Origin of the sequence: Pseudomonas sp., from assembly GCF_051660785.1 — a bacterium.
Taxonomy (GTDB): domain Bacteria; phylum Pseudomonadota; class Gammaproteobacteria; order Pseudomonadales; family Pseudomonadaceae; genus Aquipseudomonas.
Map to the genome: position 1 here is coordinate 1 of NZ_JBOFQE010000081.1, position 56,451 is coordinate 56,451.

Annotated in this window: 54 protein-coding genes and 2 pseudogenes (1 of these 56 only partly in view); 22 read left to right on the plus strand and 34 right to left on the minus strand. The window is 60.3% G+C overall.

Annotated elements, in window-relative coordinates; genetic code table 11:
- Positions 1-353: 353 nt before the first annotated feature.
- Complete coding sequence (locus ACRC4F_RS21575; RefSeq protein ID WP_438661161.1) at positions 354-599, minus strand: DUF2790 domain-containing protein; 246 nt, start codon at positions 597-599, stop codon at positions 354-356.
- Between the two features lie 295 nt (positions 600-894).
- On the opposite strand from ACRC4F_RS21575, the gene ACRC4F_RS21580 reads away from it, so the two are divergent.
- The 5 genes from ACRC4F_RS21580 (at position 895) to ACRC4F_RS21600 (ending at position 4,984) form a co-directional block, all read left to right on the plus strand.
- Positions 895-1,635, plus strand: coding sequence for a response regulator (locus ACRC4F_RS21580; protein WP_438661162.1), 741 nt, complete (start codon positions 895-897; stop codon positions 1,633-1,635).
- Positions 1,632-2,945 carry an ATP-binding protein gene (locus tag ACRC4F_RS21585; RefSeq protein ID WP_438661163.1) on the plus strand — a complete coding sequence of 438 codons (1,314 nt, stop codon included), beginning with the start codon at positions 1,632-1,634 and terminating at the stop codon, positions 2,943-2,945. Before ACRC4F_RS21580 ends, ACRC4F_RS21585 begins: the two co-directional genes overlap by 4 nt.
- A 291-nt stretch (positions 2,946-3,236) precedes the next feature.
- A complete protein-coding gene (locus ACRC4F_RS21590; protein ID WP_438661164.1) occupies positions 3,237-3,662 on the plus strand; it encodes a hypothetical protein in 426 nt (141 codons plus the stop codon).
- Positions 3,663-3,917: 255 nt separating this feature from the next.
- Entirely contained in the window at positions 3,918-4,652 is a 735-nt protein-coding gene (locus ACRC4F_RS21595; protein ID WP_438661165.1) for a substrate-binding periplasmic protein, read from the plus strand.
- Between the two features lie 107 nt (positions 4,653-4,759).
- Positions 4,760-4,984 carry a hypothetical protein gene (locus tag ACRC4F_RS21600; RefSeq protein ID WP_438661166.1) on the plus strand — a complete coding sequence of 75 codons (225 nt, stop codon included), beginning with the start codon at positions 4,760-4,762 and terminating at the stop codon, positions 4,982-4,984.
- A 228-nt stretch (positions 4,985-5,212) separates the two neighbouring features.
- Here the strand turns inward: ACRC4F_RS21600 and ACRC4F_RS21605 are convergent, their stop codons facing one another.
- The 8 genes and pseudogenes from ACRC4F_RS21605 to ACRC4F_RS21640 form a co-directional block, all read right to left on the minus strand.
- The gene (locus ACRC4F_RS21605) at positions 5,213-6,646 is read right to left on the minus strand and encodes an FAD/NAD(P)-binding protein (protein WP_438661167.1); all 1,434 of its coding nucleotides are present in this window, start codon (positions 6,644-6,646) and stop codon (positions 5,213-5,215) included.
- Positions 6,647-6,669: 23 nt separating this feature from the next.
- Positions 6,670-6,765, minus strand: a pseudogene (locus tag ACRC4F_RS21610) (ABC transporter ATP-binding protein); the annotation flags it as partial.
- Positions 6,762-7,505, minus strand: a pseudogene (locus ACRC4F_RS21615) (AMP-binding protein); the annotation flags it as partial. The pseudogenes ACRC4F_RS21615 and ACRC4F_RS21610, both read right to left, overlap by 4 nt.
- Positions 7,506-7,807: 302 nt before the next feature.
- Positions 7,808-9,211, minus strand: coding sequence for an LLM class flavin-dependent oxidoreductase (locus ACRC4F_RS21620; protein ID WP_438661168.1), 1,404 nt, complete (start codon positions 9,209-9,211; stop codon positions 7,808-7,810).
- Complete coding sequence (locus tag ACRC4F_RS21625; RefSeq protein WP_438661169.1) at positions 9,211-9,648, minus strand: acyl-CoA dehydrogenase; 438 nt, start codon at positions 9,646-9,648, stop codon at positions 9,211-9,213. Before ACRC4F_RS21625 ends, ACRC4F_RS21620 begins: the two co-directional genes overlap by 1 nt.
- Positions 9,649-9,658: 10 nt before the next feature.
- A complete protein-coding gene (locus ACRC4F_RS21630; protein WP_438661170.1) occupies positions 9,659-10,861 on the minus strand; it encodes an SfnB family sulfur acquisition oxidoreductase in 1,203 nt (400 codons plus the stop codon).
- A 256-nt stretch (positions 10,862-11,117) separates the two neighbouring features.
- The gene (locus tag ACRC4F_RS21635; RefSeq protein WP_438661171.1) at positions 11,118-11,474 is read right to left on the minus strand and encodes a hypothetical protein; all 357 of its coding nucleotides are present in this window, start codon (positions 11,472-11,474) and stop codon (positions 11,118-11,120) included.
- A 160-nt stretch (positions 11,475-11,634) separates the two neighbouring features.
- Entirely contained in the window at positions 11,635-12,198 is a 564-nt protein-coding gene (locus ACRC4F_RS21640) for a helix-turn-helix domain-containing protein (protein ID WP_438661172.1), read from the minus strand.
- Here ACRC4F_RS21640 and ACRC4F_RS21645 point away from each other — a divergent pair.
- The 7 genes from ACRC4F_RS21645 to ACRC4F_RS21675 all read left to right on the plus strand — a co-directional run bounded on the left by ACRC4F_RS21645 (position 12,193) and on the right by ACRC4F_RS21675 (position 19,527).
- Positions 12,193-13,218 (plus strand): DMT family transporter, encoded by a 1,026-nt coding sequence (locus ACRC4F_RS21645; RefSeq protein WP_438661173.1) that lies wholly within the window; start codon positions 12,193-12,195, stop codon positions 13,216-13,218. The genes ACRC4F_RS21640 and ACRC4F_RS21645 overlap by 6 nt on opposite strands.
- A gap of 245 nt (positions 13,219-13,463) precedes the next feature.
- The gene (locus ACRC4F_RS21650; RefSeq protein ID WP_438661174.1) at positions 13,464-16,382 is read left to right on the plus strand and encodes a monovalent cation/H+ antiporter subunit A; all 2,919 of its coding nucleotides are present in this window, start codon (positions 13,464-13,466) and stop codon (positions 16,380-16,382) included.
- Positions 16,382-16,726 carry a Na+/H+ antiporter subunit C gene (locus ACRC4F_RS21655; protein ID WP_007986256.1) on the plus strand — a complete coding sequence of 115 codons (345 nt, stop codon included), beginning with the start codon at positions 16,382-16,384 and terminating at the stop codon, positions 16,724-16,726. Before ACRC4F_RS21650 ends, ACRC4F_RS21655 begins: the two co-directional genes overlap by 1 nt.
- Positions 16,723-18,408 (plus strand): monovalent cation/H+ antiporter subunit D, encoded by a 1,686-nt coding sequence (locus ACRC4F_RS21660; protein ID WP_438661175.1) that lies wholly within the window; start codon positions 16,723-16,725, stop codon positions 18,406-18,408. Before ACRC4F_RS21655 ends, ACRC4F_RS21660 begins: the two co-directional genes overlap by 4 nt.
- Positions 18,405-18,893, plus strand: a complete 489-nt coding sequence (locus ACRC4F_RS21665) for a Na+/H+ antiporter subunit E (protein WP_438661176.1) — start codon at positions 18,405-18,407, stop codon at positions 18,891-18,893. The genes ACRC4F_RS21660 and ACRC4F_RS21665 overlap by 4 nt, the downstream gene beginning before the upstream one ends.
- Positions 18,890-19,168, plus strand: a complete 279-nt coding sequence (locus ACRC4F_RS21670) for a K+/H+ antiporter subunit F (protein WP_007935991.1) — start codon at positions 18,890-18,892, stop codon at positions 19,166-19,168. The genes ACRC4F_RS21665 and ACRC4F_RS21670 overlap by 4 nt, the downstream gene beginning before the upstream one ends.
- Positions 19,165-19,527, plus strand: a complete 363-nt coding sequence (locus tag ACRC4F_RS21675) for a Na+/H+ antiporter subunit G (protein ID WP_438661177.1) — start codon at positions 19,165-19,167, stop codon at positions 19,525-19,527. Before ACRC4F_RS21670 ends, ACRC4F_RS21675 begins: the two co-directional genes overlap by 4 nt.
- A 125-nt stretch (positions 19,528-19,652) precedes the next feature.
- Here ACRC4F_RS21675 and ACRC4F_RS21680 read toward each other — a convergent pair whose 3' ends face one another.
- The gene (locus ACRC4F_RS21680; protein ID WP_438661178.1) at positions 19,653-20,090 is read right to left on the minus strand and encodes a DUF3995 domain-containing protein; all 438 of its coding nucleotides are present in this window, start codon (positions 20,088-20,090) and stop codon (positions 19,653-19,655) included.
- 95 nt (positions 20,091-20,185) lie between these two features.
- On the opposite strand from ACRC4F_RS21680, the gene ACRC4F_RS21685 reads away from it, so the two are divergent.
- The gene (locus tag ACRC4F_RS21685) at positions 20,186-20,572 is read left to right on the plus strand and encodes a DUF2946 domain-containing protein (protein WP_438661179.1); all 387 of its coding nucleotides are present in this window, start codon (positions 20,186-20,188) and stop codon (positions 20,570-20,572) included.
- Between the two features lie 88 nt (positions 20,573-20,660).
- Positions 20,661-22,793, plus strand: a complete 2,133-nt coding sequence (locus ACRC4F_RS21690; protein WP_438661180.1) for a TonB-dependent receptor — start codon at positions 20,661-20,663, stop codon at positions 22,791-22,793.
- A gap of 109 nt (positions 22,794-22,902) precedes the next feature.
- Here ACRC4F_RS21690 and ACRC4F_RS21695 read toward each other — a convergent pair whose 3' ends face one another.
- The 3 genes from ACRC4F_RS21695 to ACRC4F_RS21705 all read right to left on the minus strand — a co-directional run bounded on the left by ACRC4F_RS21695 (position 22,903) and on the right by ACRC4F_RS21705 (position 24,710).
- Positions 22,903-23,919 carry an ABC transporter substrate-binding protein gene (locus ACRC4F_RS21695; protein ID WP_438661181.1) on the minus strand — a complete coding sequence of 339 codons (1,017 nt, stop codon included), beginning with the start codon at positions 23,917-23,919 and terminating at the stop codon, positions 22,903-22,905.
- Positions 23,920-24,036: 117 nt separating this feature from the next.
- Positions 24,037-24,240, minus strand: coding sequence for a hypothetical protein (locus ACRC4F_RS21700; protein ID WP_438661182.1), 204 nt, complete (start codon positions 24,238-24,240; stop codon positions 24,037-24,039).
- Entirely contained in the window at positions 24,240-24,710 is a 471-nt protein-coding gene (locus tag ACRC4F_RS21705) for a hypothetical protein (protein WP_109629923.1), read from the minus strand. The genes ACRC4F_RS21700 and ACRC4F_RS21705 overlap by 1 nt, the downstream gene beginning before the upstream one ends.
- 410 nt (positions 24,711-25,120) lie before the next feature.
- Between ACRC4F_RS21705 and ACRC4F_RS21710 the strand changes: the two genes are divergently transcribed.
- The 3 genes from ACRC4F_RS21710 (at position 25,121) to ACRC4F_RS21720 (ending at position 26,117) form a co-directional block, all read left to right on the plus strand.
- Positions 25,121-25,369, plus strand: a complete 249-nt coding sequence (locus ACRC4F_RS21710; protein WP_438661183.1) for a hypothetical protein — start codon at positions 25,121-25,123, stop codon at positions 25,367-25,369.
- A 156-nt stretch (positions 25,370-25,525) separates the two neighbouring features.
- Positions 25,526-25,756, plus strand: coding sequence for a hypothetical protein (locus tag ACRC4F_RS21715; RefSeq protein ID WP_438661184.1), 231 nt, complete (start codon positions 25,526-25,528; stop codon positions 25,754-25,756).
- 121 nt (positions 25,757-25,877) lie between these two features.
- Entirely contained in the window at positions 25,878-26,117 is a 240-nt protein-coding gene (locus tag ACRC4F_RS21720; protein ID WP_084323168.1) for a DUF2789 domain-containing protein, read from the plus strand.
- 137 nt (positions 26,118-26,254) lie between these two features.
- Here the strand turns inward: ACRC4F_RS21720 and ACRC4F_RS21725 are convergent, their stop codons facing one another.
- The 12 genes from ACRC4F_RS21725 to ACRC4F_RS21780 form a co-directional block, all read right to left on the minus strand.
- The gene (locus tag ACRC4F_RS21725; protein WP_438661185.1) at positions 26,255-27,859 is read right to left on the minus strand and encodes a methyl-accepting chemotaxis protein; all 1,605 of its coding nucleotides are present in this window, start codon (positions 27,857-27,859) and stop codon (positions 26,255-26,257) included.
- A gap of 214 nt (positions 27,860-28,073) precedes the next feature.
- A complete protein-coding gene (locus tag ACRC4F_RS21730; protein WP_007907888.1) occupies positions 28,074-28,478 on the minus strand; it encodes a TraR/DksA family transcriptional regulator in 405 nt (134 codons plus the stop codon).
- A 327-nt stretch (positions 28,479-28,805) separates the two neighbouring features.
- Positions 28,806-29,828: an ABC transporter permease gene (locus ACRC4F_RS21735; RefSeq protein WP_438661186.1), complete on the minus strand. Its 1,023-nt coding sequence runs from the start codon at positions 29,826-29,828 to the stop codon at positions 28,806-28,808.
- Positions 29,829-30,002: 174 nt separating this feature from the next.
- Positions 30,003-31,568 carry a sugar ABC transporter ATP-binding protein gene (locus ACRC4F_RS21740; RefSeq protein ID WP_438661187.1) on the minus strand — a complete coding sequence of 522 codons (1,566 nt, stop codon included), beginning with the start codon at positions 31,566-31,568 and terminating at the stop codon, positions 30,003-30,005.
- A gap of 70 nt (positions 31,569-31,638) precedes the next feature.
- Complete coding sequence (locus tag ACRC4F_RS21745; RefSeq protein WP_438661188.1) at positions 31,639-32,565, minus strand: sugar ABC transporter substrate-binding protein; 927 nt, start codon at positions 32,563-32,565, stop codon at positions 31,639-31,641.
- Positions 32,566-32,722: 157 nt separating this feature from the next.
- Entirely contained in the window at positions 32,723-33,775 is a 1,053-nt protein-coding gene (locus ACRC4F_RS21750; protein WP_438661189.1) for a Gfo/Idh/MocA family protein, read from the minus strand.
- Positions 33,776-33,931: 156 nt separating this feature from the next.
- Entirely contained in the window at positions 33,932-34,942 is a 1,011-nt protein-coding gene (locus ACRC4F_RS21755) for a Gfo/Idh/MocA family protein (RefSeq protein ID WP_438661190.1), read from the minus strand.
- A gap of 32 nt (positions 34,943-34,974) precedes the next feature.
- Entirely contained in the window at positions 34,975-36,906 is a 1,932-nt protein-coding gene (iolD, locus tag ACRC4F_RS21760) for a 3D-(3,5/4)-trihydroxycyclohexane-1,2-dione acylhydrolase (decyclizing) (RefSeq protein ID WP_438661191.1), read from the minus strand.
- A 145-nt stretch (positions 36,907-37,051) separates the two neighbouring features.
- On the minus strand, positions 37,052-37,873 hold the full coding sequence (locus tag ACRC4F_RS21765; protein WP_438661192.1) for a TIM barrel protein: 822 nt from the start codon (positions 37,871-37,873) through the stop codon (positions 37,052-37,054).
- 43 nt (positions 37,874-37,916) lie between these two features.
- Positions 37,917-38,726, minus strand: a complete 810-nt coding sequence (iolB, locus tag ACRC4F_RS21770) for a 5-deoxy-glucuronate isomerase (RefSeq protein WP_438661193.1) — start codon at positions 38,724-38,726, stop codon at positions 37,917-37,919.
- Entirely contained in the window at positions 38,723-39,616 is an 894-nt protein-coding gene (gene iolE, locus ACRC4F_RS21775) for a myo-inosose-2 dehydratase (RefSeq protein WP_438661194.1), read from the minus strand. Before iolE ends, iolB begins: the two co-directional genes overlap by 4 nt.
- Positions 39,617-39,776: 160 nt before the next feature.
- The gene (locus tag ACRC4F_RS21780) at positions 39,777-41,714 is read right to left on the minus strand and encodes a bifunctional 5-dehydro-2-deoxygluconokinase/5-dehydro-2-deoxyphosphogluconate aldolase (RefSeq protein WP_438661195.1); all 1,938 of its coding nucleotides are present in this window, start codon (positions 41,712-41,714) and stop codon (positions 39,777-39,779) included.
- Between the two features lie 311 nt (positions 41,715-42,025).
- On the opposite strand from ACRC4F_RS21780, the gene ACRC4F_RS21785 reads away from it, so the two are divergent.
- The 4 genes from ACRC4F_RS21785 (at position 42,026) to ACRC4F_RS21800 (ending at position 45,191) form a co-directional block, all read left to right on the plus strand.
- Positions 42,026-42,946, plus strand: coding sequence for a MurR/RpiR family transcriptional regulator (locus ACRC4F_RS21785; RefSeq protein ID WP_438661196.1), 921 nt, complete (start codon positions 42,026-42,028; stop codon positions 42,944-42,946).
- 76 nt (positions 42,947-43,022) lie between these two features.
- Positions 43,023-43,634, plus strand: a complete 612-nt coding sequence (locus tag ACRC4F_RS21790) for a glutathione S-transferase (RefSeq protein WP_438661197.1) — start codon at positions 43,023-43,025, stop codon at positions 43,632-43,634.
- A gap of 25 nt (positions 43,635-43,659) precedes the next feature.
- Positions 43,660-44,763 carry a DNA alkylation repair protein gene (locus ACRC4F_RS21795; protein ID WP_438661198.1) on the plus strand — a complete coding sequence of 368 codons (1,104 nt, stop codon included), beginning with the start codon at positions 43,660-43,662 and terminating at the stop codon, positions 44,761-44,763.
- Between the two features lie 146 nt (positions 44,764-44,909).
- Complete coding sequence (locus tag ACRC4F_RS21800) at positions 44,910-45,191, plus strand: hypothetical protein (protein WP_438661199.1); 282 nt, start codon at positions 44,910-44,912, stop codon at positions 45,189-45,191.
- Positions 45,192-45,366: 175 nt separating this feature from the next.
- On the opposite strand, the gene ACRC4F_RS21805 is transcribed toward ACRC4F_RS21800, so the two are convergent.
- The 6 genes from ACRC4F_RS21805 to ACRC4F_RS21830 form a co-directional block, all read right to left on the minus strand.
- Positions 45,367-45,951: a hypothetical protein gene (locus tag ACRC4F_RS21805; protein ID WP_438661200.1), complete on the minus strand. Its 585-nt coding sequence runs from the start codon at positions 45,949-45,951 to the stop codon at positions 45,367-45,369.
- A gap of 86 nt (positions 45,952-46,037) precedes the next feature.
- On the minus strand, positions 46,038-46,211 hold the full coding sequence (locus ACRC4F_RS21810; protein WP_438661201.1) for a hypothetical protein: 174 nt from the start codon (positions 46,209-46,211) through the stop codon (positions 46,038-46,040).
- Positions 46,212-46,222: 11 nt separating this feature from the next.
- A complete protein-coding gene (locus ACRC4F_RS21815; protein ID WP_438661202.1) occupies positions 46,223-46,465 on the minus strand; it encodes a hypothetical protein in 243 nt (80 codons plus the stop codon).
- A 62-nt stretch (positions 46,466-46,527) separates the two neighbouring features.
- Positions 46,528-47,583 carry a lipocalin-like domain-containing protein gene (locus tag ACRC4F_RS21820; RefSeq protein WP_438661203.1) on the minus strand — a complete coding sequence of 352 codons (1,056 nt, stop codon included), beginning with the start codon at positions 47,581-47,583 and terminating at the stop codon, positions 46,528-46,530.
- Complete coding sequence (locus ACRC4F_RS21825) at positions 47,573-50,044, minus strand: ABC transporter permease (protein WP_438661204.1); 2,472 nt, start codon at positions 50,042-50,044, stop codon at positions 47,573-47,575. The genes ACRC4F_RS21820 and ACRC4F_RS21825 overlap by 11 nt, the downstream gene beginning before the upstream one ends.
- A 1-nt stretch (position 50,045) precedes the next feature.
- Positions 50,046-50,714 (minus strand): ABC transporter ATP-binding protein, encoded by a 669-nt coding sequence (locus tag ACRC4F_RS21830; protein WP_438661205.1) that lies wholly within the window; start codon positions 50,712-50,714, stop codon positions 50,046-50,048.
- A 138-nt stretch (positions 50,715-50,852) separates the two neighbouring features.
- On the opposite strand from ACRC4F_RS21830, the gene ACRC4F_RS21835 reads away from it, so the two are divergent.
- Positions 50,853-52,826: an alkyl/aryl-sulfatase gene (locus ACRC4F_RS21835; RefSeq protein ID WP_438661206.1), complete on the plus strand. Its 1,974-nt coding sequence runs from the start codon at positions 50,853-50,855 to the stop codon at positions 52,824-52,826.
- 122 nt (positions 52,827-52,948) lie between these two features.
- Here ACRC4F_RS21835 and ACRC4F_RS21840 read toward each other — a convergent pair whose 3' ends face one another.
- From ACRC4F_RS21840 to ACRC4F_RS21850, 3 genes are all read right to left on the minus strand, one after another.
- Positions 52,949-54,334 carry a DUF1254 domain-containing protein gene (locus ACRC4F_RS21840; protein WP_438661207.1) on the minus strand — a complete coding sequence of 462 codons (1,386 nt, stop codon included), beginning with the start codon at positions 54,332-54,334 and terminating at the stop codon, positions 52,949-52,951.
- On the minus strand, positions 54,331-55,680 hold the full coding sequence (locus ACRC4F_RS21845) for a DUF1254 domain-containing protein (protein ID WP_438661208.1): 1,350 nt from the start codon (positions 55,678-55,680) through the stop codon (positions 54,331-54,333). Before ACRC4F_RS21845 ends, ACRC4F_RS21840 begins: the two co-directional genes overlap by 4 nt.
- 163 nt (positions 55,681-55,843) lie before the next feature.
- On the minus strand, positions 55,844-56,451 hold the final stretch of the coding sequence (locus ACRC4F_RS21850) for a DUF1329 domain-containing protein (protein WP_438661209.1). It continues 730 nt past the right edge of the window; 608 of the gene's 1,338 nt are visible here — the last part of the coding sequence; its start codon lies off the right edge, out of view; the stop codon is at positions 55,844-55,846.

Sequence of the window (56,451 nt, forward strand, 5' to 3'; positions counted from 1 at the left end):
GAGGGCGATGCCCCCGGATGAATGCCGGAGCGAAGGTACGCCGAGCCTAAGCGAGGGGCCGGACGCTTGGGGCGAGCCTTTTTTTGCTTACTTTTTTTTGGCGTTTGAAAAAAAAGTGAGTCGCCGTAAGGGCGAAACCGCCAGCCGCCGTTACCGCAGAAATGGATATGTACACCTGAAAGAGACAGGTCGGCTACCAGGCCGCCATCGCAGGCAAGCCAGCTCCCACAAGGATTGTGTGCACATCAGGGAAAGACAGGTCAGCTTTCAAGCCGCCATCGCGAGCAGGCTCGCTCCCACAGTTGGACGGGGTACACCGGGGGGGAACCTGGTCGGCCCGAAGGCCGCCAAGGTCAACCGCCCTGATTCCCACACGCCGCAAACTTGCTGTAATCAAGCACCTTCTGCGTACCGCTCGAATCCAGATACGTCATCCGCGCATTCACAATCCCGCAATTCGCCCCGCCGTCTTCTACAGTAGAAATCACCTTCTTGATATCCAGGTGGCTACTGTGAGCCTGAACATCCGCATGGGCCGCAAACGCCGCAACGTTCAGGACAGCAAAGAAGCCAGCGGCAACCAGTTTGTTCCAGTTCATGATCATGTCCTCAGCGTCGTAATGGGCAGTGAAACGAGGCAAGTAGTCCCGTCTCGATGGAACCCATTTAACCGGCTAGAGGTATCCGCCATGTGTCGTAAAACCGCGACTAATAAGGCGTAACGTGTCACACAAGGCACTCGATACAGTTCGATACACCCGCACCTGAAAAAAGTCGTCTTGTATCCCCATGTATCAAAGTCACAACGAGATACAGTGAGATACAAAGGCCGACAGGCAGGCGCGGTGCGGCTCCCTAGAATGCGCGACGTGCGAATAACAAGAGGGTTGAGTAATGGAACACGTGAACCACATTTTGATCGTCGACGACGATCGCGAGATCCGCGAACTGGTCGGTAACTATTTGAAGAAGAACGGCCTGCGCACCACGGTAGTCGCCGATGGCCGACAGATGCGCAGCTTTCTCGAAGCCAACACCGTGGACCTGATCGTGCTCGACATCATGATGCCCGGCGATGACGGCCTGCTGCTGTGCCGCGAGTTGCGCTCAGGCAAACACAAGGCCACGCCGATCCTGATGCTCACCGCCCGCAACGACGAAACCGACCGCATCCTCGGCCTGGAAATGGGCGCGGACGACTACCTGACCAAACCCTTCGCCGCCCGCGAACTACTGGCGCGGATCAACGCCGTGTTGCGCCGCACCCGGATGCTGCCGCCCAACCTGATCATCACCGAAAGCGGCCGGTTGCTGGGGTTCGGTCGCTGGCGCCTGGACACCACCGCTCGCCATCTGCTGGACGAGGACGGCACGATGGTTGCGCTCAGTGGCGCCGAATACCGCTTGCTCCGGGTTTTCCTCGATCACCCACAGCGCGTACTCAGTCGCGACCAGTTGCTCAACCTCACCCAGGGCCGCGATGCCGACCTGTTCGACCGTTCCATCGACTTGCTGGTGAGCCGTCTGCGTCAACGGCTGATGGATGACTCGCGGGAGTCGACCTACATCAAAACCGTGCGCAGCGAAGGCTACGTATTCTCCTACCCCGTGGAATTGCTCGGCGCAGAATCATGAAACTCTCACTGCATTGGCCGCGTACGCTGGCGTCCCGGCTGTCGCTGATTTTCCTGGCAGGCCTGATCGTCGCCCACGGCCTGTCCTTCGGCGTGCAATTCTACGAACGTTATCGCAGCGCCGAAGCCATGCTGCTGGGCAACCTGGAAAATGACGTGTCGATAGCGGTCTCGATCCTTGACCGCTTGCCCGCCGCCGAACGCGCCGACTGGGTGCCGCGCTTCGAGCGCCGCACTTATCGCTACTCGCTGGGCGAAGGCTTGCCGGGCACACCGATCAATATTAAAGAGGCCCACGACGCGGTGCAGTCCATCCAGGACGCTGTCGGCGAGCAATATGCCCTGGCATTCACACGCATCGAAGGCGCACAGCAGCATTTCCAGGCGCACCTGAAACTCGCCGATGGCAGCCCGCTGACCATCGACGTCCGCCCATCGGTGATGCCGTTGTCTTCGTGGTTGCCGATGGTGCTGCTGGTACAACTGACGCTTTTATTGATCTGCACCTGGCTCGCGGTCAGGGTCGCCATCCGCCCCCTCACCCGCCTCGCCCAGGCAGTAGACACGCTGGACCCGAATACCCACGCGGTGCATCTGGACGAAAAAGGCCCGACCGAAGTCGCCCATGCCGCCCGGGCGTTCAATGCCATGCAGGCACGCATCGCCGCCTACCTGAAAGAGCGCATGCAACTACTGGCGGCGATTTCCCATGACCTGCAAACCCCGATCACCCGCATGAAGCTGCGGGCGGAATTCATGGACGATTCCAGCGAGAAAGAAAAACTCTCGAACGACCTCAGCGAAATCGAGCATCTGGTGCGCGAAGGCGTTGCCTATGCCCGCAGTGTCCATGGCGCCACCGAAGCCAGTTGCCGGATCAATCTGGATTCGTTCCTCCACAGCCTGGTCTACGACTATCAAGACGTAGGCAAAGCCGTGGAGTTGAACGGCAAAAACGCCGGGGTCATCGACACTCGTCCCCATGCGCTGCGCCGGGTGCTGGTCAACCTGACGGACAACGCACTGAAGTTTGCCGGTGCCGCCGAATTGCAGGTGCTATCGAAGGCCGATGGCAGTCATTCGATCAAGGTGCTGGACCGCGGGCCGGGGATCGCCGAAGAGGAACTGGCGCAAGTCCTGATGCCGTTCTATCGCGTCGAAAATTCGCGTAACCGCAACACCGGCGGCACCGGTCTGGGCCTCGCCATCGCGCAGCAACTGGCCCTGGCCATCGGCGGCTCCCTGACCCTGAGCAACCGCGAAGGCGGCGGCTTGTGCGCCGAACTCACCCTCAGCCCCCATCCCTTGTAGCAGCTGCCCTGTGGCGAGCTTGCTCGCGTTTGAGTGCGCAGCGCTCACAAAATTTTTGGGGCCGCTGCGCAGTCCAACGCGAGCAAGCTCGCTCGCCACAATGCAGCGGCTACAGGAACTAGAAGGTCGCGAGGTTTTGTATCCGTCTGTATATGAACCCCGAGCGGATACGTAGAAGCCGATTTCAACGCGTTCAAGCACACATCACCGATACACCCCGGCGTTTAACTGTGTTCACCGGATAGCAGCAGCTACCGACCCACACAAACTAAAGCGCACGGAGAATCAACCATGTTCAACTTCTCGAAAGTCTCGTCCCTGGCACTCGGTCTGGCACTGGTTGGCGGCCTCGGCCTGTCGAACCTGGCATCGGCGAGTACCTCCAGCACTGTGTCTCACACTCCGATCCAGCAACTGCTGGTGGAAGGTGGCTCGGACCGGCTGCAACACAATCGCGTCGCTGAATATGGCTCTGAAAACCTGCAAAAGAATCGTGTGGCTGAAGGGGGCTCCGATCGACTGATCGAGAACCGCGTCGCCGAGGGTGGTGCCGATCGCCTGCAAGAATTGCGTGAGCGTGTAGCTGAAGGTGGCGCTGATCGCCTGCAGGAAGTGCGCGAACGTGTCGCGCTGATCAGTCCGAAAAATGCCGTGCAAGGGGGTGTGGTCGTTGCAGAAAACCGCCCTGAGTTCGGTTCCAAATATCAGCGCTACTGAGTTAAATCTACGAACCGGCGGAGATCAACTGTGGGAGCGAGCCTGCTCGCGATGGCGGTGTGTCATTCAACGTTGATGTTGACTGGCAGGGCCTCATCGCGAGCAGGCTCGCTCCCACAGTTGTTTAATGATTAGCCTGTCACCTTTTGTACATGCCCATAAATCCTGAAATCTGTCGAAATAGTCCGACAAATTCCCGAGACAGCTGAATAAGCCCGTACTAAGATTTGCACCTCATTCAATCAAGGACGATTCATGAAGCGCATTGCCGGTTGCCTGCTGTCTTTCCTGGCATTCACTGCGGTGGCGGCCGATCTGAACCTGCTCACCGACAACCATCCCCCTTTGCATTTCCAGCAAGGCAACCAATGGGTGGGGTTTGGTGTGGATGTAGTGAAGGCACTGGCCGAAAGCGCCGGCGACCAGGTGCATTTTCAACAAGTCCCGTTGCTGCGCGCCTTGCGTGTCGCCACCAACGAGCCTGCCACCGCGGTGTTTACCGTGTTGCGCACCGCCGAACGCGATGGCCAGTACCAGTGGGTCGGTCCGTTGATGGAAGTGGAAACGGCGCTCTATGCCGCCAATGACACCCAGCAACCGGTGCGCAGCTTGCTGGACGCCGCGAGTCTGGGCCGCATCGTTGTCCCGCGAAAATGGCTGGTCTACAGCTATTTGCAAAAGCAGGGTCTGAACAATCTGTACGGCGTGGAAACGCCCGAACAAATGATGCGTCTGGCACGCCTGGGGCGTACCGAATTCGTGGTGGCGGACACCCTCTCCATCACTGCGCTGGCGCGGGAAGAAGGCCTGGCGCCGAGTCAATTGCATTACCAGATGCCGCTGATGAAGCAAGCCACCTACATTGCCTTTTCTCCGCTCACCGATGCTCGTCAGGTGGCGCGCTGGCAGCAGGCGCTGGATGAAATGAACCACGACGGACGCCTCGAACAACTCAAGCAGCGTTGGCTCAGCGACAACACACCCCGCTGAAGTGGATCAACGCGCTCGATATCAACTATGCGCAAGGGTGTTTTCTCATCACGCAGCTCCAGCACTACAGTGGCCACATCTTCTCCCCACTCTACTGGAGCAACATCATGAAAAGCATCATCGGTCTTGGTTTCGCCCTGTCGGTCCTTGGCGCTACTTCCGCCATCGCCGCCCCACACGCCACCTCGCAAGTTGTCGCGGCGGCTAAAGTCAGCCAACCGGCAACGTTGAACGTGAACACGGTCGGCGTTGATCAAAAAGACAGCCAGGCAAGCAAACTCTACGTCGCTGAAAACCGCCCTGAGTTTGGCTCGAAGTATCAGCGTTATTGATCCACGGCTTTGCGCTGCTTGAAACAGGAAACCCCGGTTAGATCCAATCTACCCGGGGTTTCTTCATTTTCGCGACCACTGTTATCCGTAGCAGCTGTCGAGTGAAACGAGGCTGCGTTCGGCTGCGAAGCAGTCGTAAAACCAGTGAACGCGTTGTAGCTGAAACACCTCATTGCCTGATTCACGACTGCTGCGCAGCCGAACGCAGCCTCGCAGGCTCGACAGCTGCTACAACGACCGTGTTAGGCGTTCGGCGAGGGCTTTGGCCTGGCTGGCCACGTCGGTGACGGCCGTGCTTTCCCACCACATCCCCCGCAACGGCGGGCCCATGGCGAACAGGCGTTGGGCGACCTGCCCATCGGCGTCCAGCACCGCACCATCAACGGCAGCCGCAATCCCCAACGCCAACGGCCCCGGTTGAATCAGCCCGCGCGCCAGCAGTTGCTGGGGCAACGGTCGGGCGACCCGGCGCCAGTCGTATTCGATACCACTGGAATTGATCAACGCCGCGCCACTGACAACGGTGGTTTCAACCTCACCACGACGACGGATGCGGATGCTCACCCGCCCCTCGACCGTCGATTCCAGCCCCTTGAACGACGCCGCCTGAATCCGCAACCGCCCTTCCTGGTGCAGCCTTGCCACCAGTTCGGCACTCAACGGTGGCGAGCGGTGGTGATGACTTTCCCACCAGGGCCGCACATGCCGCACAAACTGCCGCCGCTGCACGTCCGTCGCCTGATTCCACAACCGGCCGATATGCGCACGCACTGTATCGAGCGGCGCTTGCCAGTCGATGCCTTGAGCGACGGCGTCCCGGCAATGTCGACGCAGTTCGCGCACCAACTGTCGAGGCGTGCGAATGCACGGGTCCTCGGCAAGAAAATCCACCCAGGCTGGAGGTTGCCGGCGCACGTGGGGCAGCAAGCCGTGACGGGAAAACACTTCGATCGGCCCGCGATGCCCGGCCTGCTCCAACGACACCACGGCATCGACCATGGTCAGGCCCGAACCGATGATCAACACCGTCGACTGAGGATCCAACCGGCGCATGGCCGCGACATCCCACGGATCCAGCGCCGCAGCGTTCAAGCCGCTGGACTCGGTCTGCGGCGTGCGCGCAGCGGGAAACATCCCCGTGGCCAGCACCGCATAGGCACCTTGCAAACGTTGCCCGTCACTCAAGGTCAGCAGCACCCCATCATCGCGGGTTTGCAGATCAACCACTTCGGCCCGCACATGCTCGACCGTCGAACCGTTCACCGCGCCCACCGCTTGCGCCTCCGCCAGACGCTGCTGCACGTACACACCGAAAAGCCCTCGGGGCGGGAACAACCCGCTGACCGGCACATGCTGTTCATCCGACTCTGGCCAGCCACCCGCCGCGATGTGTTCGGTCAGCCATTGGGTCAGGTCGTCGGCGTTGTCCGGGTCGACGCTCATGCGTGCGGCGTTGCCATTGAGCGTATGGCCCAGCTCGACCGCGCTGTACGCCTCGCCCCGGCCAAGTTCGGCGCGCGGTTCGATCACCAGCAACGAACGCTTTCCAGGCAAACGCAGCAACTGCGCCGCCAGCATCGCGCCGCTGAGGCCGCCGCCGACGATCAGGATGTCCGCGTGGCGGATGGCGTCGGTCGCCTGTCCGCGTTGGGTTTGAGTCATGGCGTTCTCACTGGTCAATGGTTCATCTCGAAAATCTCCTGGACGATAATAGGCGCCAAACCCCTGGAGCGGTCATCAAGCGGTACCAAAGTAGAACGTGTCACCGTCGCCCGACCCAGTCACAGAGGCGTCGACGCCAAGTGCCTTGAGGGGCCAGGCGGCTGTCGATTTCAGTGGCCAGCCGCTGCAGGCGTTCGGCAGACAGCAACAGCCTCGACGGCGCCACTTCACGGCGATCGCGGCTGGCGCTGCCCGGGCTTTCCGGGAAGGCCAGGGATTGGCCGCTGCTGAGCCATTGTTCAAGCAGGACGGTCAGGCCGTCCTGCCATTGCGTGCCCTCTTCGCTCCACAATTGAGCGCCTTGCGCCCAGCGATTCAGGCGTTGCGGGGGTTCTGTCGGGCCGAGCAGTGCGGCGAAATCCAGCAGTGTGTGGCCGTGGTTGAGCCAGAGTTGCTGCGTCTGCCGTCCCTGAACGAAAGCGTGGGTCGGGCGGCTGCGCCACAGGGCTTTGTGCAGTGATTCGGCGTCGAGGTTGTCGGGTAACGTCAATAGCTCGCCACCGATGTATTGAGCGGCGAGTGCCAGCAGCAACAGATCCGGTTCGAAAGCACCGCTGAGCGCCAGCCGCGAGTCTTCGGTGAAGCGCTGCTGACGCAAGCCGTCGGCCAGCCGCTCGACATCACGCAAGACATCGATCCAGCGCCAGACACACCACTGACCGTGGCGCTTGTGCCGCAACGCCGGCTGCAACGGACTGACCTGCGCCCAATGGCGCAGCTGCTCCAAAGCCTTGGGCAGATCGACCCGCCACTGGTCGGTGTCCGCGATTGGCGGGCGTTTGAGTTCATGCACGCTCATGGGTTTGACCTCCTGTTCATGGGCAAAAGCGTGCGGTGGTCCGCCGGGCTGAAATCTAAAAACACCACCGCCCCCCTGTGGGAGCGAGCCTGCTCGCGATGGCGGTGGATCAGGCCACACCAATGTTGAATGTGCCGGCCTCATCGCGAGCAGGCTCGCTCCCACACTTAAACTGCGCAGGGCCCGGCATTTGTGTACGCCACCGTTCACCTGTGGGAGCGAGCCTGCTCGCGATAGCGGTGGATCAGGCAACATCAATGCTGGATGTACCGGCCCCTTCGCGGGCAAGCCCGCGAAGGGGCCTACGCCGACACCACTTTCTTCTCCTGCTGCCGCAACCCCGCCAGATCCCGATACCCCGCACCCGGATGGATGTCGGGCAATCGCGGCCCCTCCTCAAACAACTTCTCGCGCAACGTCCCCGGCGTGTATTCGGTCTTGTACACCCCGCGTTTCTGCAACTCAGGCACCAGCAACTCCACGGCGTCGATAAAGGTTTCGTGGGTCAGCGCGTAGGCCAGATTGAACCCATCCACATCGGTCTCCTCGACCCACTCCTGCAGCAAATCGGCAACCGTCTCCGGACTGCCGACAAACAGCGGACCAAACCCGCCGATGCCGACCCAGTCCGCCAGCTCGTTTGGCGTCCAGACCTTGTTCGGATCTGCTGTCGAAAACGCTTCCACTGCCGACTGAATCGCATTGGTGTGCACATGCTTGAGCGGTTCATCCGGTTTGAACTGGCTGAAATCGATCCCGGTCCAGCCGGAAATCAACGCCATCGCCCCTTCGTAACTGACCCAGGTTTTGTATTCCTCGAACTTGGCTTTAGCCTTGGCGTCAGTCTCGCCAAGGATCACTGTTTGCAAGTTGAAGATCAGAATCTTCGACGGATCGCGCCCGGCCTCGGCAGCGCGACGACGAATGTCCGCCACGGTTTTCTTCAACAGCACTTTCGACGGCGCCGCGACAAACACGCACTCGGCATGCTCCGCCGCAAACTGCTTGCCGCGACTCGATGCACCCGCCTGATAAAGCACCGGGGTCCGTTGTGGCGAAGGCTCGCAGAGATGAATCCCCGGCACCTGGAAATGTTTGCCGACATGCTGAATCTCATGGATCTTGCTCGGATCGCTGAAGATCCGCCGCTCACGATCGCGCAAGATCGCGCCCTCCTCCCAGCTGCCTTCCCAGAGCTTGTAGCAAACCTCCAGGTATTCTTCGGCGAAGTCATAACGGGCGTCGTGTTCGGTCTGGGCTTTCTGGCCGAGGTTCTTCGCGCCGCTTTCAAGATACGAGGTAACGATGTTCCAGCCCGCGCGGCCCTTGGTCAGGTGATCGAGCGTCGACAATCGCCGGGCGAATGGATACGGATGCTCGAAGGACAACGACGCAGTCAGGCCAAACCCCAGATGCTCGGTGACCAGCGCCATCGGCGGGATCAGTTGCAAGGGATCATTGACCGGCACCTGCGCCGCCTGACGGATCGCCGCCTCACCGTTGCCGTTGTAAACGTCATAGATGCCCAGCACATCGGCGATGAACAAACCGTCGAACTTGCCGCGTTCGAGGATTTTTGCCAGGTCGGTCCAGTATTCGAGGTCCTTGTACTGCCACGAGCGATCACGTGGATGCGCCCACAACCCCGGCGACTGATGGCCGACGCAGTTCATGTCAAAGGCGTTGAGACGGATTTCACGGGCCATCAAACGGCACTCCGAAAGCGTGGGGGATGGATGCCGTTGAGGCGAAAATTACCGATAAGGTGAAGTTTCCAGCGCAGCGGATCGTGCAGTGATCCGTGCAGTACGGTGCGTTGGCCAGTGAGTTCGAATTCGGCGTTGCTGACGGTGTTCAGCGCGTCGGCGCTGGCGAGGTGCGACTCGGCGATGGCAACGCTGATTTCCGTATCGTCTTCGTGACTGTTCAGAAACTCTTCGGCGCGTTCGAGCAGCGCAGCGGCGACTTCGATGCGGATGTGCAAATCGCCGAAACGGCTGATGACGTAAGGGTCATCCGTGGGCTGTTTTTGCTGGCGGACAAAACGCAGGGTCGCATCGAGCAGGCTGCGCGCGTTGTGCAAGTCGTGCTGACTCTTGGCCAAAGGCTGGTCGGCAACAATCGGTTGGGTCAAAGCGTTCATGGTGGGCTCCTCAGTTCCAGGCGTGGCGCGCGGGCTTCACGCCGTTGAGCAGGTAGTTGCCGATCAGGTGATATTTCCAGCGCGCCGGATCGTGCAGCGTGTGAGTCCGGGCGTTGCGCCAGTGGCGGTCGAGGTTGTATTTGCCGAGCACTGAGCGGGTGCCGGCGAGTTCGAAGAGCTTGCTGCTGGCGAGCAAGGCGATTTCGGCGGATAAGACTTTGGCCTGGGCGACCACCACTGAGGCGTGGGCCACCGTGTCTTCATTGGCATTGAGCAACGCCGCGTCGATGGCTTGTCCGGCCTTCTTGAGGATCGCTTCGGTGCCATGGACCCGCCATTCGAGTTCGCCAATCGCGGCGATGCTGAACGGGTCCTGCCAGCCGTGATCCTGCCCGCTGTCGATCCAGGGCCGTGCTTCGCGGGCGTAGCGTTTGGTTTCTTCCAGGGCGCCGACGGCGATGCCGGTGTCCACGGCAGCCTGGATGATTTGCGAGATCGGACCGTCGGCGGTGGGTTCGTCGAACGCCTTGTGGGCCGGGATCACGGCGCTGAGCGGAACCTTCACCGCGTTCAAGGTGACGCCGCCGCTGGCCGTGGTGCGCTGGCCGAATCCGTCCCAGCTATCGATCACCGTCAGGCCGGGGTTATCGCGCTCGATGAAGGCGATGAAGGCCTTGTTCTCTTCATCCACCGCGACCGCCGGCACGATGTGCGCGAACAACGCGCCGGTGCAGTAAAACTTCTCGCCGTCGATTTGCGCGGTGTCTTTATCGAAACGGATACGGGTTTCAAAGGCGCCGGCGTTTTTGCTTTTTGATTCGGAGAAGGCGTTGCCGAAGCGGTAACCCTGCAAGACTTTGCCGAAGTAATAGCGTTTCTGCTCCTCGGTGGCGGTTTGCAGCAGGATGTCGAGCACGCCGAGGTGGTTTTGCGGGATCTGGCCGAGGGATGAGTCGGCGGCGGAAATGATCTTGATCACTTCGGCGACGGTCACGTAGGAAACACCGGCGCCGCCGTATGCCTTGGGAACCGTGATGCCCCAGAGGCCGCTGGCGGAGAACTCGTCCAGTTCATCAATCGGCAGGCGTCGGTCACGGTCGCGGACGCTGGCCTCGACGGCGAAGCGTGCGGCGAGCTTGTGCGCGACGGCGTTGGCTTCGGCGTCCGAACGGATCACATGGGAGGTACTAGGGGGTTGTGCTGGGGTTGTCATGGGCGACTCCGGGATCCAGGTGATGACCTCGGACCTATTGCAGAAGTCGTGCCCGAAAAGGAAGTCTGTTATTAGAAGGAGTTCCGCGCTGTTTATCACAGCGCATGTTTGTTAAAAAGGGACAAACTGTCTGTTCACTGTTGATGAGCAGACAGTGAGATTTCAATCAACGCTCGTGAAAAGATTCGATCCAGAGGATTCAATTCAAGCCAGAGCCGGATCGGCTTTTAAAGTGTTGCACCCGTTAAGTCTTGAGTCAGTCTACCAATTGGTAATACATAATAGATGAAGGCAACTGATCACCATTTTTCTTTTTCAGGAAGTACATGGTTGCCATTGGACCCAATTCAGCAAAAGCACGGGAGTGCAGTGTGAAATTAAGAGGCTTGCCGATAGTCGAATCGTCGTAGGTCATGCGCCCAATCTGCGTTCCAGTTCTGCTGTCGACATAAGCTTCTAAATAGTCGCCGATCTCGGCTTCATTCAAGGCCGGCACGAAAAGTGTCCCTCCATCCATCACGTCACTTCTACTAATGACCTCACCCTTTGCTTCAAGAATAATTGCCGGCAACAACTCAACGTTGACGTCAACCTGATTCATCTCATAAGCCATATCTGAACTCTCCTTAGTTAGAGCGTCAAGATCACCGCCACACGCGGCGACTATCGTTTCAGCACTGACAGTGCTGCTTCGATTTAGCCTTCGTTCAACACGGCTGTCTACTGTCAGAAATAACAGGTAGCTCATTATTCCCGATAAGCGGTACCTGCGATCAAATCACCACGTTACGCACAAACCGCGCGGCCACGTCCCCATCGTTGCGATAGGCGTGGGGCTGATCACTGGCAAACATGTAGAACTCGCCGGCCGCAATCTCATGTGGCGTATCGCCCAGCATCAACGTCAAGCAGCCTGCAAACACATAGATCTGCTCACTCCAACCCTCCGCATCCGGTTGCGACGGATAAACCTCCCCGGGTTGCAAACACCACTCCCATTGCTCCACTTCACGGGTGGCGGTGGCTTTGGACAGTAAAACCGCTTTACTGCCGGGAATCGTTCCGGCCCAGGCGACTTCGTTGATGCGGCTCGGGTCGCGGGCATCCGGGGCCTGGATCAGGTCGCTGAATGCCACGTCCAGTGCTTCGGCTACACGGTCGAGGGTGGTCAGGCTGACGTTTTTCTCGCCGGCCTCGATGGCCACAAGCATGCGGCGGCTGACCCCGGACATTTCGGCCAGCGCGGTCTGGCTCATGTCGGCGGCATGGCGCAGGCGTCGGACGTTCAGGCTGACGTGCTGGAGGACCGAAGCCCGCGGGGTAGAATCTTTGTGCACTATATTGCTCACTCGGTGAGGTTGGGCAGTATACTGCGCAACATTCGGCGCATTGTGCGTCGCCCTCAGGTAGCGCGCAAGGTCATGACGTCTGTGAACGCCTCTCCCACTTCTTCCCGTTTCTCGCGGTTCAGCAAGGCCGAGTGCGTGCTGGTGCTGATCACCATGGTCTGGGGCGGGACATTCTTGCTGGTGCAGCACGCAATGACCGTCAGCGGGCCGATGTTTTTTGTCGGCCTGCGCTTTGCCGCGGCGGCGCTTATTGTGGCGCTGTTCTCCTGGCGGCACCTGCGGGAACTGACCCTGTTCGAACTCAAGGCCGGGGCGTTTATCGGTGTGGCGATCATGCTCGGTTATGGCTTGCAGACTGTGGGATTGCAGAGTATTCCCAGCAGTCAGTCGGCGTTTATTACTGCGTTGTACGTACCCTTTGTGCCGTTGCTGCAATGGTTGGTGCTGGGACGGCGTCCGGGGTTGATGCCGAGCATCGGGATCATGCTGGCGTTTACCGGGTTGATGTTGCTGTCCGGACCGGCCGGCGCTTCCTTCAATTTCAGTCCGGGTGAAATCGCCACGTTGATCAGTGCCGTGGCGATTGCGGCGGAGATCATTCTGATCAGCACCTATGCCGGTCAAGTCGATGTGCGCCGGGTGACGGTGGTGCAACTGGCGACCACGTCGGTGCTGTCGTTCCTGATGGTGGTGCCGACTCAGGAAGTGATTCCGGATTTCTCATGGTTGTTGCTGTGCAGTGCGTTGGGGCTGGGTGCAGCGAGCGCGGCGATTCAGGTGGCGATGAACTGGGCGCAGAAAAGTGTCTCGCCGACCCGGGCAACGTTGATTTATGCGGGCGAGCCGGTGTGGGCCGGGATCGTCGGAAGGATCGCCGGGGAGCGGTTGCCGGCGATTGCGCTGGTCGGCGCGGGGTTGATTGTGGCGGCGGTGATTGTGAGTGAGTTGAAGACCAAGGGTAAGGCTGCTGCGGCGGAAGAAGAGCTGGAACGGGAAACTCAAGGTTAAGCCTCGGCTTCTGCTTTGTTTGATCGATAGCTATCGCGAGCAGGCTCGCTCCCACATTTGGAATGCGTTCCCCTGTGGGAGCGAGCCTGCTCGCGATGGCGTCCAAAAGGTCAACCACTGTCCTTCGAAACAATGTAAATCAGGCTTTTCCCATCTATCTTGTAGGATTCTGCGACAGCTTGGCGTTTGGTGATCCGGGAGCTGGCACGTATGATGCTTCACAAACTTCCGCAGATTAGAAGCCTATGTCCCTGATAGTTCTACTGCTTCTGCCTTTTATCGGCAGCTGTCTGGCGGCTTTGCTGCCACACAACGCGCGTAACACCGAATCTTTGTTGGCTGGCCTGGTTGCCTTGATAGGCACCGTGCAGGTTGCCCTCTTGTACCCGCAAATCGCCGACGGCGGCGTCATTCGTGAAGAGTTTTTCTGGCTGCCCAGCCTGGGCCTGAACTTCATCCTGCGCATGGACGGTTTCGCCTGGCTGTTCTCGATGCTGGTGCTGGGCATCGGCACGCTGGTTTCCTTATACGCCCGCTATTACATGTCGCCGGACGATCCGGTGCCGCGGTTCTTTGCGTTTTTCCTGGCGTTCATGGGCGCGATGCTCGGGTTGGTGATCTCCGGCAACCTGATTCAGATCGTGTTTTTCTGGGAGCTGACCAGCCTCTTTTCATTCCTGCTGATCGGCTACTGGCACCACCGCGCCGATGCGCGACGCGGCGCCTATATGGCGCTGATGGTCACCGGCGCAGGCGGATTGTGCTTGCTGGCGGGGGTCATGCTGCTCGGCCATGTGGTCGGCAGCTATGACCTGGACAAGGTCCTGGCCGCCGGCGACCTGATTCGCGCGCACCACCTCTACCCTATCCTGCTGCCCCTGATCCTGATCGGTGCCCTGAGCAAAAGTGCGCAATTCCCCTTCCACTTCTGGCTGCCCCACGCGATGGCAGCGCCGACACCGGTTTCGGCCTATCTGCACTCGGCGACGATGGTCAAGGCCGGGGTGTTCTTGCTCGCGCGGCTATGGCCGTCGCTGTCTGGCAGTGAAGAGTGGTTCTACATCGTCAGCGGCGCCGGGGCCTGCACCCTGTTGCTCGGGGCGTACTGCGCGATGTTCCAGAACGATCTCAAGGGTTTGCTGGCGTACTCGACCATCAGCCACCTGGGCCTGATCACCCTGCTCTTGGGCCTGAACAGTCCACTGGCCGCCGTGGCCGCGGTGTTTCACATCCTCAACCACGCCACATTCAAGGCCTCGCTGTTCATGGCCGCCGGGATCATCGACCACGAAAGCGGCACCCGCGACATTCGCAAGCTCAGCGGCCTGATCAAGCTGATCCCGTTCACCGCCACCCTGGCGATGGTTGCCAGCGCTTCGATGGCGGGTGTGCCGCTGCTCAACGGCTTCCTGTCGAAAGAGATGTTCTTCGCCGAAACCGTGTTCATTAACGCCACGGCCTGGGTCGAGATGACTTTGCCCATCGTGGCAACCATCGCCGGCACCTTCAGCGTCGCCTATTCGCTGCGCTTCACCGTCGACGTGTTCTTCGGCCCGACCGCCACCGACCTGCCGCACACCCCGCACGAACCGCCACGCTGGATGCGCGCGCCGGTGGAGTTGCTGGTGTTCGCCTGTCTGATCGTGGGGATTTTCCCGGCGCAAGTAGTCGGTCCGTTGCTGGCCGCGGCGGCCTTGCCGGTGGTAGGCGGAACGCTGCCTGAATACAGCCTGGCGATCTGGCACGGCTGGAACGCGCCGATGATCATGAGCCTGATCGCCATGTCCTGCGGCATCGTGCTGTATCTGCTGCTGCGCAATCAGCTCAAACTCGGGCGTTTCAAATACCCGCCCATCATTGGCCGGTTCAACGGCAAGCGCCAGTTCGAGCGCAGCCTGGTGATCATGATGCGCCTGGCCCGTCGGCTGGAGCGGCGGATCAGCACCAAACGCCTGCAAACCCAATTGTTCCTCGTGGTCCTCGCAGCGGTGTTTGCCGGGTTGATCCCGATGCTGCACAGCAGCCTGAGCTGGGGCGACCGGCCGAAGATTCCGGGGTCGATCGTGTTCGTGACCCTTTGGCTGCTGGCGATTGCCTGTGCCCTCGGCGCGGCGTGGCAGGCCAAGTATCACCGGCTCGCGGCCCTGACCATGGTCAGTGTCTGCGGCCTGATGACCTGCGTGACCTTTGTGTGGTTCTCGGCGCCGGACCTGGCGCTGACGCAACTGGTGGTCGAAGTGGTAACCACGGTGCTGATTCTCCTCGGCCTGCGCTGGTTGCCGCGCCGGATCGAAGAGGTGTCACCACTGCCGAGCACCCTGCGCAAGGCACGCATCCGTCGTATCCGCGACTTGCTGCTGTCGACCGTCGTCGGTGGCGGCATGGCGTTGCTGTCCTACGCGATGCTGACGCGCCAGACGCCCAACGACATCTCCTCGTTCTACCTCAGTCGCGCCCTGCCCGAAGGCGGCGGCAGCAACGTGGTCAACGTGATGCTGGTGGACTTCCGTGGCTTCGACACCCTCGGTGAAATCACCGTATTGGCGGCCGTGGCTCTGACCGTATTCGCCCTGCTGCGACGCTTCCGCCCACCGAAAGAGAGCCTGCAGTTACCGGCCCAGCAACGCTTGCTGGCGCCCGACGTCGTCACCGACCTGGTCAACCCGCGTCAGGCCAGCGATACCGCGCTCGGCTTCATGATGGTCCCGGCGGTGCTGGTACGTCTGCTGCTGCCGATTGCCTTTGTGGTGTCCTTCTACCTGTTCATGCGCGGGCACAACCAACCGGGTGGCGGTTTTGTCGCCGGGCTGGTGATGTCGGTCGCGTTCATCCTGCAATACATGGTTGCCGGCACCCAGTGGGTCGAGGCGCAAATGAGCCTGCGACCGCTGCGCTGGATGGGCACCGGCCTGCTGTTCGCCACGGTCACCGGGCTCGGCGCGATGGCCGCCGGGTATCCGTTCCTGACCACCCACACCTGGCATTTCGCACTGCCGGTGCTGGGCGACATTCACATCGCCAGCGCGCTGTTCTTCGACATTGGCGTGTATGCCGTGGTGGTCGGTTCGACGCTGTTGATCCTCACCGCCCTCGCTCACCAATCGGTACGGGGACACAAAACCGCTGCCCTGCCCCGATCCGTCGCCACCAAAGGAGCCGTCTGATGGAAGAAGTCATCGCAATCGCCATCGGCGTACTGGCCGCGTCCGGCGTCTGGCTGATCCTGCGACCACGGACGTTTCAGGTGGTGATGGGCCTGTGCCTGCTGTCCTACGGCGTCAATCTGTTCATCTTCAGCATGGGCAGCCTGTTCATCGGCAAGGAGCCGATTATCAAGGACGGCGTGCCGCAGGACTTGCTGCATTACACCGACCCGTTGCCGCAAGCGCTGGTGCTGACCGCCATCGTGATCAGCTTCGCCATGACCGCGCTGTTTCTGGTGGTGCTGCTGGCCTCCCGCGGCTTGACCGGGACCGACCATGTCGATGGCCGGGAGCCTAAAGAATGAATGCGATGACGCACCTGATCGCCGCACCGATTCTGCTGCCGCTGCTTACCGCCGCCCTCATGTTGATGCTGGGCGAGAAACATCGCCCGTTGAAAGCCAGGATCAACCTGTTCTCAAGCCTCTTGGGCCTGGGGATTTCCGTGATGTTGCTGCAATGGACGCAAAGCACCGGCGTACCCGGCTCGATCGGCGTCTACCTGCCGGGCAACTGGCAGGTGCCGTTCGGTATCGTGCTGGTGGTCGATCGCCTCTCGGCGTTGATGCTGGTGCTGACCGGGATCATCGGCGTCAGCGCCTTGCTGTTCGCCATGGCCCGTTGGGACGGCGCCGGTTCGAGTTTCCATGCGTTGTTCCAGATCCAGATGATGGGCCTTTACGGCGCATTCCTGACGGCGGATCTGTTTAACCTGTTCGTGTTTTTCGAGGTGCTGCTGGCGGCCTCCTATGGGCTGATACTCCACGGTTCGGGTCGGGCGCGGGTGTCGTCGGGCTTGCATTACATCTCGATCAATCTGTTGGCGTCGTCTCTGTTCCTGATCGGCGCCGCGCTGATCTATGGCGTCACTGGCACGCTGAACATGGCCGACCTGGCGCTGAAAATTCCGCTGGTCCCGGAAGCCGATCGCGGCCTGCTGCATGCCGGTGCGGGGATTCTCGCGGTGGCGTTTCTCGCCAAGGCCGGGATGTGGCCGCTGAACTTCTGGCTGGTGCCCGCTTACTCGGCGGCCAGTGCGCCAGTGGCGGCGATGTTCGCGATCATGACCAAGGTCGGCGTGTACACTTTGCTGCGCCTGTGGACGCTACTGTTCTCCGGCCAGGCCGGAGCGTCGGCGTACTTTGGCGGCGATTGGCTGATCTACGGCGGCATGGCGACCATCGCCTGCGCTGGCGTGGCGATCCTCGCCGCACAACGGCTGGAACGCCTGGCCAGCCTGAGCATTCTGGTGTCGGCGGGCATCCTGCTGTCGGCCATCGGTTTTGCCCAGCCCAACCTGATCGGTGCGGCGCTGTTCTATCTGGTCAGCTCGACCCTGGCGTTGAGCGCGCTGTTCCTGCTCGCGGAGTTGATCGAGCGCTCCCGTTCGGCCAATGAAATGCCGCTGTTCGACGACGGCGACCTGTTGCCACGGCCGATGGAATCCCTGCAACCGCCCAAAGGCATCAACCTCGACGACGAACAGAAAGCCGTGGTCGGCCAAGTGATTCCCTGGACCATGGCCTTCCTCGGCCTGAGCTTCATTGCCTGCGCGTTGCTGATCATCGGCATGCCGCCGCTGTCCGGGTTTATCGGCAAACTCAGTTTGCTCAGCGCTCTGCTCAACCCGTTGGGGCTGGGCAATGGCGCTGACGAACCGGTGTCGAATACGGCGTGGGGTTTGCTGGCGTTGTTGATCCTGTCCGGGCTGGCGTCGTTGATCGCCTTCTCGCGGTTAGGCATCCAGCGTTTCTGGACGCCTGAAGAACGGCCATCGCCTTTGCTGCGCCGCTTCGAGTGCGTGCCAATCATCGTCCTGCTGGGGCTGAGTGTTGCGCTGACCTTCAAGGCCGAACCGTTGCTGCGCTACACACAGGCGGCCGCTGATGCGTTGAACAATCCGCAGCAATACGTCATGGCGGTGCTGGGTACGCGCGTAGTACCGAGCCCGGAAGCCAGGGCGGCGATGCTGGAGGTGCAGCCATGAAGCGTCTGTTTCCGGCACCGTGGTTGTCGCTGGCCTTGTGGCTGTTGTGGCTGGTGCTGAACCTGTCGCTGAGCCCCGGCAACCTGTTGCTCGGTGCGGTGCTGGGGTTCTGCGCGCCGCTGATGATGCGCAAACTTCGGCCGCTGCCGATCCGTATTCGTCGACCCGGTGTGATCCTGCGTTTGTTCTTTCTGGTCGGGCGCGACGTGGTGGTGTCCAACCTGGCCGTGGCCTGGGGCGTGCTCAACGCCGGTCGCCGTCCACCGCGTTCGCGTTTCATCAAAGTGCCGCTGGACTTGCGCGATGCCAATGGCCTCGCGGCGCTGTCGATGATCTGCACGGTGGTGCCCGGGACGGTCTGGTCGGAACTGGCGCTGGACCGCAGCATCCTGTTGCTGCACGTGTTCGATCTGGACGATGAAGCGCTGTTTATCGAGCACTTCAAGGCGACCTATGAGCGCCCCTTGATGGAGATCTTCGAATGAGCGAATTGCTGTCGAATGCGATCCTGCTGAGCCTGTTCATCTTTTCCCTGGCAATGATCCTGACCCTGATTCGCCTGTTCAAAGGCCCGTCGGCCCAGGACCGGGTTCTGGCGCTGGACTACCTGTACATCATTGCGATGCTGATGATGCTGGCACTGGGCATTCGTTATGCCAGTGACACTTACTTCGAGGCGGCGCTGCTGATCGCCCTGTTCGGTTTCGTCGGCTCGTTTGCCCTGGCCAAATTCCTGCTGCGTGGCGAGGTGATCGAATGAACGCGGAACTGTCTTTGTGGGTTGAGATTCCGGTGGCGATCCTGCTGGTGCTTGGCAGTGTGTTTGCGCTGATCGGCGCCATTGGCCTGGTGCGGATGAAGGATTATTTCCAGCGTATGCACCCGCCAGCGCTAGCTTCTACTTTGGGTGCGTGGTGCGTGGCGTTGGCGTCGATCATTTATTTTTCAGCGCTCAAGTCCGGGCCGGTGCTGCATGCCTGGCTGATTCCGATTCTGTTGTCGATCACGGTGCCGGTGACCACGTTGCTGCTGGCGCGGGCGGCGCTGTTTCGCAAGCGCATGGCGGGGGATGATGTGCCGGCTGAGGTGAGTAGCCGGCGCACTGAAAATCAGGGCTAGCGTTGGAGGTTTGTGGTGTTTGGGCGGGCCTCATCGCGAGCAGGCTCGCTCCCACAGGGATTGTGTGAACACTGAAGATCCACTGTAGGAGTGAGCCTGCTCGCGATGGCGCCGGTCGGGGCAACTCAAATCCAGGCGACTGCTAATAACCCGGCCCCCAGCACCACGCACAACGGCGAATAAGCCCAGGTATCGAGCCGGGCAAACTTCGAATCCTTGACCTGCTTGAAGAACCCCACCAGATTCGAATCGCCGACCGCCCGGGCAAACATCAGCATCGCAATGGCGCTGATCACCCATTGCAGCGACCAGTGATGCACCGTCGGCAAGTACAGGCCCACCCGCAGGCACACCAGCATCGCGATCAACAGCAACCCCACCGCAACCAGCAACGTGGCAAAACCCGACGGCTTGAACGCCGGCCTTGATTCTGCGCCGCCCTCCCCGGGCACTCGCGGCACTGCCGCCTCGCTTCCCAACTTGCCGCCTGCCGCCCAGTACAAATGAACCAGGCTGATGAGGAGGAAGATTGCTGCAATCCATTGCGCGACCATTAGGCTCATGTTCAGACATCCCGTGTGAAATGTCGCAGCAGGATGAACCTCCTTGAAGGTTTTTGTAAGGGCATTTGGCATCGACGGTGGTAAAGTGCCGCTCCATGAAATTCGCCCGAACTGATCGCACGTTGATGGCCTGGATGCTTTATTGCTGCGTCCTGTTCAACGTGTTCGCCTGCAGTATCGGTCACGGGCAAATGGTCGGGATGCAGCTCAACGGCATCGGCGGCCAATTCTGTTCGGTGGACCCAGCCACCCAGGCGCCGGCCTCCTCGAAGTCTTCCGAAGACAACCTGCCGACCCTGTCCAAGGCCTTCGGTTGCCCGCTGTGTTCCACCGGCGGCATGGGCCCGGCGCTTAACTCCAGCCTGACCCTGGCGATCCTCCCGGAACAACACAGTCCGCCCTTGGCCGTCGTCGCCAGCGCTGACCTCCCTGCTCGTTTCACCTGGCCTTCGGCCAATCCCCGCGCCCCGCCTTTCGCCTGAGTTTCTTTGCCTTTTCCGATCAGCCCACTGCGCCAACCCGTGGCGTTTGCCTGTGCGCTGTTTCCTAGACAAAACTCAGGACTCATCGATGAAACGCATTCCTTTACTGGCCAGCCTGTGCAGCTGCCTGTCTGTTAACGCCTGGGCGCAATCCACGGTCGACCTGGCACCCATCATGATTGATGGCGAAGCGGTGACTGAACCGGGGCTGAGCCTCGATCAAGCCAGCGGCATGGCCTCGCGACTGGGCCTGAGCGTGCGTGACACCCCGGCGTCGGTGGCCATCGCCAACCGCAACGACATCGAGCGCCACGGCGCGAAAAACTTTCAGGACGCCGCCAACACCTTGCCCGGAGTCAATGCCAGCGCACCGCCGGGTTTCGGTGGATTTGTCTCCTACCGCGGTTTCACCAGCGGCCAGATCACCCAGATGTTCAACGGCATCAACGTCTCCGGGGGCCTCGCCCGGCCGGTGGATGCGTGGATTTATGATCGGGTGGAACTGGTCGGTGGCCCGGCGTCGCTGATCAATGGCGCCGGCTCCGTGGGCGGTTCATTGAACTACGTGACCAAACTCGCGACTCGCGAAGAGCAAGCGGTTGAAGGTCGCGTCAGCTACGGGACGTATGACACCACCGAGACCGCGTTCGGCCTCAACCACGCCCTCAGCGAGGCCGGCGCTGACGTGCAGCATTACGCGCGGCTCGACGTCAGCCACAACACCGGCAATGGCTACATCGACCGTCAGGAGCGCGATGCCTGGAGTGTCGCGTTCTCGCTGCTCAGCGACCTGACGCCCAACCTGTCCCACACCCTCGCCCTGGAATATCAGGACGAACACGAAGACAGTCCTTACTGGGGCACGCCGGTGCTCAACCCCAAGGCCGGCGAACTGAAAATCGACAGGCACAACCGCTTCAACAACTACAACGTTGAAGACGGGCGTTACGAGCAGCGCACGATCTGGGTTCGCTCGATCGTCGACTACCGGATCAACGACAGCACCACCCTGCGCAACACCCTGTACCACCTCGACAGCCAGCGCGATTACCGCAACCTGGAAACCTACCAGTACAACGCCGACAACAGCGCGGTGAACCGCTCCACCGCGTATCAGGTCCGGCATCAGGGCGAGCAGAACGGCAACCAGTTCGAGCTGCGCCACGACACTGCGCTGTTCGGGCTCGACACTACCTGGTCCGGCGGTTTCGAGTACAAGGTCAACCAGACCACCAACTCGCCGCTGAACGTCAGAGGTGCCAGCACCGTCGATCCGAACAACTTTCAGCCAGGGCACTTCTATGACATCCCCGGCACTAAACCGGGGTTTGTCAGCGACAAGACCAACGAGGTCACTACCAAGGCCCTGTTCGCCGAGAACCGGCTGGCGCTGACCGACAAACTGGCGTTGTTGACCGGTGTGCGTTACGACGATATCGACCTCGACGTGACCAATCACCGGGCAGTGACCGCGAGCAATCCCCGGCATTTGAAACGCAGTTGGGAGCCGGTGACCGGTCGGGTCGGCCTGACCTACCAGTTCATTCCCTCGGCCAACGTCTACGTGCAATACAGCACCGCCGCCGAACAGCCCAACGGCACGCAGGATTTTGATGTGTCCACCGGCAAGCAATGGGAAGTCGGCAGCAAGTTCGATTATCTAAATGGGCGCGGCTCGGCAACGGTGGCCGCTTACACGATCGAGCGAAAGGATTTCGCCGTGACCGATCCGCTGGACCCGACCATCAGCATTCCCGTGGGGCAGCAGACCTCCAAGGGGATCGAGTTGGCCAGCTCCCTGCGCATCACCGACAAGCTGCTGGCCGAGGGCAACTTCGCCTGGGTTGATGCGCAGTACGACGAGTTCACCGAGAAGAATGCGACCGGCGTAGTGGTTTCACGCAAGGGCAACACGCCCACCAACGTGCCTGACCGGGTCGGCAATCTGTGGCTGACCTATGACTTCGCACCGCAGTGGCAAGGGGGTGTCGATGCGAGGTACGTGGCCTCGGTGTTTGCCGACAGCGCCAACACCATGACCGTGCCGTCTTACACGCTCTTCGGCACGTTCCTCAGCTACAAGGTCGACCGGCACACCACCGTGACTGGCCGGGTGCGTAATTTGACCAATGAGGTGTATGCCGAGTTTGCGCATGTGTCGCCGGCGTATTACCTCGGGACACCGCGGACGTTTGAATTGGCGGTGCAGACAAGGTTTTAAAAGCAAAAGCATCGTCGGAACGCCGCCCGGAGCCGGCTCGCTCCCACAGGTGATCGCGTAAGCATGTGGGAGCGAGCCTGCTCGCGATGGCGGCTTCAAACTCACTGCATCATTTCAGCTCAGCGGAGACCTTATCCGCCACATCCTTCGGCACCCACGCCTGCCACACCTGCGGGTGCGCCTTCATGAACGCCTCCGCCGCTTGACGTGGCGGTGTGTGTTTTTCGCTCATTTCAGCCAGTGCCTTGTTCAACGGGTCGATCGGAAAATCGACCTTGCTGAAGAAATCGGCAATTTGCGGATACTGCTTCTGAAAAGGCGTTGACACGCCAATCGACAGCTTCGAGGCCAGCGAGCGAGTCGGTTTCGGATTGGGATTGTCCGCGTCGGTCAGGGTTTTCCAGGCTTCGGCATCAAAGGGCGGCTCCTCCAGCTGAATCAGCTTGAAGCGCCCGAGCAATGGTGTCGGTGACCAGTAATAAAACAGCACCGGCTTGCCGCGGCGGATCGAAGAACTGATCTCGGCATCCAGCGCCGCCCCGGAACCGCTGCGGAAATTCACATAGCTGTCGTTCAGGCCATAGGCCGTGAGTTTTTGCTTGTTCACCACTTCCGACGTCCAGCCAATCGGGCTGTTGAGGAAGCGTCCCTTGCCCGGGCTTTCCGGATCGCTGAACACGTCCTTATACCTGGGCAAGTCGCTGACACTGCGCAAACCTGGCGCCAGCGGCTTGATGCCTTTGGCGGGGTCGCCCTTGATCACATACTCGGGCACCCACCAGCCTTCAGTCGCACCTTTGACCGTATCGCCCAGGCTCGCGACTTTACCTTCGGCTTCAGCCTTGACCCAGACCGGACTGCGCCCTGCCCATTCTTCGCCAATGACCTGAATGTCATTGTTGGCCAGTGCGGTTTCCAGGGTGATGGTTGTTCCCGGCAACGTGTCGGTCGGCAAGCCATAGCCCTTCTCGACGATGATCCGCAGGATGTCAGTGATCAGGCTGCCACTTTCCCAGTTCAGGTCGGCGAAGTGGATCGGCGCCTGGGCAGCGGATGCCGGTACGGGTGAACACATCAAACCAAACGTGGCCAGGGTAACGGCCAACAACCGTCGAAATCCGTTCATGCCTTTGCACCTCGTGCTGTTCACAGCAATAGCAGGATGGCCTGACAGAAGACCGCAAGCCTCTGAATACTCAGTCAACTGACTGTAGTAGAGGTTCCTGCTTTCGAGGGGTGCGAATTAATTTTCGGAAACTTCCTGCAAGCGTGACAGCTCTCTTCTTACCATGCTGGCGTACGCCGCCGGGCGCAGCGTGTAGATCTGTGACGCCACCCAATTCAGCCAGCCTCCCTGCAGAACAGCCTTCTGCTCGAACAGACGACGGGCTTCGACTTGCGCGCTGGCCTGGTGCTGTTCGTGGAAATCGGCGCGGGTCAGGGTCATTACTCGCTGGCCTTGAACGTGACCAATTCGCCCTTGCGCCACTTGGCGGCCTTGGCGGTCACGGCTTTGAGGGTTTTGGTCAGGCCTTCCTGCAACTGCTGGTGGGCGGCGAAGACCATTACCACGCTGTGACCTTCCTTGAACACGATCGCGTGACCGTCTGCGGTGGTGACAAAGGCATAGTCGCCCAGTCCATAGACCGTCAGCTTGATTTCACGGAACTTGATGTCGAGCTTGCCGCCTTCACGACTCGGCAATACCGAAGCGCTGAAATGATCACCGACCTTGAGCTTGAGCCCCGGTTTGTCATCGACTACCAGTGCTTCTTCGGTGTCGATCTCGGCAATGTAAATGCCTTCAGCGTTCTGTTCGGTGATGTAAACGAAACGTGACTGAAACTGTTTAACCAGCTTTGCGCGCAAATCACCCAGCACGAACAAAGCATGCATATCGAGATTACTTACTGCCAAGGAAACATCCCCACATCTGAAAATGATGCCGCACGCAGAAAAAGCGCACAGCAGAAAAAAGCGGCCATGCCGAAGGTTTACCGTAAGACCCGGGTTGAAATCCTGAGCCGAGCAGAGCGCTCATGCCTCGCGAGGTCAGTGAGATTACTGGAATACCCCTCGCGCCGTCCTCCGTGAAAGTCGCCAGATATTGAAGGAAAACGCCCTTCTTATCGCCAGAGGAAACCGGATTACCAACTTTAGGGAAAAAACTCTTTAAAAAAAGCACTTTTCCGACATATCGCCAGTAAAAAATTGCTTTAGATGAACACTACTCGCCAACCAGTGATGGTGATTCTAGAGCAGCCATGCTCATCGAGACTACCCATAACGACGTACGCACGTCGGCAAAACAATGAAAAGGACTTCACATGTGCACAATGACTCACTTCGCTTCCAACCAGCCACGGCGCGCAAACTGCCCCGCTTCTTTGCACCCGGCGTTGTTCCGGTCGCTTGAGGCGCAGTCTGAAAGCCCTCTGCTGCCTCGCTTTCAGGTAATACTGGCCGGTAACGCCTTCTTCCATATCAAGGAAATTTCCACGGGTCGTGTAAGAGGTTTCCGTGGCAGCCATAACGAAGCCTGCGCCCTTGCGCGCTCACTCGAGTCACGCGTCTGACACGCTCCCTCACCTCATAGCTATAGACGTTTCGTCATGCCGACGACTTAACTCAGCCGCCGGCAGGCAACTACTGCCATACTGCCCGACCAATGAAATCCGTCCCCAGGACGGACTGCGTTCAACAACAATATATTTCCAAGGGAAGGCAGCTACGTGACGGAATTTGATATCGGTGAATTTTTTATCCGGGGCGAAGCCAGAGAGGTCGATGGCGAATTCCAGGCTGTCATTGTGATGCGTGCCAAGCCACCGTTGACCAAGGAAACCTATCACCAAGTCGAGAAGGATCGCTGGTTCAAGACGTCGGATGTCGCTGCCGTTGCCGCTCGGGAAGCTGCCCAGGAGCTCAAGTCTGCCGTCGATAACGGGGCGTTGAAAGACTGATCACTGGATTTGCCGTCTATGCTCTTTCTTGCTTTCCAGTATCGCTTTCGAACTCCTGAAGCGCGGCCCCCTCAGATGCAATGAAGCCGCACCTCATATCGCGACCCGCAAGGAGATGAAGATGGATTCACCTACGCACGACTTGAAAGGTTTGTTCGACCAGCTCGGTCTGGATTCCAGCGAGAAAGCCATCGACGATTTCATCGCCAGCCATTCCCCTTTGGCCGACGACAAGAAACTTATCGATGCCGAGTTCTGGACGCCGCAACAAGCAGGATTCCTCAAAGAACAATTGCGTGAAGACGCCGATTGGGCGCGGGTGGTCGATGACCTGAACCTGCGCATGCATCAGGTTCATTGACAACCCGATCCTGAGCCAACGATAAACCTGTGGCGAGGGAGCTTGCTCCCGCTGGACTGCGCAGCAGTCCCATCTTGGGGCCGCTTCGCAGCCCAACGGGAGCAAGCTCCCTCGCCACAAAAGCCAGCATCACGCTTCTAGCGAGGACTCTCAGGCTTGTACCCCAACCGCAATCCCCCCCAATGCCGGCCCTTGAGCATGATCGGCACCGAGAGATCGTGCATCAGCTCGCCGGTGTCGCGGGTGTAGGTCTGCAACAACACGGGCTGCTGATGGCTGCCACAGCGGATGCCGGTGCGGTCGGCGAATTTACGCTTGGTGCGGTTTTGTACCGTGTCGACCTTTACATCGCCGGTCAGTGGCTGGCTGAAGACAGTGTTATGGGTGGGCACATAACCCTGCTGGGTGCAGGCGATGGCAAACACCAGGCCTTCATGGCGCGGCAACAACGGTTCCTGAATCGCCGGCAACACTTGATCGGTGTAGCGATCGAAACGGGTCTGGTATTTCGCCGGGCTGGTGTTGGGGATCGCCTGATAATTGCGATCAAACAGATCATCGAGGCTGACACGCCCCTGGTCGATATCCGCTTCGAAGCGTGCGGCAATCTGGCTCGCGCCTTCGCGGGCCAGGTCATAAATCCGTTGGTGGTAGTCATCGAGCCCGACTTCGGCGAGGCGCTCGCTGATGGTTTCGGCCTGACCTTCCATTTGCACTGCAGCCTGAGCCAGGCTCTGGGTCTGCTGGTCACTGACGGCCAGGTCACTGCGCATCTGTTCGATGGCGTGAAACAGGCTGTCGAGCTGTTCGCGGTTGGTGTCCGCGCCCCTGGCGATTTCGCCGACCTGACGTTCGACGCCGGCGGCCAGACGCGCAATGTTTTCCAGGTGCTGCCCGGTGTGCTCGACCTGCTCGACACCAATGTCGAGGTCGCTGGACAGTTGGCGGATCTGCTCCACCACTTGCGCGGTGCGTTGCTGGATATCGGCGACCATCTCCCCGACTTCGCCGGTTGCCGTCGCCGTGCGCGCCGCCAGACCGCGAACTTCATCCGCCACCACCGCGAACCCGCGGCCGTGTTCGCCGGCGCGCGCCGCTTCGATTGCGGCGTTCAAGGCCAACAGATTGGTCTGGCTGGCGATGGATTGAATCACCAGGGTGACCCGTTGAATATCGTCACTGCGCAGGCTAAGGGCCTCGATCAGCTCACGGCTGCTACTGGCGCGCTGACTGAGCTGATGCATGCGGCTGATGGATTCAATCAACTCCGTGCGCCCTGCTGCGCTGCTCTGATGAGCTTCGCTGGCAGCACTGAGCGCTTCGCGGCTGAGTTTCGAGGTGGCTTGTTCGGTCGCGATCATCACTTCGGCGTTGCTGACGATTCGCGCCGCCGCGTCGAGTTGTGATTGCAATTTGTCCGCCAGTTGCTTGACCGAAAAGGCCACGCCTGCGGCCGACAAAGCGTTATGACTGGTGGTGTAGGAAAGATCGCGAGTCAACTCGGCGATGGCACTGGCGCCGTCGGCAGGAGTTGTCAGGGGAGTGGCGCGTGAGCGCAGGCGTGGCAGCCAGATAACCAGAACGGCCAATGGCAGGCCAAGGTAAAGCGACCAGCCCCCCAGCGACATGCCGCACAGCAAGAGCATCAGGGCGATGCTTTGCAGGGTTGGCGTCAACCAAAGGTTTTTCGGCAAAAACACTGGTGCAGGCACTGCCGCAACCAGAGATCCGTCTCTCGTCATCTTCGTCACCCCATGAACCTTCTAATTGTTGTGCATGCATTAAACGCCACTACAAGGCCATTATCTATGGTCCATTAGTAGTGGGCGTTGCAGCAGATCAATAGAAGTGCTTGAGGTTTTCGCAGACGGCAAAAAGCATCGCGGGCAAGCCTCGCTCCTACAGGTTCAGTGAACCGTGGAAGCAGGATTGCCCGCGATGCGGGGCGCTACGAAATCAGGCCTGACGCTGGTGCTTGTCGATCTGTTCGTGACGCTCTTGAGCTTCGATGCAGTATTTGGTAGTCGGGCTGATCAGCAAGCGTTTCAGGCCGATGGCCTCGCCGCTGTCGTCGCACCAGCCGAAGCTGTCTTCTTTGATGCGTTCCAGAGCCTGTTCCAACTGAGGCAGCATGCGCTGGTCGCGATCGATCGCGTTCACCAGCCAAGTGCGCTCTTCTTCTACGGAAGCAGCGTCGGCCGGATCGGCCGGGGTGTCCAGGCTCTCAATGGCGATGCGGTTCTGTTCGATGCGCTCATGGGTTTCGACTTTCATGTTCTGCAACAGCTCGGAGAAAAAAGCATGTTGCTCGGCATTCATGTAGTCATCCGCCGGCATGGCCAGCAACTTGTCCTTTGTCATTGATATCTCTATAAAAAAACGTGCATTAAGGCGAATTAGGGAGCGTTCCGGCGGACCAGGTCTGGCCGTCGCAAAGGCGCCGTTTATTCCAAGCGCCACCCGGCACTCAATTTACGAGGGCCGGCAGTCTAAGGCCGACTTGAGGCCTCAGCAACTGAAAAGACAGCGAATTTGTCCGACAAAGCCCGGAAAGTGCCCTATGGCAGGCTCTGCGGTGGTTATCGGAGTGCGTTTATAGCAAGAAATTCAATCGAGCGGCTGTATGGAGAAGACAAACGGCTGCGCCACGCGGGTCAGGCGTGGCGCATTGGCTGTCTGTTCCAAGACTCAGCGCTTGAGTTTACGCTTGTTGCGGTATTGGTCGATCACCACCGCCACCACAATAATCAGTCCCTTGATGATGTCCTGAATATACGCATCAACCCCGACAAAGGTAAACCCGCTGGCCATCACCCCGAGAATCAAGGCACCGATCACGGTGCCGGTGATGCGCCCGACGCCGCCCGCCAGGCTGGTGCCGCCGATCACCGCCGCGGCAATCGCGTCCAGCTCGTAAGACATGCCCATCCCCGCCTGCCCGGTCGCGGCACGTGCAGAGGCGACCACACCGGCCAGGCCTGCCAGCAACCCGGCAATGCTGTAGACAATCACCAGATGGCGCTTGACGTTGATCCCGGAGGTACGCGCCGCCTGCATGTTGCCGCCGATGGCGTAGGTGTACTTGCCGTACTTGGTGTAGCGCAGGGCGATGTGAAAGATCACCGCGACCACCAGGAAAATGATCACCGGCATGGCGCCATGTCCGATGGCCGTGTAGGAATCCGAGAGCATGCTGACCGGTTGGCCTTCGGTATAGAAACGCGCCAGGCCACGTGCCGACACCATCATGCCGAGGGTGGCAATAAAAGGTGGAATCCCGGTAATGGCGATGATGCTGCCGTTGATCGCCCCCGCCAGCAGTCCCACGCCGAGTCCGACGATCACCGGAATCCACACCGGCAAGTCCGTCAGCGACGGAAACACCGCCCGGGCGAAATCCGAGGTCTGGGCCAGACTGGCCGCGATCATCGCCGACAGCGCCAGCACCGAACCGGAGGACAGGTCGATACCGGTGGTGATGATCACCTGGGTCACGCCAATCGCCAGCAGACCGATGATCGACACTTGCAGGATCATCAGCACTAGGCGTTGGGAGTTCATCAGGAAGCTCTGGTCGCGCACGATCCAGCCGAAGACTTCGAAGACCAGGCCGATGCCAATCAGCACCAGGAAAATACTCAACTCGGTCGGAAAGCGCCGGCGACTCTTGACCGGTGCCGTTGCTGGCTTGTTTTCCAGTATCGCGTTCATAACCCACCCTTCAATAGAAATCTGTGTGGCGAGGGAGCTTCTTGTGGCGAGGGGATTTATCCCCGTTGGGCTGCGCAGCGGCCCTAAAAGAATGGGACTGCTGTGCAGTCCAACGGGGATAAATCCCCTCGCCACAGAATCCCAGTTCACCCTTGGACTCTGTTCGCCCTTGACTTAATGAACCGCGGTCATGCCCGAGGCCAGTTGCATGACCCTTTCCTGGGTCGCTTCGCTGCGGTCGAGGGTGCCCATCAGGTCGCCCTCATGCATGACCATCACCCGGTCGCTCATGCCGAGCACTTCTGGCAACTCCGAAGAAATCATGATCACCGCCATGCCTTCGCTGGCGAGGTAAGAGATGAGCCGGTAGATCTCGGCCTTGGCGCCGACATCGATCCCGCGGGTCGGCTCGTCGAGGATCAGGATTCGTGGATTGGTCATCAGCCAGCGCGCCAGCAAGGCTTTCTGCTGATTGCCGCCTGACAAGGTGTCGATGCATTGTTCCAGCGACGGGGTTTTCACCCGCAGTTTCTTGCACATGTCTTCGCACAACACGCGCAGGGCTTTTTGCTGGATGAAACCATGGCCGGCGTAATGCGGCAGCACTGCCATCTCCATGTTCTCCAGCACCGACAGACATGGGAACAGGCCACTGAGCTTGCGGTCCTCAGTCAACAACGCGAATCCCTTCTCGATCGCCATGTGCGGATCGCTGATGCGCACCACTTCGCCATCGAGCCGAATCTCACCGCCGTCACTCGGGGTAATGCCAAAAATCGCTTCGGCGACATTGGTCCGGCCTGAGCCCATCAACCCGGCGATGCCGAGGATCTCGCCTGCATGCAGGTCGAAGGACACGCCTTTGAAAATGCCGTCCAGCTTGAGGTCGCGCACCGACAGCAGCAGATCGCCGATGGGTTTTTCCCGCACCGGAAACAACTGGCTCAGCTCGCGGCCGACCATCATCGAAATCAGGCTGTCGCCGTCCATGCTGTCGGCGCGTTGCAGGCCGATGTAGGCGCCGTCACGGAACACCGCGACTTCATCGGCGATGGCAAACACTTCATTCATTTTGTGGGTGATGTAGATGATGCCTTTGCCCTGACTCTTGAGGTCGGCAATGATCGAGAACAGGTGCGCGACTTCCTTGTCGGTAATGGCCGAGGTCGGTTCGTCCATGATCAGGATGTCGGAGTCGTATGACACCGCCTTGGCGATCTCGACCATCTGCCGTTCGGCGATGCTCAGGTTGCCGACCTGCTCCTCCGGGTCGAGGTTGATCCGCAGGCGTTCCAGCAATTTCGCGGTGCAGCGGTGCATCTCGCGGTGGTCGATCATGTGCAGGCTGTTGAGCTGCTCGCGGCCGATCCAGATGTTCTCGGCGATGCTCATGTGCGGCATCAGGTTGAGTTCCTGGTGGATCATCGCGATCCCGGCCTGAAGTGCTGCCAGCGGCGTTTCGAACACCACCGGTTTGCCCCGCAGGCGCAGTTCTCCGGCGTCCGGCTGGTAGATGCCGGCGATGATTTTCATCAGGGTGGATTTGCCCGCGCCGTTCTCGCCCATCAGCGCCAGGACGGAGCCGGGGCGGACCCGAAGCTGCACGTCGGACAGCGCCACCACACCGGGGAAACCCTTGCTGACGTTGATGATCTCCAGCAGATACGGCTCATCGACAGGTGTTGCGGTTGGCTGGATACCCACCATCGGGGTGCTCGAAGCAGTCGCTGAAGCGAACATGATCAGGTACTCCATCAGCAAGGTCGCGGTGGCAACCTTGCGTGCTTATTGTTGTTATTGAACTGACGAGCTATTTGAACGTGTCGACGTTCTGCGGAGTGATCAAGCGATAGGGCACCCACACGGCCTGTTCAACCGGCTCGTTCCTGGCCATTTTCACAGCGGTGTCGATCGAACCATCAGCCTGACCCTTGGCGTCCTGGAACACCGAGACGGCCATGCTGCCTTTCTTGATCGCGTTCAAGCCGTCCGGCGTACCGTCGACGCCAGCGATCAGCACACTGCCCTTATCGACGCCGGCCTGTTGCAGGGCCATCGCGGCACCAATGGCCATTTCGTCGTTGTTGGCCACGACCGCATCGAACTTGCGGCCCTGGGTCAGCCAGTCGTTGACCAGGGTCATGCCTTTATCACGCAGCCAGGTGCCGGTCTGCTCTTGTTCGATCTTGATGTTCGGGTATTTGGCCAGCACCTCTTTGACGCCTTTGGTGCGGTTGGTGGTGGAGTTGTTCGCCAGGTCGCCCAAAAGAATCACGATGTCGCCCTTGCCATTCATCTTGTCGGCCAGGTATTGCATCTGCATTTCACCGGCCTCCAGGTCGTTGGAGGCCACCGTGACCACGCCTTTGGGCAGCTTCAGGTCATCCGGCCGGCGGTTGACGTAGACCAGCGGGATGCCGGCCTTGACGGCGGCTTCAGTAATTTTTTTGGTGGCGGCGGTGTCCACCGGGTTAACCACGATGGCATCGACTTTCTGGCTGATGAAGCTTTCGACCTGGCTCAACTGCTTGACCACATCGCTGCGGGCATCTTCGAACTGCAACTGGACGCCGTCGGGATAGGACTTGGCTTTCTTGTCCATGGATTCGCGCAGGTAGGTCAGCCAGGTGTCATCGAACTGGGACATGCTGACGCCGATCTTCATGTCGGCGAGTGCGGCGCCGCTGGCGAACATCAGGGACAAGGCCAGTGAGGCAAAACGGATCTTGGTCTTCATGAAAAGTCTTTCTCCACATTCTTGTTGGTTTTATGGATGAGGCATGACGATTTTCAGTAAGCAGGCAAGCGGGAAAAGCGTTGAAAACGAGCGAGAGGCAGTTCGCTGGAAATGACTTTATTGGAATATTATTTCTATATCAACTCATTTTAGAATTTTATTCTGATTTTGTTCCATGGCTCTCAAACGGGCTCAACTCCACGACCCGATGCTGCTCGAAACTCAATCGCGCAGCGTCTAGAACGCGGGTGGTCGCCAGTGCATCACGGGCCTCCACAGGCAGTGGGCCACCGCTCTGTAACGCGGTTTGTAGCTGCAAATAGAACTGGTTCCAGCACCCGCGCTCCGAGGGAACGCGCTCGCGCACTTCGCCCTGTTCGAACCAGCCCCAACGGCGATGCTCCTCCACACCCCAGCGTTCACCCTCGGATTTCGGCGAGAGACCGGCGAGCGCCGAGGCTTCTTGCCCATCCAGGCCATCGACGCTGTAACAACCCTGGGTGCCGGTCACGCGAAAACGCGGGCCCGGGGTGTTTTGCAGGCAGCTGCCGCCCAGGTGCGAGATCACCCCGTTGTTGTGGGTCAGGGATATAAAGAAGCCGTTGTCGAAGGCCTGGCCTTTTTCCAGGTAATCCAGTTCGGCGTACACCCGGGTCACCGGGCCGAACAGCAGCAACGCCTGATCCACCAGATGACTGCCAAGATCACGCAGGAATCCACCGCCACTGCCGTTGTTGACCGACTGCGGCGAATAACGCTCGATCCGCGATTGGAAACGGGTGATGTGGCCCAAGGCGCCGGACTCGATGAGTTTGCGCACGGTGAGGAAGTCCGAGTCCCAGCGGCGGTTCTGGTAGACGCTGAGCTGTACGCCCTGACGCTCGGCCATGGTGATCAGGGTCTGGGCTTGCTGCGCGTCGGCGGCGAACGGCTTGTCGCTGACCACTGCCACCCCGTGTTCGATGCCATCGAGCACCAGCGCGGGACGACCCTTGAGTGGTGTCGAGATCACCAACACATCGACGCCGGCCTCCACCAGTTGGCCGATGCTGTCGAAGGCCGGCACGCCGGGGTGTTCGACCGCCAGCCACTGTCGGCGCTCCGGGGAACGGGTGACCACGCCGACGAACTTCGCCGCCGGCAGACTGCTGATCAGCGGAGCATGGAAAAACCGGCCACCATGGCCGTAACCGACAAGTCCTATGCGCATGAATGTTCTCCTTATAAAAAGCTGCCAGATGTACACGCCCCCTGTGGGAGCGAGCCTGCTCCGGGCGGCGTTCCGACGATGAAGGCAGCACATTCAACATCTATGTGACTGACAGACCGCTATCGCGAGCAGGCTCGCTCCCACAGGGGACGGTGCTCAACCGTAGAAGTGGGGGCGGTCTGGCAGGGTGACTTTTACGATCTGGCCGTTGTTTTGCGCTTCGATGCAGGCATCTGCAGCGACGGCGGCGGCGAAGCCATCCCAGGCCGATGGGCCGCCGACCTGGCCGGCGCGCACGCCATCTATGAACGCCTGCAACTCGACGTCGTACGCGGCGATGAATCGATCCTTCCAGTCCATCAAAATCGCGTTCGACAGCTTCGCCCCGCTGCGCAGTTGAACCTGGGAAGGCTCCGGCAGTTTGGCGATGCCAGTCTCCCCCACCACTTCGCACTGGATGTCGTAGCCGTACTGGCAATTGACGAACACCTCCACGTCGATGCGCGTGCCCTTGGCGGTCTCCAGCAAAACAATCTGCGGGTCTTTCAAATGCGCGAGCGCTTTGCTGCTCTTGCGCGGGAACACCACTTGCACCGACACGTAATCGTCGTCGAGCAACCAGCGCAGCACGTCGAGTTCATGAATCAGCGTGTCGGTGATGGCCATGTCGGTCTTGTAGTTCTCGCCCACGGTCGGGTTGCGATGCGCGCAGTGGAGCATCAGCGGTTCACCTATCTGGCCGCTGTCGATCACTGCTTTGAGTGCGCGATAACCTTCATCGTACGGACGCATGAAACCGACCTGCACCAGACGCTTGCCGTGGGCCACTTCGGCCTCGACGATGTTGCGGCAGCCTTCAGCGGTGACGGCCAGGGGCTTTTCGCAGAACACCGGTTTGCCGGCGGCAATCGCTGCCAGCACAAATTCTTCGTGGCTTGGCCCCCAGGAGGTGACGAGGATCGCTTCGACTTCCGGCGCGTTTATCAGCGCGTGGCCGTCGGGATAGACCTCGGCGGTCAATTTCAGGTCGGAAACGATCTTGGCGGCTTGCTGCAAATTGATGTCGGTCACTGCCACGACCTGGCTGTTGAGCAAGGTCTGGCTGCAACGGCGAATGTGATCCTGGCCGATGGCCCCGGTGCCGATGACGCCTAACTTTAATGACATGTAAGGACTCCTTGGTGTTCGATTCAGGGCAATCAGTACTGACGGGCCTTGGCCAGTCGTTCGTTCAGGTTCTTGGCCACCGCATCGGTGCGGGCGCTGGTGGAGACTTGCGCCACGCCGACCCGCCACCACGACAGGTAGCCGTGGATCATGGTTTTGGGCAGCACCTTGATGTCGATCAGCGTCGACACGGTCTGCAAGCGCGCATCCGCCAGTGCGGCTTTAAGCTCGTCAGCAGTGTTCACTTTGTAAGTCTTGCAGCCATAGGCCGCGGCGCTCATGGCGAAATCCACCGGCACGAAACCGCCATCGAGCTTGCCGGTGTCCGGATTGCGAAAACGGAATTCGGTGCCGAAGCTGTCCATGCCATTACCCATTTGCAGGTTGTTGATGCAGCCGAAGGTCATGTTGTCGAGCAGCACCACGTTGATCTTGCGTCGCTCCTGAATCGAGGTCGCCAGTTCCGAGTGCAGCATCATGTAGGAGCCGTCGCCGACCAGCGCATAGACCTCGCGCTCGGGCTCGGCGAGTTTCACGCCCAAGGCGGCGTTGACCTCGTACCCCATGCAGGAATAACCGTACTCGACGTGATAGGTGTTCACGCCCTTGCTGCGCCAGCTGCGCTGCAAGTCACCGGGCAGGCTGCCGGCGGCGGCGACAATCACAGCGTCATCGGCGAGGGTTTCGTTGAGCACGCCGAGCACGCGGCTCTGGGTCAGGCAGGAGCCGGTCAGCTCGATGAATTCGCGCAGGACCGCCGGGTCCATGCGGTCGTTGATTTCCGGGGTGAAGTCTTGGGTCTGGTACTCGATCTGATAGAGCCGATCGACCTCCTCGTCCAGTTGTGCCTTGGCCTGACGCGGTTGATCGCCCCACGCAGAACGGTAATCGCCCAAGGCTTCAGCCAAGGCTTGCAAGCCGGTTTTGGCATCCGCCAGCAATTGCACGCCGTCGAGCTTCAGGGCATCGCAGGGGCTGATGTTGAGGTTGAGAAATTGCACGTCCGGATGCTGAAACAGAGATTTCGACGCAGTGGTGAAATCGCTGTAGCGGGTGCCGATACCGATGATCAGGTCCGCGTCCTTGGCCAACAGATTCGCCGCCAGGCATCCGGTTTCCCCTATCCCGCCAACATTCAGCGGATGGCTGGACACCACCGCGCTCTTGCCGGCCTGGGTCTCCGCGAAGGGAATATCAAAACGCTCGGCAAACGCCTGCAACGCCGCATTCGCCCCGGAATAACGAACCCCGCCACCGCAAATGATCAGCGGTTTGCGCTTGCCTTTGAACAGTGCCAAGGCATCGCCGAGCATCGCTTCGGTGACCGGACGACGCTCGATGCGGTGCACGCGTTTTTGCAGGAAGTAATCGGGATAGTCGTAGGCTTCGGCCTGTACGTCCTGCGGCAAGGCCAGGGTCACGGCGCCGGTCTCGGCGGGGTCGGTGAGCACGCGCATGGCGTGGATCGCTGCAGTCATCAATTGCTCGGGACGGTTGATGCGATCCCAGTATTTGCTCACAGCCTTGAACGCATCGTTGGTGCTGATGCTCAGGTCGTGGAACTGCTCGATCTGCTGCAGCACCGGGTCCGGCTGACGGCAGGCGTAGACGTCGCCGGGCAATAGCAACAAGGGAATGCGGTTGGCGGTGGCCGTCGCGGCAGCCGTCAGCATGTTCGCCGCGCCGGGGCCGACGGATGAGGAGCAGGCGTAGATTTTGCGACGCAGGTTTTGCTTGGCAAAACCAATGGCGGCGTGGGCCATGCCTTGCTCGTTGCGGCCCTGATGGACGATCAGGTCGCCGCTGTCCTGCTCCAGGGCTTGACCCAGGCCTAGCACGTTGCCGTGGCCGAAAATGGTAAAGATCCCGGCGACGAATTTGCTCTGGACGCCATCGACCTCGATGTACTGGTTATCGAGGAATTTCACCAGGGCCTGGGCCATGGTCAGTCTTGTTGTGGTCATAACCAATCCTTCAATACACCAAAAAAAAACCTGTGGGAGCGGCAGTGCGGCGATCCGACTTGCCCGCGATGGCGGCGGTACATTCAACATTGATGTGTCAGGTAGATCGCTATCGCGGGCAAGCCCGCTCCCACAGGGATCTTCATTAATTTTGGGAATTTTGCAGGTGATCCATGCTTGCGCCGATGGCCTGCTGGATATTTGCCAGGCCATGGATGCTGTCGGCAAACGGTTCGAACGACAGGTAGCCGCTGTAACCGCTGCCGAGCAAGGTGTCGATCTGTGCGGCGTTGCCGAGGATGTCGCCCTCGCCCACCAGCACACGATGGCCGTCGCGAATGGTCGCCAGCGGCGCGTCGGCATCCTCTACACCGGAGATGTGCACCAGACCGGTCAGCTCGGGGAAGAATTCCTGCTCGCTGGCCAGGTGGTGGTGAAAGGTGTCGTGAACCAACCGGAACACATCCAGTCCGCCAACCGCGCTGATCGTATCTACCGCCGTGCGTTTACGCCGCAGCGAACATTCTTCAAAACCCAGCGGCTCGATGAATCCGAGGATGGCGTGATCACGCAGGATCGGCGCCAGTTCACCCAGTGCGGTGCGCAAGCCGGAAGCGCGTTCGGCCTCGTCTCGCGGATCGGCGCGATCATTCAGCGGGCACATGACCAAACCCTGTGCGCCGCAATCCCGAGCATAAGCCGCCAGTTTCAAGGCCTGTGCCCGGCGTTCGTCATTCCACACATCAAACGGATACAGCGCGTTGATCGACAGCACGGTGATGCCTTTGGCCGCGCACAACTCACGGACCCGCTCGGGCGCCGTACCGTCTTCGATCTCGACGCCGTCGAGGTCGTTGCGGATCTCGATGGCGTCGGCCTTGAGGGCCACCGCCAGGTCGATGAACGCGGGCAGGGACAAACGTGGGGCAACCATACGGTTCAGGGCGAAACGCAGGGGCTTGCTCATTATTGTTGTTCTCCGTGCAGAAGGTGGAATTCAGGCTGTTCGCTCAGAGATCAAGCAGCCAGCTGTGCTGCGGATCGTTATGAAACTGCCAGACACGCTTGGGCCCGGCCATCACATTCAGGTAATACGACTCGTACCCGTACGGCACGCTGACGGGGTGATAACCCTTGGGCACGACCACGAGGTCGCTGTTTTCCACGGCCATGGCTTGATCGATGCTGCGGTCGTCGGTGTAGACGCGCTGGAACACGAAGCCTTGAGGCGGGTTGATCTGGTGGTAATAGGTTTCTTCGAGAAAACTCTGGTGCGGCAGATCGTCGGTGTCGTGTTTGTGCGGCGGGTAGCTCGACGAGTGTCCCGACGGCGTGCGCACTTCCACCACCAGCAGCGAATGGGCGGGCTCGGTGTCTGGCAGGATGTCGCAGACGTAACGGGTATTGGCGCCCTTGCCACGCACGCTGCGCTTCATGCTGTCGGGTTTGATCAACCGTGGGCCGAGGCCCTTTTCGGCTGAGCCCGGTGCGGCGCAGACGGCGATCTGCACATCGCTCAGCGCCACGACCTGGGCCTGGCTGCACGGCGGCATATAAGCAGCGAACGGCGATTTGTCTTCGAACACCGAATGACGATCGCCGATGTTGTCCCAGTCAAACGCGCCCTGCCCCGGCGCTTCGCCCTTGATACTGACCCGGCCGCTGAGCAGCACCAGGCACAGTTCTTTATCACCGGCCGACACCGGCAAGGTTTCGCCCAGGCTCAAGCGATACGCGGCGAAACCGACGTATTCCAGCTCACCTTTGCCCAACTCGACCATGGTCCGGCCACGGGCGTTGCTTTTGACCAGCAGGCTCATAGCGCGATCCTCTCGTCGAGCAACCCGCGCAAGGTGTCGTAGCCTTTTTTGGCGTAGATGTAGCTCGGCGCCACGGCCGGATCCTGCTCGGCCTCGACCACCAGCCAGCCGTGGTAATCGTTGGCCAGCAAGACATCAAGCAGCGCGGCGAAGTCGATGTCGCCATCGCCGGGCACGGTGAAGGTGCCGTTGATGATGCAGTCCGGAAAGCTCCACAGGTGGTTGCGCGCCAGTTGCACCACCGGTTTGCGCACGTCCTTGAAATGCACGTGGCAGATGCGTTCGATGTGTTTACGCAGCACGTGCAACGGCTCGCCGCCGCCCATGTAGCAATGGCCCGAATCGAACAGCAAACCGACTTCACTGCCGGTCAGGGCCATCAGCTTGTCGATGTCGGCCGGGGATTCGATGTACGCGCCCATGTGGTGGTGATACGCCAGGCGCACGCCTTGGGACAAGGTGAAGCGCGCCAGTTCGGTGAGCTTGTCGGCGTAGGCCTGCCACGCCTGCTCGGTGTGGAAACGCGGGCGCTCGACCAGCGGAATGCGCTGGCCCTGGATCGAGTCAGCCACCTCACCGTAAACCAGCACCTTTGCGCCGTTCTTCGCCAGCAGCTCGACGTGACTGCCGATGGCGTCGATTTCCTCGGCCACGGAACGGCGGGCCAGACGGCTGGAATACCAGCCGGACACCAGCGCCAGATCGTAGGGCCGCAGCACGTCACCGACGCCTTTGGCATCCTTGGGGAATTTGCCGTTGAGTTCGAAACCTTCGTAACCGATTTCCTTGCCCTCGCTCAAAGCAGTGCTCAGCGGCGTCTCGCCACCGAGGGACGGCAAATCGTCGTTGCTCCAGGAGATCGGGTTGATGCCAATTCGAATAGCGGGCATGGCTGCACCTTTTATTGTTTTTACATAACCAGTAAGAGCGACACAAAACCCTGTGGGAGCGAGCCTGCTCGCGATAGCGGTGTATCAGGCGCCATTTATGTTGACTGGCAGTCAGCTATCGCGAGCAGGCTCGCTCCGACAGGGGGGTTGCGGTGTTGCTTCATGCGCGGGCCGTGCGCCAGGCATCGATCAGTTCGAAGAAGGTGTCCTGCACCTGGCGGATCAGCGTTTTATCGTCGATTTCACCGGCCATCCACGCGCGGCTCGGTTCCTGGAAAATCGTCCGGCCCACGGCGAAACCACGGCACGTCTGGCTTTGGCTCGCCTGTTGAAACCCTTCGGCCAGTGCCGCAGCGGGTGCATTGAGGCCCAACAACACCACGCCACGGCAATACGGATCGCGTTCCTGAATCAGCTCGTCGAGTTGCTTCCATTCCTCGGCGCTCTGCGCTTCGATCTTCCACCACGCCGGGTAAATCCCCAGGTTGTAGAGGCGCTTCAGCGCGCGATACAGCACGTCCGGATGCGCCGACGGATGATCCTTGGGCGGGATGATTTCCAGCAGCAGCTCATGACCGCTGACCTGGGACGCCTGATACAAACCCTTGATCTGCGCTTCCTGCTCCAGGCGCAACAACGGCTCATCGTCAGGATGAAATTGCACCAGGCACTTGATGATCTGCTCTTGCGGCCAGGCGATCAGGTTGCTGCCAATCGAGCGTCCGTGCTCGAACGCCAATGGCCGCGAGCCCTGGACTTCCACTGGTCGAGCCACCCACCAGCCACGCCCGGTGGCGGCGTTAAGCGAGTCCTGGCCGAAACGCTGATCGGCCAACAAGCCGACATCAGCGTCGATCCCTTGCTCGCGCAAATCGGTTTCGACCCGCTCCACGGCCTTGATAAAGAGCTGCTTGAGCTCACCAATAGCACTCAGGTCGCGGCCACCCTTGTGCGCCAGTTCCACCAGTTGCCCACGATGATCAAAGGCAAAGATGAACAGCTGCCTCCACTGTTTGCGCGGCACGCTGACCTGGTGCAGACGCTGCAACACCTCATCCTGATCCGGTCGCGTGATCGGCACCGGGCTGTTGAACAGGTAATCGAGTTCGGCGCGGGTCGGCATCGCCGGGGCGCAGGCGTGGCGCGACACCACCAGACCGCCGCAGGCATTGGCCAACTGGCAGCAGCGCTCATCGCTGGCATCCTCCAGCCAGCCGCTTAGAAAACCCGACATGAAGGCATCGCCGGCCCCCAACACATTGAGCACTTCCACCCGAACGCCGGGGTAAATTGCACCGTCTTCAAGATGCACTGGAATCAGCCCGTGAATCACCGTGCAACCCTGCGGCCCAAGCTTGACCACCAACGTTGCATCACTCAGGCGCCGGACATTACGCAGCGCCGTGAGCAAATCCTCGGATCCGCCAGCAATCAAAAACTCTTCTTCAGTGCCGACAATCAAGTCAAAACGCGGCAGGATCTTCTGCACGTGCTGGCTGACGTTCTGATCGGCAACGAAGCGGGTTTCCCCGTCGGCCTTGCCGGCCAGCCCCCACAGTACCGGGCGATAATCGATATCCAGCACCCGTTTGACGTTGTGCTTCTCCGCGTAATCCAGCGCCTGGATGCTCGCCTTGTAGACGCCGTCGGTGGAGAAATGGGTGCCGGTGATCAGCAAGGCTTTGCTGGAGGCAATAAAGGCTTCGTTGATGTCCTCGGCCCGCAGCGCCATGTCGGCGCAGTTTTCGCGGTAGAACACTAAAGGAAAGGTTTCGCGGTCCTTGAGACCGAGCAGGACCATGGCGGTCAGGCGTTCCGGATCGACTTTGACGCCGCTGACATCACAGCCTTCGCGAGCCAGGGACTCCAGCAGGAACCGGCCCATGTGGTCGTCCCCTACCCGGCTCAACATCGCCGACTTGAGTCCAAGCCGCGCGGTGCCGAAGGCGATGTTGGCGGACGATCCACCGAGGTATTTGGCGAAGCTTGAAACATCCTCCAGCCGCGCCCCGACTTGCTGCGCATAGAGGTCGACGCCAAGGCGCCCCAGGCAAATCAGATCCAATTGACGCCCACTGGCAAAACGAGTCTGGCCCATGCTGGCTCCTGTTATTTTTATCAGCCTGCGTCCGGGACGATGGAGGCGCCGAACGCTCTTGGTGGGATGCAGACTAAAACGACCGGGACCGAACAATCAATAATTATTCCAAATAATTTTTACGTGGAATATTTTTTCCAATAAACTTTTACAAAACCATTCCAGACACAGTGCATCGTTTCAGCAAACCCCACGCCGGCCCCAAGCTCAAGATTTTATTCCGGCCTACCCTGTAGACTGCGCACAGCCAACCTATTGTCAGGGGACGACACACCAGTCAGCCCTATAAGAACAAGCCAGAAGGATTCCCTATGTCCCGCACCGATCAGCCGGCAACGACCGAGAGCACGCCCGACAGCGATCTCGTCAGCCCCCCGATCAATGCCGAGCGTCTGCTGCAGCTGATTACCAACGAATACGAAAGCCTGCCGCGCCAGCTCAAACGTATCGCCAGCTACATGAGCCAGCAAAGTGACCGCATCATGGTCGACCGCATCAGCGACATCGCCCGTGAGTGCGAAGTCCACCCGTCGGCCATCGTGCGGTTTTCCCAGCGTTTCGGCTTCAGCGGTTTCAGCGAGATGCAGGCCCTGTTCCGCGAGGCGTACACGCACAAAACCACGCCAGTGCAGAACTACCAGCAGCGCATTCGCAGCATGATCGCCAACAAGTCGCAGAAAGCCAGCGGCGGCGACCTCGCCCGCGAGTGCATCGACGCGACCCTGTCCGGCATCGAGCGGCTGGGGCTGGAACTCGATGACCAGGCCTTCGACAAAGCCGTGGATCTGGTGGTGAATGCCGACAACATCTATGTGGTCGGCGTGCGCCGCTCGTTTGCGGTGGCCGATTACCTGGTCTACAACCTGCAACACACCAACAAGCGCATCCACCTGGTCTCCGGCCTCGGCGGCAGCTACCGCGAGCAGATGCGCAGCGTGCGCGCCAATGACCTGGTCATCGCCATCAGCTTCACGCCGTATGGCAAGGAAACCCAGCACTGCCTGCGCATCGCCCAGCACCATCAGGCGAAAACCCTGATCATCACCGACAGCAACCTGTCGCCGCTGGCCAAACGCGCCAACACCGTGTTGTTGGTCAATGAAGGCAGTTCGTTTGCCTTCCGCTCATTGAGCGCGACGTTGTGCCTGTGCCAGGCGCTGTTTATCGCCGTGGCGTATCGGCTGGAATTGAAGGTCGACGAAATTCACGAACAGGTCGGTTTCGAGGATTAGCCCAGCGCCGTTTGCAGGTCGCCGAACCTCAGCTAAGGTAGTCCATCCCGACATGGACACCTGAAGGAGCGGCTCAATGAAACTGATCGGCATGCTGGATTCGCCTTACGTGCGACGCGTGGCCATTTCTGCCAGACACCTGGGCATCGAGCTGGAGCACGAATCGGTTTCCGTGTTTCGCCACTTCGACCACTTCCAGCAGATCAACCCTGTGGTCAAGGCGCCCACTCTGGTGCTGGACGACGGCGAAGTGTTGATCGACTCGACGTTGATCATCGGCTACCTCGAAGCTTTGGCCGGCACCGGCAAAAGCCTGATGCCCGGCGACCTCAAGCAGCGATTACGCGCATGGCGCCTGATCGGGCTCGGGTTGGCGGCGTGCGAAAAGTCGGTGCAGCTTTACTACGAACGCAACCTGCGCCCGGCCGAGATCCAATATCAGCCATGGGTTGAGCGCGTCGAAGGCCAACTCGCCGCAGCCTATTCAGCGCTTGAGCGCGAGCTGGAAAAACAGCCTCTGGCAAACGACGCCTTGATCGGACAAGACGGCATCACCCTCGCCGTCGCCTGGAGCTTCACCGAACTGGTGACACCGGATCAGATCGATGCCGAACGCTTCCCGCTGATTGCTGAATTCACCGCCCAGGCAGAAAAGCTTGAGGCCTTCATCAGTACCCCGATAACCTGACCGGCCCCCTCGAACGGACCCGACCATGACCGCCGCCGAACAACCTGCCCCGGCGCTGAAGGAAATCTTCAACGCCGAGCGCCTCAAGCACATCGCCACCGAAATGACGGCGGTCTACCCGGCGTTCAACGCCAAAGCCTTCCTGAAAATGGCCAACGACGGCCTCGCCGATCTGTCGATCATGCAGCGCATGGCGCGGGTCAGCGAAAGCCTGCACGCCGTGTTGCCGCTGGGTTATGACGAATCCCTCGAAGTGTTGCGCGCCCTCGCCCCTCGCCTGAACAGCGGCTTCGTCAGCATCTCGCTGCCGCATTACGTGGCGATGTATGGCGCGCATGACTTCGAGCAGTCGATGGCGGCGCTTAAATACTTCACGGCGTTCGGTTCAGCGGAATTTGCGATTCGATATTTCCTGCGCAGCGATCTGCAGCGATCACTGGCGCTGATGCAGGAATGGTCTCGGGATGACAATGAGCATGTTCGACGCCTGGCCAGTGAAGGCAGTCGGCCGCGGTTGCCGTGGTCGTTTCGGCTGGAGCAGATTCAGAGTGATCCGACACTGGCGGCGGCGATTCTCGATAACCTCAAGGCGGATGACAGCCTGTACGTGCGCAAGTCGGTGGCCAATCACCTTAATGACATTACCAAGGATCATCCTGAATGGGTGTTGGATTTGATTGAGGGGTGGGCGCTGGAGAACACGCACACGGCGTGGATTGCCAAGCATGCGTTGCGTAGTTTGATTAAGCAGGGAAATCAGCGGGCGCTCGCGATAATTGGGGCGAGTGGCAAGGCTGAGGTTGAGATTGTTGGTGTGAAGGTGGAACCGGCGGTGATTCGGCTGGGGGAAAAAATCACCCTGTCGTTCGCGCTGAAATCCAAGGTACCAGAGAGTCAGCGGCTGGTAATCGACTACGCGATTGATTACGTCAAAGCCAATGGCAGCACTTCGGCGAAGGTGTTCAAGCTCAAGGCGTTGACGTTGGCTGGCGGCGGTAGTGAGTTTGTCAGTCGGGGGCAGCAGATCAAGGAGCTGACCACTCGCAAACACTATGTGGGCAAACATGCCGTGCACATCCTGGTGAACGGCGAGCGACTGGCCAGCACGTCGTTCGAAATCCTCGCATAACCTGTCGTCACCCACGGCGACGCCACGCTATTGCGGGACTCGCTCAGTTACTTGCAACTCAACTACGCGACAGTTGCGATCTGCTGGATGTGATCGGTCGACGACTACAGGCACAACCTTGAATAAACAAAAAAACGGGCGATCTTATGATCACCCGTTTTTATATATTCACGGCCAGCAAACTTTCAGCGACCAGGTCGGCCGACCAGACGGCAGAAGGAATATATTCCCTGAAGGCGATGACTATGCCGTTTATCGATGACACTGCCAGTTTGAGATGGATGACTTTATTGCCTGGCAGCGCGCGGTCGGAGTTGCCTGGCTTTCAGATCAACTTCGGGGAGGTGTTCGCCCAGTGTAATGGCCTCGGCAATCCCTGCACTGGTAAAGAGCCCTGCCACTGGGCGAACGGGAAGTATTTTAATTGAAGTCGGGGAAGTTGTCCGCATACATACACATGAATTTTATCGATACAACATTAATTAAATGTCACTTCCAATATTATTTGTACGACAACAACGAAACTCACCAGCTCGACCATTAAAATTGATTGTTCTTATACAAAAAAGTTGTACAAGAACAATCAATATATAGAGTTAATACTCAGCTTTGGTGTTTGCTGGTTACTTTGAGGATGTCGGTGTAGGTCACTACGACACTCTGTCCAACTTTCAGATCTTTCAGTTTTGCTTGAACTTCGGGCCTTACCACGTCAATGGTCTTGGATTGGCCGGCAGGGTTTTCGAAGGTCAGCTGGTTTTTCTTCAGGTCAATTTTGGTGATTTTCAGCTGAACCTGCACCTGGCGGTAGGCTTCGCCGCCCGGGTTGTCGCTGCCGGGGGCGGCGCGGACTTCGCCGGCACGCTCGACAGTGCCTGGCAGGCCTTTGTCGACATCAGTGTCGAGGTAGGCGGCGACGGAGCTGGTGACCTCGATGTCGACTAGATCGCCGACTTTCAGTTTGTCGAGGTTTTTGGCCTTGTCGGTCAGTTGCACATGAACCTGACGACCTTCCGGCCCTTCAAGGACGACCTGGTGATTCGCCGCATCGACCGAAACAACTTTGGTCGTGACCTGATCCGCTTCCACAACGGCAGACAGTGGAATGTCCGCAGCCATGGCGCCAAGGCTGGTGGCAGACAGCAAGGTAGCGAGGGTGATGGCTTTAGTCAGTGCGTGGAGTTTCATAAGCAGTACATTCCCTGTGATTGGTGGCAGCAGACGGCTCTGGCCCATGGGTCAGAGCCGTCTGTGCAAATCAGCATAGACGCTGATCAGGGAGTGTTCGCAGTTTCTTGTGCGGTGGATTCGCCGCTTTCGGTGCCCTTCCCGCTGTCCTTGCGCCGGGTTGGGTCGGTGGGACGCAGGGCGTCGTTGTCGCGCTCGACTTCGCCGGGTGGTCGTGGTTCGTCGGGGTGTTCTGTGGTGTCAGGTGACTGGGGTTTCATGATGGTTCTCCTCAGGCTTCAGGATCATCAACTTCCTGGGCGACGTTCACCGCGGGCGAGTCTTTGTGGGATTGCTCGGCCTTGGCCTTCAAGGCCTGCCATTGCTCCAGGTCGATGGCGCCCTGCCCCAGCAAGTCGTCGGCCACCCGCAGCAGTTCGCTGTAATGGGCGTCGGGGGATTGCTGCCAGTAAGCCTTGTCTTCGAACAGGCGCTGCCATGCGGCAAGGTCAGGCGGTTTGAGATCGTCGCTCATGGCGGGCTCCTGTGAACGGGCTTCATAACGTAGGAGGACGTCGTTCAGTCGAGAGTTCCGACTCAATACCCGGTCATTTCCAGATAACCCGTACCACCGTTGAATTGCACGGGGCCTTCCCAGTAAGGAATGCGCAAATCCATCCAGGCGTTGGGGTTGAGCGCGGTGATGGTGATGTCGAGGTGTCTGGCGGGGATTTTGATCGACCAGCGCACCGGCATGTCACGCCCGGCGACTGTGGCGGTGCCTTGCGGAGTGAGGCTGATGTCGTCGGCGTGCAGCAATTGCGACTGGCCTTGGGCATCGATCCAGGTTCCGGTGAGGTAAGGCGCGCCGTCCTTTTGCCGCATACGGTAAAGCATGACCTGTTCGCCGCTGTCGAGGTGCAGCGAAAACCAATCCCAACCCGTTTGATTGACGGTCAGTGGCTGACTGCTCCACTCGCGATCAAGCCAGGCCGGACCACTGACCTGATAAGTCTTTCCATCAATTTCCAGCGTCCCACTGGCCTGGAAAAACGGCTGGCTGTAGTAATACGACGCCTGCCCTTGTTCGGATTTCTGGCTGAAACCCTTGTCGCCTTGAAGCACCAGTGGACGGGTGGACGTCAGCCGCAATTGGTAGCTGAACCCCTTGTCCCGAGCGCTGAGTTGAAGATCCGCCAAGGCATCGGTGCCCTGACTGCTGAAGCGCCAATCGTCGATCCACGCATTGAAAGGCGCCAGACTCACCCCCGCCTGACCAACGCCGCCACGGGCGTAGCGTTCGGCCGCGTGATGGGCCGTTGCCGATGTCACGGCCGCGTGCCCCAGCCAAATGGTCTGATTGCCCCAACCCGGCTGCTCCGAAACCGCTTTCAAGGCACTGCGAAACAGCGTCCATTGCACACCAAACTCGCGGCCCTGATCGTCCTTGAGATTGGCCGTGACGTACCACCATTCGATGCGAAAACCGTCATGCGGCCCATGATCGGCCGGAAAGCTGAAGACCCGACCGGGCACCACCGGCGTAAACGCGGACGCCTCACCGCCGAGCCCGGCAAAGCCTTTATCGTCCGGCGCCGAGTTGTCGCAGCCGCTCAACAACGCCAATAGCAACACAGCGACCTTAATCCTCATGGGCAAACGTCCTCAACAGGTCCGCCGGTTGCGTGCGATACAGCGAATACAGCGGCCACGCCGACGCCAGCAAAGTCGCGAGCAACGCCAGCCCCATCAACTGCAACAGCTGCAGCGGAAACACCCGTAACGGCAATCGCCAGCCAAACGCCTGCACGTTGATCACCGTGTCCAGGCACCACGCCAGCGCGATCCCCAACGGCAACGCCAGCACCAGCGTCAGCACCGCCAGCAACCAGGTTTGCCCCAGGTTGAGCAGCATCAATTGCCGCCGCGTCACGCCCAGCGCCCACAGCGGCGCGAGTTGGCCGAGACGGCTCTGGCTCTGGGTCAGCAGGCTGATGAACAGCGCCACGCCGGCAACAGCCAGGGTCAGGCTGTTGAGCGCGGCGGTGGCGGCGAAGGTGCGTTCGAACACTTGCGTTGACCAGCCCTTGAGCCGCGCCTGATCGACGATTCGACTGTCGTCCAGGGTGAAGCGCGTTTGCAGCGCTTTGAGGAATGGCGCAATCAACGCCGGCTCGATGCGCAGGTTGAAACGATTGGGCGTGAGCTGCGGCCACCCGCGCAGCAGATGGCTGGCATTCACCAGGATATGGCCCTTGGGATTGCCGTAGTCGGCGTAGATCCCGACGATCCGTGGCGACCACGGGCCACCCGGTGTGGGAAGGGTCAAGTGATCGCCGAGTCGCACCTTCAAGCGCCGGGCCAGTTGCTCGCTGAGCATCAGCGCATCGTCCTTGGCCAAGCGGTCCCAGGGATTGTCACCCAAGGTTTCCAGCAGCGGCCAATGCTGACGATAGGTCGGGTGGTCGATCACGCCGAAGACGTCCGCTGGCCAGCCCTGCAACTGAATCGACACCTGCCAGTTGGGCAGCACGGCGGTCAATGAAGGTTGCTGTTTGAGCCAGGTGTGCAGCTCTCGGGACTGCGCCGGGTTTTGCGGATTGACGTAGAGCTCGGCGGTCAGGCGTTGTTCGAGCCAGTCGCTGAAGGTCTGGCGAAAACCGGCGGTCATGCTGCCGGCGCCGATGTTCGCCGCCAGGGCCAACAGCAGCGCCATCAGCGCCAGGCTCAGCGCCGGCAATTGCTGACGGCAGTCGGCGAGAAACCATTGGCCGAGCACCGAATGACTGCGGCTCAACGCCAGGTTAAGGACAATATTGAGCACCACCGGCAAGGCCAGTGCGGCACCGATCAACAGCGCCGCCATCAGCACAAAACCACTGGCCAGGCTGTCGCCCCAGAACAAGGCGATAAGCGCGATGACAGCGGCCAGCGCCGCGACCCAACCCTGACGCCGTAACCAGCGCGCGTGGGCCTGGTGCCAGGCTTGCGGATCGGCCAGCGCCAGCAATGGCAGGCGCGCCGCCCGCAACAAACTGCTGGCGCCGGCCAGCAGCGCGCCGAACAGACTCAGGCCCACACCGCTGAACCACCACCATGGGCTGAGGCTCAACTGCCCCGCCACTTCGGCGCCGTACAACCCGCGCAGGCTGGCGGCGACATCCGGCAGCAGCACGCTGGCCAGCAGGTAGCCGCTGATGACACCGGCAATGCCGCCGATCAGCGCCAGCGCACCGAGTTCAACCACCAGGCATGTGATCAGCATGCGTGCGCTGACCCCGCAGGCGCGCAGGGTTCTGAGCAATCCGCGGCGTTGCTCCAGCGCCAGCCCGATCGCGGCGTGAACGATGAACAGGCCGACCACGAACGACAGGAAGCCCAAGGCATCGAGGTTCAAGTGAAAGCTTTCCGTCAGCCGCGACAGGTTGTTTTCTTCACCGCTGGTCTTGATCTGCAACTGGCCTTTGTATTGATCGGGCAATACCGCGCTGAAATCCTTGGGCACCAGCAGCCGCGACAGTTGCTCCGGCAGGCCGAGAATCTGCTGGGCGAAGCCGATGTCCACCAGCAACATGCCGGGGGCCATGTCGGTTTGGACCTGCAGTGGCGGCAATGCCACACCGCTCACGCTCAGCGGCTGTTCCCCCTCATGCAGACTCAACGTCTGCAAGGTCTGCGGTGAAATCCAGGTACGGCCCGGCGGGGTGAAAAACTCGACAATCTGCTCGATTGCCAACGATCGCCCCGCCACCGCCGAACCGGCCGGCAGCGACACCGGTTCGATGCCCATCAGTTGCAATCGCTGGTCTTCATGGCCCTTGAGCGTCACCCGGCCTTGCAGCACAGGCGAGACCGGCCAGCCCGCGCGACGCAGGTCGACAAACACTTGCTGGGGGAAGGTCACGCCACTGGGGGCGCTGAGGCTGGCCTGCGGTTCGCCGCCGATTAACTGACTGGCACGGGCATAACTTTCCCGCGCCTGGCTGTTGAGCGCCTCCACGCCGGTCAGCAGGCTGGTGGCGAGCCAGAGCCCAGTCAGCACACTGAAAAATTGCACCGGGTGCTGCCGCCAGTGACTGAGCAGCGCCCGCAGCGTTTCGCGAAAAACTCGCACCTCAGCGCTCGCCCGCGCCAGCCAGACGGCCGCGGTGCAGCACCACTTTTTCTGCCAGCCGTTCGGCAACGCGATGACTGTGCGTGACCATCAACAAGGTGGTCGGGCTGTCGTCGAGCAATTCCAGCAGCAACTTCAATACTTCATCGCTGGTGGCTTCATCGAGGCTGCCGGTGGGCTCGTCGGCCAGCAGCAATTTCGGCTGCGACGCCAGGGCGCGGCCCAACGCGACGCGCTGTTGTTGCCCGCCGGACAGCTGTTCCGGATAACGCCGCAGCAAATCACCCAACCCCAATCGCCGCACTAGATGCGCCTGCCAGCGCGGATCATGCCGCCCCGCCAGCCGCGCCTGAAACGCGAGATTGTCCTCGACCCGCAGGCTGCCGATCAGGTTGAACTGCTGGAACACCAGCCCGATTTCAGTCCGCCGCCAATTCGCCAGTTGTCCTTCGTTCATCTGGTCCAGCCGATGCTCGCCACTGCGGATGCTGCCCTGATCGACCTTGTCCAGCCCGGCGATCAAGTGCAGCAAGGTGCTCTTGCCGCTGCCCGACTCGCCCATCAGCGCCAGGCTGCTGCCGGGTTTCAGCGTCAGGTCGACACCTTGCAGCACCGGCAGTGGACCTTGCGGAGTGGCGTAGCTTTTGAAAACGCCCTGGACCTGAAGCATGGGTAAACCCGTTTGAGGAACGTGGAGGCAAGGATAGCGGCCTTGCATGGTTTTTGTCCGTTGCGGATTGCTGCCCTGACCGAGCGTCGTCCTAACCTCGAGACTGGTCTAACCATAACGATAAAAAACGGAGATGCCATGCCTCGTTTCACTTTGAGCCCTCGTGGCCTGCTGGCCTGCCTGATCACGGTGTGCCTGACGCAATCGGTTTACGCCGCCGATGTACCGGCCGATGCCAGTCCGATCACCTCGACCCAAAACGCCGCCGTGCTGCAGCACCTGCCTTTCAGTGACCGCACCGATTTCGAATCGGTCAGTCGCGGTCTGATCGCGCCGTTCAAGGGCCAGGTCAAGGACGCATCCGGCAAGGTCATCTGGGATATTGCGGCTTACGACTTCCTCGACAAGGATCAGGCACCCTCCTCGGTCAACCCGAGCCTGTGGCGCCTGGCCCAGCTCAGCGCGCACGCCGGGTTGTTCGAAGTCAGCCCGAAAATCTACCAAGTGCGCGGCCTCGATGTCGCCAACATGACCCTCATCGAAGGTGACGACGGGCTGATCATCATCGACCCGCTGACCATGGCCGAAACCGCCAAGGCCGCCCTGGCGCTGTACTACCAGAACCGCCCGCAGAAACCGGTGGTGGCGGTGATTTACAGCCACACCCACGTCGATCACTTCGGCGGCGTACGCGGGGTGATCGACGAAGCCGACGTCAAGGCCGGCAAGGTCAAGGTGTTCGCACCGTCCGGGTTCATGGAACACGTGATGAGCGAGAACGTCTACGCCGGCAACGCCATGAGCCGCCGCGCGCAGTACCAGTTCGGCAGCCTGCTGCCCCGTGGCGAGAAAGGCCAGGTAGATTCGGGCATGGGCAAGAGCCTGCCTACCGGCGGCACCATCACCTTGATCGAGCCAACCGACCTGATCAGCAATGAACTGGAAACCCGCACCATCGCCGGCATCGAGGTGGAATTCCAGCTCACCCCGGGCACTGAAGCGCCGTCGGAGATGAACCTTTACCTGCCGCAGTTGCGCGCCTTGTGCATGGCCGAAAATGCCACGCAGATGATGCACAACATCCTCACCCCACGCGGTGCGCCCGTGCGCGACGCCAAGGCCTGGGCGCAATACCTGGACAGCAGCCTGGCGCGTTATGGCGACAAGAGTGATGTGTTGTTCGCCCAACACAACTGGCCGACCTGGGGCGGTGAGCGGATTCGCACGTTCCTCGCCGATCAGCGCGACATGTACGCGTTTCTCAACGACCGTACCTTGCACCTGTTGAACCAGGGCCTGACGCCAATGGAAATCGCCGAAAACATGCAGAAACTGCCCGGCGATCTCGACCAGAAGTGGTACACCCGCGGGTACTACGGTTCGCTCAGCCACAACTCGCGGGCGGTGTATCAGCGTTACATGGGTTTCTATGACGGCAACCCGGCTAACCTCAATCCGATGCCTCCGGTCGAGACGGCCAAGCGTACCGTCGAGGCCATGGGTGGTGGCGCTGCGGTCGTCGAGAAGATGCGCGCAGCGATGGCCAAGGGTGACTACCGCTGGGCGGCGCAGTTGGGCAATCAGCTGATGTTTGCCGAACCGGACAATGTGCCAGGCCACAGCGCCCAGGCGGATGCGCTGGAGCAGTTGGGCTATCAAAGCGAGAACGCGATCTGGCGCAACATCTACCTGACCGGGGCGATGGAACTGCGCAGCGGTGTGCCGCAACACGCCGGTAGTTCGGTGTCGGTGGACATGGTGCGGGCGATGACGCCGGAGATGTTTTTTGATTACCTGGCGATTCGTCTCGACAGCGATAAAGCCGTCGGCCATGACCTCACATTGAACTGGACGTTTGAGGATCAGAACAAGGTGTTCAACCTGACCTTGCGCAATGGGGTGCTGACGCATCGTGTGGGGCTGAATCCGGCGGCAGATGCCAGTGTGAGTTTGAGCAAGGCAACGCTGGAGCAGATCAGCCTCAAGCAACTGGATTTCCCGACGGCGATGCAGAAAGGGTTGATCAAGTTGCAAGGGAACGGGAAGAAGCTTGGGGAGTTGCTGACGAGCCTGGACAGCTTCAGTCCGCAGTTCAATATCGTGACGCCATAAAACCGCGTCGCTCCCATCGCGAGCAGGCTCGCTCCCACACTGGATCTCCGGTGAACACAAAATCTGTGCTCAACGACGATCAACTGTGGGAGCGAGCCTGCTCGCGATAGCTTTAGTCCTGGCTACGCAGGTGTTACTTCGACCGCAGGCATCCGCCACTCCTGCGCAATCACCCGGGGCCCCGGCCCGTACAAGCGCAACACTAGGGTAAACGCGCCGCTCGCCGGGGTCGGTAACCAGTTGCTCGGCGCTGGCGGTGCCGAAGGCTGCATCACCAGCGTCAGCCCGCCATCCGCATCCGCCTGCAACTGATTGCGACTGCTCAGGCAATAACGGTCAATCGAATTGGCAACAAGCTGCCGGTCCGGCAGGTCATACAGGGTCAACGACCAGAACTCGCTGACCGGAGGCAACTGCCCCGGCGCGAAGCGCAATTGGTAATGACGACCACCCTGCAGCGGCTGGCCCTGCTTGTCCTGCCGGGTGCCGGTATAAAACGCCTCTTCCACGCTGTTGCCGTAGATGCCGACGTGCGCGGCGACCGCCCGGTTGAGGTAGTTGCCCCGCAACGCTTCACGGGTGCCAAAGAGGCCGAAGGTGGTGCGCACCTGGCTCACCGCTGCTTGCAGTTGCGCCTGCGCATCCTCAATCCCGGCGATCAATGCCTGGCGCGTTTCCACCGGCAACGCTGCGACATCAAAACCCTGACCGGGCACGATGCCGATACGCGCGAATCGTGAGCGCAATGCCGCCTCGCAGGGATGCGTCGGGCACAACGTGAGGATTTGATTCAGCGCCGCGATGAACGACGGCCCCAACCCGGTTTTGCTGTCCCACTGCGGCCACGCAATCGCGGGGGCCGCGATGGGTTCCGGGCTGCCGGTGAAGTCATGCAGTGCACGCAATCGATACTGCTGCTGCACCGCACGCACCCCCGGCAAGTCATCGGCGTTTTTCAATCCGGTACGCCCCAGCACCATGACGATTTCGGTCTCGCTGCGCAGCACGGCCTTGATTCCGGCGGGTGTCGGCCCCTGCCAGTCAGGCCCGACGATCAGGTAATCGCCCGCCTCGCGTCCGGTGCTGAGCACGCCGACGTAGCCGAAATTGTGGGTGTACTGGTCGACCAACTGGTGAACGTAGTAACGATCATCGTCAACCGCCGGCACGCTCAGCACCTGCGGTTCACTGCGCAGATCCAGCCATGCCCAGGAGTACGGCGTATCATTGTTCGGCGTGACGATTTCGCGGTTTTTCGGAGTGTACAACTCGCTGTAATGACGGAAGCGATTGAACCCGCCGACGTACTCTGGCGCGGCAGGATTGAGCAACTGTTTTTCCAGGGTCTGATAGTGCATCAGCATCGGGTAGGCGTAGATCCACGCCTCCCGTGCGATGGCGCGAGTGTCATCCGCGTCGGCGGCCCACAACCAGCGTGGAATCATCAGACTGCCTCCCAGCACACCCAGGCCACCGAGCACGCGACGACGGGTAAAGACCAGGCTCATGGCTCAACCCTCGCGATTGTCGGAAGCCGATAACTGCCGTCCAGCGCCCCGGGTTTTGGCAGGTACAAGCGCAGTAACAGATTGAACGGCCCATCAGGCGTCGGCAGCCAGTTGCCCAGCTGCGCCTGCGTTGGCGCGTTGGGTTGCAGGATCAGGGTCAGGCCGCCGTCAGCGTCGTAGTGCAAGTCAGGGCTGCGATCGCCCAATGCGTAACGCGAAATCGGGTTGGCGGCGAGCAATTGGGTGTTGCCGTCATACAGGGTCAATGACCAGAAGGCATTCACCGGCGGCAACTGTCCGGCGGGGAAATGCAGGCGATAGGTGTTGCGGCCGTCCAGCGTCTGGCCCTGCTTGTCGTGCAACGCCATCGGGTAGATCGCTTCCACCGGGTCGTTGGCGTAGATATAGCGCCAGGCCACCGCCGCACGGGTCAGATCATCGTCGCCGAATTTGCCCACATTGGTCGGTGAGCGGAACCAGCCCTGCTGCTCCACCGATAGCTGGCTCGAGGCGGCACGGACTTGTTCGCGGCCGGCCTCTGCGCCTTGAGCAATCGCTTCGATCAAATCCGTCGGCGGTTTGAAGGCCGCGCCGGGCTCCACGCCAATCGCGGCGAAACGCTGCAGCTTCAAGCGTTCAGCGGGTGTCCATTCATGCAGCGACGCCAGCGCATTAAAGGTGCCGAACAGTGCCTGCGCCGCCCCTAGTTTCGTGTCCTGATACGGCGGCAATTGCAGTGGGGGCAACGCTTCAGGCACCGCGCCACCGACCACCTTGGACAACGGTTGCAGCGCATAGCCCGTCAGCACCTTCGCCGCGTCCTTCTGGTCGGCGTCGCCCTTGACCTCAGTGCGCCCGAGCAAGAACACCAGCCGACTCGGTGAGCGAATCACGCCGTTGATTTCCGCAGGCATGTCGCCCTGCCAGTCCGGACCTGCGATCAGGTAACGCCCCATCTTACTGCCCGTGGCGCGAGTGCCGATGTAATCGAGATTGTCGGTGCGCATGTCGACCAGTTGAAAGCTGAAGTAACGCCCTTCCACCGCCGGCACTTGCAGCACCACGGGCTCGCCGCGCAGATCGAGCAAGGCCCGGGAATAGAACGTGTCGTTGTTCGGCGACACCACTTTGTTGTCCTGCGGCCCGAGCAATCGCGGTTCGCTGTAGAGCCGGTTGAACGGCAATCTGGCGGCGATGGCGGTGAGCACTTTGTCGTGCTCGACGGTGGCAAAGGCAAAAACGTAAGCCTCTTGCGCCAGTGCCTTGGCCTGGGTTGAATCGAGGGTTGCAGCGTGAACCGTGCCCAGGCTTGCGCCCAGGGCCAGAGCGGATATCCAGTAGCGCACGGCAGATCTCCTTGTAGATAAAACTGGAAAACACCGAAACCCTTGTGGGAGCGAGCCTGCTCGCGATGAGGCCATTACATTCAACATCTTCGTTGACTGACACATCGCTATCGCGAGCAGGCTCGCTCCCACGGGGGATGTTCTGTGGTAGTGGCAGGCGGGGCTACTTAGCCCAGCGGCGCAAATCCGAGGGGGTGTAGTCATCCGTTTTGGCAGCGAAGCCGACGCGCATCGGCTCAGTCTCTTCGTTGGCCAGACCACCGGCGTAGTAGCGGCCGGAAATCAGGTCGTAGGAGGTTTCCAGCACGTTGTAGGTGAAGCCGTGGTCGTACTGCTGAATCGCGTGCAGCTCACCGCTGCGCCACAGTTCACCGCGACTGTCGTACTGGTCCGACTGCGCAATCTGCCAGCTGTCCTCGTCCACATAGAACCGGCGCTTGGCATAGATGTGCCGGGCGTTGGGCTTGAGCGTGGCTTCCACCACCCACACCCGGTGTTTCTCGTAGCGCGCCAGGTCCTGGTTGATGTGATTGGGTTTGATCACCTCGTCATACTTGAGCCCGTGGCTGCCGATCCTGTAGCTGTTATAGGGGATGAACAGCTCCTGCTTGCCGATCAGTTTCCAGTCGAAACGGTCCGGTGCGCCGTTGTAGCCATCGATATTGTCGGCGGTGATCAGGCCGTTGCTGTAACGGGCGCTGTTGTCATACGCAATCATTGGCGCGCGACGAACCCGACGCTGGCCCGGCAGGTATTGCCACGCCGAACGCG

Excerpts from the sequence above, each read along its gene's own strand:
- ACRC4F_RS21665 (WP_438661176.1), top strand. The coding sequence starts at position 18,405 with ATGAAGCGTCTGTTTCCGGCACCGTGGTTGTCGCTGGCCTTGTGGCTG.
- ACRC4F_RS21670 (WP_007935991.1), top strand. The coding sequence starts at position 18,890 with ATGAGCGAATTGCTGTCGAATGCGATCCTGCTGAGCCTGTTCATCTTT.
- iolE (WP_438661194.1), bottom strand. The coding sequence starts at position 39,616 with ATGCCCGCTATTCGAATTGGCATCAACCCGATCTCCTGGAGCAACGAC.
- ACRC4F_RS21675 (WP_438661177.1), top strand. The coding sequence starts at position 19,165 with ATGAACGCGGAACTGTCTTTGTGGGTTGAGATTCCGGTGGCGATCCTG.
- ACRC4F_RS21800 (WP_438661199.1), top strand. The coding sequence starts at position 44,910 with ATGATCACCCGTTTTTATATATTCACGGCCAGCAAACTTTCAGCGACC.
- ACRC4F_RS21835 (WP_438661206.1), top strand. The coding sequence starts at position 50,853 with ATGCCTCGTTTCACTTTGAGCCCTCGTGGCCTGCTGGCCTGCCTGATC.
- ACRC4F_RS21700 (WP_438661182.1), bottom strand. The coding sequence starts at position 24,240 with ATGACCCTGACCCGCGCCGATTTCCACGAACAGCACCAGGCCAGCGCG.
- ACRC4F_RS21830 (WP_438661205.1), bottom strand. The coding sequence starts at position 50,714 with ATGCTTCAGGTCCAGGGCGTTTTCAAAAGCTACGCCACTCCGCAAGGT.
- ACRC4F_RS21710 (WP_438661183.1), top strand. The coding sequence starts at position 25,121 with ATGTGCACAATGACTCACTTCGCTTCCAACCAGCCACGGCGCGCAAAC.
- ACRC4F_RS21625 (WP_438661169.1), bottom strand. The coding sequence starts at position 9,648 with ATGAACGCTTTGACCCAACCGATTGTTGCCGACCAGCCTTTGGCCAAG.
- ACRC4F_RS21765 (WP_438661192.1), bottom strand. The coding sequence starts at position 37,873 with ATGAGCAAGCCCCTGCGTTTCGCCCTGAACCGTATGGTTGCCCCACGT.
- ACRC4F_RS21575 (WP_438661161.1), bottom strand. The coding sequence starts at position 599 with ATGAACTGGAACAAACTGGTTGCCGCTGGCTTCTTTGCTGTCCTGAAC.
- ACRC4F_RS21750 (WP_438661189.1), bottom strand. The coding sequence starts at position 33,775 with ATGCGCATAGGACTTGTCGGTTACGGCCATGGTGGCCGGTTTTTCCAT.
- ACRC4F_RS21695 (WP_438661181.1), bottom strand. The coding sequence starts at position 23,919 with ATGAACGGATTTCGACGGTTGTTGGCCGTTACCCTGGCCACGTTTGGT.
- ACRC4F_RS21815 (WP_438661202.1), bottom strand. The coding sequence starts at position 46,465 with ATGAGCGACGATCTCAAACCGCCTGACCTTGCCGCATGGCAGCGCCTG.
- ACRC4F_RS21810 (WP_438661201.1), bottom strand. The coding sequence starts at position 46,211 with ATGAAACCCCAGTCACCTGACACCACAGAACACCCCGACGAACCACGA.
- ACRC4F_RS21735 (WP_438661186.1), bottom strand. The coding sequence starts at position 29,828 with ATGAACGCGATACTGGAAAACAAGCCAGCAACGGCACCGGTCAAGAGT.
- ACRC4F_RS21605 (WP_438661167.1), bottom strand. The coding sequence starts at position 6,646 with ATGACTCAAACCCAACGCGGACAGGCGACCGACGCCATCCGCCACGCG.
- ACRC4F_RS21745 (WP_438661188.1), bottom strand. The coding sequence starts at position 32,565 with ATGAAGACCAAGATCCGTTTTGCCTCACTGGCCTTGTCCCTGATGTTC.
- ACRC4F_RS21585 (WP_438661163.1), top strand. The coding sequence starts at position 1,632 with ATGAAACTCTCACTGCATTGGCCGCGTACGCTGGCGTCCCGGCTGTCG.
- ACRC4F_RS21680 (WP_438661178.1), bottom strand. The coding sequence starts at position 20,090 with ATGAGCCTAATGGTCGCGCAATGGATTGCAGCAATCTTCCTCCTCATC.
- ACRC4F_RS21655 (WP_007986256.1), top strand. The coding sequence starts at position 16,382 with ATGGAAGAAGTCATCGCAATCGCCATCGGCGTACTGGCCGCGTCCGGC.
- ACRC4F_RS21795 (WP_438661198.1), top strand. The coding sequence starts at position 43,660 with ATGACCGCCGCCGAACAACCTGCCCCGGCGCTGAAGGAAATCTTCAAC.
- ACRC4F_RS21840 (WP_438661207.1), bottom strand. The coding sequence starts at position 54,334 with ATGAGCCTGGTCTTTACCCGTCGTCGCGTGCTCGGTGGCCTGGGTGTG.
- ACRC4F_RS21595 (WP_438661165.1), top strand. The coding sequence starts at position 3,918 with ATGAAGCGCATTGCCGGTTGCCTGCTGTCTTTCCTGGCATTCACTGCG.
- ACRC4F_RS21650 (WP_438661174.1), top strand. The coding sequence starts at position 13,464 with ATGTCCCTGATAGTTCTACTGCTTCTGCCTTTTATCGGCAGCTGTCTG.
- ACRC4F_RS21755 (WP_438661190.1), bottom strand. The coding sequence starts at position 34,942 with ATGTCATTAAAGTTAGGCGTCATCGGCACCGGGGCCATCGGCCAGGAT.
- ACRC4F_RS21790 (WP_438661197.1), top strand. The coding sequence starts at position 43,023 with ATGAAACTGATCGGCATGCTGGATTCGCCTTACGTGCGACGCGTGGCC.
- ACRC4F_RS21730 (WP_007907888.1), bottom strand. The coding sequence starts at position 28,478 with ATGACAAAGGACAAGTTGCTGGCCATGCCGGCGGATGACTACATGAAT.
- ACRC4F_RS21720 (WP_084323168.1), top strand. The coding sequence starts at position 25,878 with ATGGATTCACCTACGCACGACTTGAAAGGTTTGTTCGACCAGCTCGGT.
- ACRC4F_RS21785 (WP_438661196.1), top strand. The coding sequence starts at position 42,026 with ATGTCCCGCACCGATCAGCCGGCAACGACCGAGAGCACGCCCGACAGC.
- iolB (WP_438661193.1), bottom strand. The coding sequence starts at position 38,726 with ATGAGCCTGCTGGTCAAAAGCAACGCCCGTGGCCGGACCATGGTCGAG.
- ACRC4F_RS21690 (WP_438661180.1), top strand. The coding sequence starts at position 20,661 with ATGAAACGCATTCCTTTACTGGCCAGCCTGTGCAGCTGCCTGTCTGTT.
- ACRC4F_RS21620 (WP_438661168.1), bottom strand. The coding sequence starts at position 9,211 with ATGGCCCGTGAAATCCGTCTCAACGCCTTTGACATGAACTGCGTCGGC.
- ACRC4F_RS21600 (WP_438661166.1), top strand. The coding sequence starts at position 4,760 with ATGAAAAGCATCATCGGTCTTGGTTTCGCCCTGTCGGTCCTTGGCGCT.
- ACRC4F_RS21580 (WP_438661162.1), top strand. The coding sequence starts at position 895 with ATGGAACACGTGAACCACATTTTGATCGTCGACGACGATCGCGAGATC.
- ACRC4F_RS21780 (WP_438661195.1), bottom strand. The coding sequence starts at position 41,714 with ATGGGCCAGACTCGTTTTGCCAGTGGGCGTCAATTGGATCTGATTTGC.
- ACRC4F_RS21660 (WP_438661175.1), top strand. The coding sequence starts at position 16,723 with ATGAATGCGATGACGCACCTGATCGCCGCACCGATTCTGCTGCCGCTG.
- ACRC4F_RS21685 (WP_438661179.1), top strand. The coding sequence starts at position 20,186 with ATGAAATTCGCCCGAACTGATCGCACGTTGATGGCCTGGATGCTTTAT.
- iolD (WP_438661191.1), bottom strand. The coding sequence starts at position 36,906 with ATGACCACAACAAGACTGACCATGGCCCAGGCCCTGGTGAAATTCCTC.
- ACRC4F_RS21725 (WP_438661185.1), bottom strand. The coding sequence starts at position 27,859 with ATGACGAGAGACGGATCTCTGGTTGCGGCAGTGCCTGCACCAGTGTTT.
- ACRC4F_RS21630 (WP_438661170.1), bottom strand. The coding sequence starts at position 10,861 with ATGACAACCCCAGCACAACCCCCTAGTACCTCCCATGTGATCCGTTCG.
- ACRC4F_RS21590 (WP_438661164.1), top strand. The coding sequence starts at position 3,237 with ATGTTCAACTTCTCGAAAGTCTCGTCCCTGGCACTCGGTCTGGCACTG.
- ACRC4F_RS21740 (WP_438661187.1), bottom strand. The coding sequence starts at position 31,568 with ATGTTCGCTTCAGCGACTGCTTCGAGCACCCCGATGGTGGGTATCCAG.
- ACRC4F_RS21635 (WP_438661171.1), bottom strand. The coding sequence starts at position 11,474 with ATGGCTTATGAGATGAATCAGGTTGACGTCAACGTTGAGTTGTTGCCG.
- ACRC4F_RS21820 (WP_438661203.1), bottom strand. The coding sequence starts at position 47,583 with ATGAGGATTAAGGTCGCTGTGTTGCTATTGGCGTTGTTGAGCGGCTGC.
- ACRC4F_RS21805 (WP_438661200.1), bottom strand. The coding sequence starts at position 45,951 with ATGAAACTCCACGCACTGACTAAAGCCATCACCCTCGCTACCTTGCTG.